At 54.0% G+C, this 57,671-nt stretch carries 49 protein-coding genes and 1 tRNA gene (2 of these 50 cut by a window edge); 24 read left to right on the plus strand and 26 right to left on the minus strand.

From position 1 onward, the window contains the following. The 5 genes from VMS83_RS02400 to VMS83_RS02420 form a co-directional block, all read left to right on the plus strand. On the plus strand, nt 1-3,701 hold the 3' end of the coding sequence (locus tag VMS83_RS02400; RefSeq protein WP_325409517.1) for a tetratricopeptide repeat protein. 8,539 nt of this gene lie to the left of the window's left edge; 3,701 of the gene's 12,240 nt are visible here — the last part of the coding sequence; the start codon falls outside the window, past its left edge; the stop codon is at nt 3,699-3,701. 203 nt (nt 3,702-3,904) lie between these two features. Further along, nucleotides 3,905-4,747: a slipin family protein gene (locus VMS83_RS02405; protein ID WP_325409519.1), complete on the plus strand. Its 843-nt coding sequence runs from the start codon at nt 3,905-3,907 to the stop codon at nt 4,745-4,747. Nucleotides 4,748-4,802: 55 nt separating this feature from the next. Next, a complete protein-coding gene (locus VMS83_RS02410; protein WP_325409521.1) occupies nt 4,803-4,997 on the plus strand; it encodes a hypothetical protein in 195 nt (64 codons plus the stop codon). 112 nt (nt 4,998-5,109) lie between these two features. Beyond that, nucleotides 5,110-5,835, plus strand: coding sequence for an HAD-IA family hydrolase (locus VMS83_RS02415; protein WP_325409523.1), 726 nt, complete (start codon nt 5,110-5,112; stop codon nt 5,833-5,835). Between the two features lie 85 nt (nt 5,836-5,920). Next, the gene (locus tag VMS83_RS02420) at nt 5,921-6,463 is read left to right on the plus strand and encodes a pyruvoyl-dependent arginine decarboxylase (RefSeq protein WP_325409525.1); all 543 of its coding nucleotides are present in this window, start codon (nt 5,921-5,923) and stop codon (nt 6,461-6,463) included. A 1,394-nt stretch (nt 6,464-7,857) separates the two neighbouring features. Here the strand turns inward: VMS83_RS02420 and VMS83_RS02425 are convergent. The 6 genes from VMS83_RS02425 to acsB are packed head-to-tail and all read right to left on the minus strand — an operon-like array spanning nt 7,858 to nt 15,904. Continuing rightward, nucleotides 7,858-8,625, minus strand: coding sequence for an AAA family ATPase (locus tag VMS83_RS02425; protein ID WP_325409527.1), 768 nt, complete (start codon nt 8,623-8,625; stop codon nt 7,858-7,860). A gap of 7 nt (nt 8,626-8,632) precedes the next feature. After that, the gene (locus VMS83_RS02430) at nt 8,633-9,673 is read right to left on the minus strand and encodes a hypothetical protein (RefSeq protein ID WP_325409529.1); all 1,041 of its coding nucleotides are present in this window, start codon (nt 9,671-9,673) and stop codon (nt 8,633-8,635) included. Between the two features lie 2 nt (nt 9,674-9,675). After that, nucleotides 9,676-11,580, minus strand: coding sequence for an ASKHA domain-containing protein (locus VMS83_RS02435; protein WP_325409531.1), 1,905 nt, complete (start codon nt 11,578-11,580; stop codon nt 9,676-9,678). Further along, on the minus strand, nt 11,581-12,915 hold the full coding sequence (acsC, locus tag VMS83_RS02440; protein WP_325409534.1) for an acetyl-CoA decarbonylase/synthase complex subunit gamma: 1,335 nt from the start codon (nt 12,913-12,915) through the stop codon (nt 11,581-11,583). It abuts the gene before it with no gap. Between the two features lie 2 nt (nt 12,916-12,917). Next, a complete protein-coding gene (locus tag VMS83_RS02445) occupies nt 12,918-13,865 on the minus strand; it encodes an acetyl-CoA decarbonylase/synthase complex subunit delta (protein WP_325409536.1) in 948 nt (315 codons plus the stop codon). 8 nt (nt 13,866-13,873) lie between these two features. Then, nucleotides 13,874-15,904 carry an acetyl-CoA decarbonylase/synthase complex subunit alpha/beta gene (gene acsB, locus VMS83_RS02450; RefSeq protein WP_325409538.1) on the minus strand — a complete coding sequence of 677 codons (2,031 nt, stop codon included), beginning with the start codon at nt 15,902-15,904 and terminating at the stop codon, nt 13,874-13,876. A gap of 179 nt (nt 15,905-16,083) precedes the next feature. Between acsB and VMS83_RS02455 the strand changes: the two genes are divergently transcribed. From VMS83_RS02455 to VMS83_RS02475, 5 genes are all read left to right on the plus strand, one after another. After that, the gene (locus tag VMS83_RS02455; protein WP_325409540.1) at nt 16,084-17,196 is read left to right on the plus strand and encodes a PEGA domain-containing protein; all 1,113 of its coding nucleotides are present in this window, start codon (nt 16,084-16,086) and stop codon (nt 17,194-17,196) included. 132 nt (nt 17,197-17,328) lie between these two features. Next, the gene (locus VMS83_RS02460; RefSeq protein WP_325409541.1) at nt 17,329-18,813 is read left to right on the plus strand and encodes an MBL fold metallo-hydrolase; all 1,485 of its coding nucleotides are present in this window, start codon (nt 17,329-17,331) and stop codon (nt 18,811-18,813) included. Between the two features lie 108 nt (nt 18,814-18,921). Next, on the plus strand, nt 18,922-19,521 hold the full coding sequence (hxlB, locus tag VMS83_RS02465) for a 6-phospho-3-hexuloisomerase (protein ID WP_325409542.1): 600 nt from the start codon (nt 18,922-18,924) through the stop codon (nt 19,519-19,521). Nucleotides 19,522-19,544: 23 nt separating this feature from the next. After that, on the plus strand, nt 19,545-20,651 hold the full coding sequence (locus VMS83_RS02470) for a pyridoxal phosphate-dependent aminotransferase (RefSeq protein WP_325409544.1): 1,107 nt from the start codon (nt 19,545-19,547) through the stop codon (nt 20,649-20,651). A 1-nt stretch (nt 20,652) separates the two neighbouring features. After that, nucleotides 20,653-21,690: a M42 family metallopeptidase gene (locus tag VMS83_RS02475; protein WP_325409546.1), complete on the plus strand. Its 1,038-nt coding sequence runs from the start codon at nt 20,653-20,655 to the stop codon at nt 21,688-21,690. Nucleotides 21,691-21,923: 233 nt separating this feature from the next. Here the strand turns inward: VMS83_RS02475 and VMS83_RS02480 are convergent. Then, nucleotides 21,924-21,995: transfer RNA gene (locus VMS83_RS02480), tRNA-Arg, on the minus strand. 139 nt (nt 21,996-22,134) lie between these two features. Beyond that, on the minus strand, nt 22,135-22,938 hold the full coding sequence (locus tag VMS83_RS02485) for a hypothetical protein (RefSeq protein ID WP_325409548.1): 804 nt from the start codon (nt 22,936-22,938) through the stop codon (nt 22,135-22,137). Nucleotides 22,939-23,110: 172 nt separating this feature from the next. Between VMS83_RS02485 and ilvD the strand changes: the two genes are divergently transcribed. Beyond that, on the plus strand, nt 23,111-24,754 hold the full coding sequence (gene ilvD, locus VMS83_RS02490; RefSeq protein WP_325409893.1) for a dihydroxy-acid dehydratase: 1,644 nt from the start codon (nt 23,111-23,113) through the stop codon (nt 24,752-24,754). Nucleotides 24,755-24,791: 37 nt separating this feature from the next. Here the strand turns inward: ilvD and VMS83_RS02495 are convergent, their stop codons facing one another. Beyond that, on the minus strand, nt 24,792-25,568 hold the full coding sequence (locus VMS83_RS02495; RefSeq protein WP_325409550.1) for a DUF4013 domain-containing protein: 777 nt from the start codon (nt 25,566-25,568) through the stop codon (nt 24,792-24,794). A gap of 131 nt (nt 25,569-25,699) precedes the next feature. Next, nucleotides 25,700-27,184 (minus strand): bifunctional phosphoribosylaminoimidazolecarboxamide formyltransferase/IMP cyclohydrolase, encoded by a 1,485-nt coding sequence (gene purH / locus VMS83_RS02500; protein WP_325409552.1) that lies wholly within the window; start codon nt 27,182-27,184, stop codon nt 25,700-25,702. 292 nt (nt 27,185-27,476) lie between these two features. Between purH and VMS83_RS02505 the strand changes: the two genes are divergently transcribed. The 5 genes from VMS83_RS02505 to VMS83_RS02525 all read left to right on the plus strand — a co-directional run bounded on the left by VMS83_RS02505 (nt 27,477) and on the right by VMS83_RS02525 (nt 32,987). Continuing rightward, entirely contained in the window at nt 27,477-28,001 is a 525-nt protein-coding gene (locus tag VMS83_RS02505; protein WP_325409553.1) for a nucleotide exchange factor GrpE, read from the plus strand. Nucleotides 28,002-28,053: 52 nt separating this feature from the next. Continuing rightward, on the plus strand, nt 28,054-29,913 hold the full coding sequence (dnaK, locus tag VMS83_RS02510) for a molecular chaperone DnaK (RefSeq protein ID WP_325409555.1): 1,860 nt from the start codon (nt 28,054-28,056) through the stop codon (nt 29,911-29,913). A gap of 6 nt (nt 29,914-29,919) precedes the next feature. Further along, the gene (dnaJ, locus tag VMS83_RS02515; protein ID WP_325409557.1) at nt 29,920-31,044 is read left to right on the plus strand and encodes a molecular chaperone DnaJ; all 1,125 of its coding nucleotides are present in this window, start codon (nt 29,920-29,922) and stop codon (nt 31,042-31,044) included. Between the two features lie 198 nt (nt 31,045-31,242). Continuing rightward, on the plus strand, nt 31,243-32,211 hold the full coding sequence (locus tag VMS83_RS02520; protein ID WP_325409559.1) for a methyltransferase domain-containing protein: 969 nt from the start codon (nt 31,243-31,245) through the stop codon (nt 32,209-32,211). A gap of 62 nt (nt 32,212-32,273) precedes the next feature. Then, entirely contained in the window at nt 32,274-32,987 is a 714-nt protein-coding gene (locus VMS83_RS02525; RefSeq protein WP_325409561.1) for a tetratricopeptide repeat protein, read from the plus strand. A gap of 147 nt (nt 32,988-33,134) precedes the next feature. Here VMS83_RS02525 and VMS83_RS02530 read toward each other — a convergent pair whose 3' ends face one another. Further along, nucleotides 33,135-35,363 (minus strand): PKD domain-containing protein, encoded by a 2,229-nt coding sequence (locus VMS83_RS02530; RefSeq protein ID WP_325409563.1) that lies wholly within the window; start codon nt 35,361-35,363, stop codon nt 33,135-33,137. A gap of 350 nt (nt 35,364-35,713) precedes the next feature. Here VMS83_RS02530 and VMS83_RS02535 point away from each other — a divergent pair, with 350 nt between their 5' ends. Both VMS83_RS02535 and VMS83_RS02540 read left to right on the plus strand, forming a co-directional pair. Then, nucleotides 35,714-37,054, plus strand: coding sequence for a 2'-5' RNA ligase family protein (locus VMS83_RS02535; protein WP_325409565.1), 1,341 nt, complete (start codon nt 35,714-35,716; stop codon nt 37,052-37,054). Nucleotides 37,055-37,155: 101 nt separating this feature from the next. Further along, nucleotides 37,156-37,632, plus strand: a complete 477-nt coding sequence (locus VMS83_RS02540; RefSeq protein ID WP_325409567.1) for a pyridoxamine 5'-phosphate oxidase family protein — start codon at nt 37,156-37,158, stop codon at nt 37,630-37,632. Nucleotides 37,633-37,675: 43 nt separating this feature from the next. Here VMS83_RS02540 and VMS83_RS02545 read toward each other — a convergent pair whose 3' ends face one another. Next, nucleotides 37,676-39,814 carry a thioredoxin domain-containing protein gene (locus tag VMS83_RS02545; protein ID WP_325409569.1) on the minus strand — a complete coding sequence of 713 codons (2,139 nt, stop codon included), beginning with the start codon at nt 39,812-39,814 and terminating at the stop codon, nt 37,676-37,678. 106 nt (nt 39,815-39,920) lie between these two features. Between VMS83_RS02545 and VMS83_RS02550 the strand changes: the two genes are divergently transcribed. The 5 genes from VMS83_RS02550 (at nt 39,921) to VMS83_RS02570 (ending at nt 46,861) form a co-directional block, all read left to right on the plus strand. Next, complete coding sequence (locus tag VMS83_RS02550; protein ID WP_325409571.1) at nt 39,921-40,661, plus strand: hypothetical protein; 741 nt, start codon at nt 39,921-39,923, stop codon at nt 40,659-40,661. A gap of 54 nt (nt 40,662-40,715) precedes the next feature. Further along, nucleotides 40,716-43,427, plus strand: a complete 2,712-nt coding sequence (gene mutS, locus VMS83_RS02555; protein WP_325409573.1) for a DNA mismatch repair protein MutS — start codon at nt 40,716-40,718, stop codon at nt 43,425-43,427. Beyond that, complete coding sequence (mutL, locus tag VMS83_RS02560; protein ID WP_325409576.1) at nt 43,424-45,262, plus strand: DNA mismatch repair endonuclease MutL; 1,839 nt, start codon at nt 43,424-43,426, stop codon at nt 45,260-45,262. The genes mutS and mutL overlap by 4 nt, the downstream gene beginning before the upstream one ends. 118 nt (nt 45,263-45,380) lie before the next feature. Next, a complete protein-coding gene (locus VMS83_RS02565) occupies nt 45,381-46,259 on the plus strand; it encodes an A/G-specific adenine glycosylase (protein ID WP_325409578.1) in 879 nt (292 codons plus the stop codon). 62 nt (nt 46,260-46,321) lie between these two features. Further along, nucleotides 46,322-46,861 carry a hypothetical protein gene (locus VMS83_RS02570; protein WP_325409580.1) on the plus strand — a complete coding sequence of 180 codons (540 nt, stop codon included), beginning with the start codon at nt 46,322-46,324 and terminating at the stop codon, nt 46,859-46,861. A gap of 33 nt (nt 46,862-46,894) precedes the next feature. Here VMS83_RS02570 and VMS83_RS02575 read toward each other — a convergent pair whose 3' ends face one another. The 10 genes from VMS83_RS02575 to VMS83_RS02620 form a co-directional block, all read right to left on the minus strand. Next, nucleotides 46,895-47,086 carry a hypothetical protein gene (locus VMS83_RS02575; protein ID WP_325409581.1) on the minus strand — a complete coding sequence of 64 codons (192 nt, stop codon included), beginning with the start codon at nt 47,084-47,086 and terminating at the stop codon, nt 46,895-46,897. 75 nt (nt 47,087-47,161) lie between these two features. Further along, the gene (locus VMS83_RS02580; protein ID WP_325409582.1) at nt 47,162-47,332 is read right to left on the minus strand and encodes a hypothetical protein; all 171 of its coding nucleotides are present in this window, start codon (nt 47,330-47,332) and stop codon (nt 47,162-47,164) included. A gap of 90 nt (nt 47,333-47,422) precedes the next feature. Continuing rightward, complete coding sequence (locus VMS83_RS02585) at nt 47,423-48,034, minus strand: cobalt-precorrin-7 (C(5))-methyltransferase (RefSeq protein ID WP_325409584.1); 612 nt, start codon at nt 48,032-48,034, stop codon at nt 47,423-47,425. Further along, nucleotides 48,031-49,035: a cobalt-precorrin-5B (C(1))-methyltransferase gene (locus VMS83_RS02590; RefSeq protein WP_325409586.1), complete on the minus strand. Its 1,005-nt coding sequence runs from the start codon at nt 49,033-49,035 to the stop codon at nt 48,031-48,033. Before VMS83_RS02590 ends, VMS83_RS02585 begins: the two co-directional genes overlap by 4 nt. Continuing rightward, entirely contained in the window at nt 49,032-49,697 is a 666-nt protein-coding gene (locus VMS83_RS02595; protein ID WP_325409588.1) for a precorrin-8X methylmutase, read from the minus strand. Before VMS83_RS02595 ends, VMS83_RS02590 begins: the two co-directional genes overlap by 4 nt. Continuing rightward, a complete protein-coding gene (gene cobJ, locus VMS83_RS02600) occupies nt 49,645-50,427 on the minus strand; it encodes a precorrin-3B C(17)-methyltransferase (protein WP_325409590.1) in 783 nt (260 codons plus the stop codon). The genes VMS83_RS02595 and cobJ overlap by 53 nt, the downstream gene beginning before the upstream one ends. Next, nucleotides 50,411-51,283: a cobalt-precorrin 5A hydrolase gene (gene cbiG, locus VMS83_RS02605; RefSeq protein ID WP_325409592.1), complete on the minus strand. Its 873-nt coding sequence runs from the start codon at nt 51,281-51,283 to the stop codon at nt 50,411-50,413. Before cbiG ends, cobJ begins: the two co-directional genes overlap by 17 nt. Continuing rightward, a complete protein-coding gene (gene cobM / locus VMS83_RS02610; protein ID WP_325409594.1) occupies nt 51,280-52,029 on the minus strand; it encodes a precorrin-4 C(11)-methyltransferase in 750 nt (249 codons plus the stop codon). Before cobM ends, cbiG begins: the two co-directional genes overlap by 4 nt. After that, nucleotides 52,026-52,637 (minus strand): cobalt-factor II C(20)-methyltransferase, encoded by a 612-nt coding sequence (locus VMS83_RS02615; protein ID WP_325409596.1) that lies wholly within the window; start codon nt 52,635-52,637, stop codon nt 52,026-52,028. Before VMS83_RS02615 ends, cobM begins: the two co-directional genes overlap by 4 nt. Further along, nucleotides 52,628-53,170, minus strand: a complete 543-nt coding sequence (locus VMS83_RS02620) for a methyltransferase domain-containing protein (protein WP_325409597.1) — start codon at nt 53,168-53,170, stop codon at nt 52,628-52,630. The genes VMS83_RS02615 and VMS83_RS02620 overlap by 10 nt, the downstream gene beginning before the upstream one ends. Before the next feature lie 199 nt (nt 53,171-53,369). Here VMS83_RS02620 and VMS83_RS02625 point away from each other — a divergent pair, with 199 nt between their 5' ends. After that, complete coding sequence (locus VMS83_RS02625; RefSeq protein WP_325409599.1) at nt 53,370-54,458, plus strand: HAMP domain-containing sensor histidine kinase; 1,089 nt, start codon at nt 53,370-53,372, stop codon at nt 54,456-54,458. A gap of 139 nt (nt 54,459-54,597) precedes the next feature. On the opposite strand, the gene VMS83_RS02630 is transcribed toward VMS83_RS02625, so the two are convergent. The 4 genes in view from VMS83_RS02630 to hemL are tightly spaced (at most 2 nt apart) and all read right to left on the minus strand, a layout consistent with a single transcriptional unit that may run on beyond the window. Beyond that, nucleotides 54,598-55,053: a phosphate-starvation-inducible PsiE family protein gene (locus VMS83_RS02630; protein ID WP_325409601.1), complete on the minus strand. Its 456-nt coding sequence runs from the start codon at nt 55,051-55,053 to the stop codon at nt 54,598-54,600. Between the two features lie 2 nt (nt 55,054-55,055). Beyond that, on the minus strand, nt 55,056-55,817 hold the full coding sequence (gene cobA / locus VMS83_RS02635; protein ID WP_325409603.1) for a uroporphyrinogen-III C-methyltransferase: 762 nt from the start codon (nt 55,815-55,817) through the stop codon (nt 55,056-55,058). Then, nucleotides 55,814-56,698, minus strand: coding sequence for a hydroxymethylbilane synthase (gene hemC / locus VMS83_RS02640; RefSeq protein ID WP_325409605.1), 885 nt, complete (start codon nt 56,696-56,698; stop codon nt 55,814-55,816). The genes cobA and hemC overlap by 4 nt, the downstream gene beginning before the upstream one ends. Further along, nucleotides 56,689-57,671: the 3' portion of a glutamate-1-semialdehyde 2,1-aminomutase gene (hemL, locus tag VMS83_RS02645; protein WP_325409606.1), read on the minus strand. 259 nt of this gene lie beyond the right edge of the window; only the last 983 of its 1,242 coding nucleotides appear in the window; its start codon lies beyond the right edge, outside the window; its stop codon occupies nt 56,689-56,691. The genes hemC and hemL overlap by 10 nt, the downstream gene beginning before the upstream one ends.

The raw sequence follows: 57,671 nt of genomic DNA on the forward strand, positions 1-57,671 counted from the left end.
CAGTTGTATCTTTTGACCGGGCTCTGGAACTGGACGCCTCATTTGAAGATACCGCCTATTTCCTTGGCCTCGCACTTGAACATCTTGGCCGGTTCGAGGATGCGATTTCTGCATACGGCCGTATGGTTTCCCAAAAGCCGGATCATTTTGGAGCCTGGTACCACAGCGGCCTTGCTGCCGTGCAGCTGGGGCGGGATGACGATGCCGTGCAGGCATTTGAGAAAGCCCGCCAAATCGACTCTCACGATCTTGCCCTCCTCTCCAATGAAGGAAAGGCATGGTCACGGCTTGGTCAGTTTGATGAGTCTATCCATCTGTTTGACATAGCCCTCGGCAGGGAGCCCGGAAATGGCGAGATTCTCTTTGAGAAAGCAAAGGCTCTGGCTGCACTGGGGCGTCATGGAGAAGCACAGGAAACCTTCCGTCTTGCATTCACCCAGATCACCGATAATTACGAACCTGCATACCTCCGCGGGCTCTCGCTTCTCGCTCTCGAACGCTTTGAGGAGGCAGATATGGCATTCGATGCTGCCCTTGCTTTAAATCCGGGCCTTCCTGAAATCTGGGTCAACAAAGGAGAGGCATTGATGCATTCCGGCCAGTATGAAGGGGCAGTATCAGCGTTTGATCGTGCTATCGCTCTCAGGCCGGATGATGCCAGAGCATATCTTGAGCGGGGCCGGGCTCTGGCAGCACTCCAGAAAAACGAAGACGCGATTGAATCCTTCGATCATGTCCTCGAAATTGAACCCTCCGATCCCGTGGCGAATTTCGAACGGGGAAGGGCGCTCTTTTATGCGGCGAAGTATGAAGCGGCCGTTACCGCTCTCGATGCATCTCTTGATGGTGATCCTAAAAATCCCGGCGCCCTGTATTTCAAGGCAGCTTCACTTGCTGCACTGGAACGGTATAATGAAGCGGCAGAAACATTTGAACGCCTTTTAGTGTATACACCGGATAACGCGGATGCCTGGTACGAACAGGGTTGTGTCCTTGCCCGGCTCCGGCATTTTGATGAGGCTGTTACTGCATTTGATCATGTTCTCAACCTTGTCCCCGAGCACTTCGATGCGCTGTTCGAAAAAGCCCGTTCATTCGATAAACTCCAGCGGTATCAGGATGCCATTGATTGCTATTCTGCAGCTCTCGCACTTCGTCCATCAGATGCAAAAGCCCACTATTATCAGGGTGTTGCATTTAGCCGGAATGGCCGTTTTGAGGATGCAGTAAAGGCATTTGACGCCGCATTGGAGATTGACGCAGTCTTTTCAGATGCCCATTTTGAGAAAGGTCGGGCCCTTTTTGCACTTGGTATGTTCCGGGAAGCGGTCAAGACCTTTGACAAAACCCTTCTTATCGATAAAAATTATGCCAGTGTCTACTTCCACAAAGGACTCGCTCTTGCGGAACTGGGGAGGCATGATGAGGCAGTCCTTGCATTCAACAAGAATATTGATCTCGATGCAGGCAATACAGATGCATTCTACCGGAAAGGTATCTCCCTTGCTGCAACCGGGAAACTGGACAATGCGATAGAAGCGTTCGATCAGGTTATCCGATCAGATCCTAATTCGATAGAAGGGTGGCTTCACCGGGGGATGGTACTCTTTGATCTTGGCAGATACAAGGATGCCATTGATTCGTATAAAAAGACCCTGGAGATCTCCCCAGAAAATGCAAGTGCCTGGTATCTGATGGGGAGGGCACATTTTGCGCTCCATACGTTCGATGAGGCTGTTGCCGCCTTTGATCGGGCACTTGATCTTCAGGACGGATTTGCTGACGCATATTACTACAAGGGACGGACTCTCTTTGAAATGGCCATGTATAGTGAAGCAGTCGCTTCCTTTGACAGTACGCTCGTCCTCCGCCCCAAGTATGATGAGGCACTGTACCACAAAGGTTTGGCCCTTCTCCGGTTGCAAAAAGCCGGGGATGCGGTCTCTGCGTTTGATCAGGCACTTCGGCTCCGGCCGAACTTCGCGTATATCTGGACCGGGAAAGGGATGGCGCTTGCCGCACTTGACCGACATAAAGATGCCATTGCGTGTTATACCAAGGCCACCAGTCTGGACCGGAAAGACGCGCGTGCCTATTACCAGTCAGGTCTTTCTCTTCTGGCACTGGGCAGGTACCAGGAGGCTATCAAGAGCTTTGATGCAGCACTTGTCCAGTACCCGAAATGTGCCCGTGCATTCTATGCCAAGGGGCGGGCCCTTTGCGGTGTATCGATGTTCCATGAGGCCATCTCGTCTTTCGACCGTGCAATTGCCGAACAGGCTGAGTTCCCGGAGGCATGGCTTCACCGCGGGATTGCAAAAGCCAATCTTGACCTGTACGAGGAAGCACTGGACTGTTATAACCGTGCCCTTGCCCTGAATCCTTCCTATGCTGCCGCCCTGCTCAATGAAGGACGGGCATTGATCCACCTTGAGCGTACTGGCGAAGCGCTCACGGTCCTTGATAAGGTACTCACCCTTCAGCCGGAATCCGCAGATGCGTTTTATTACAAGGGGCGTGCCCACCTGAAGCGAAAACAGGTTGATGATGCCATTGATGCATTTAACCGGGCCCTCGCGATCAACCGTCAGTTTTCCGAGGCACACTTTTACAAGGGAGTTGCTCTTGCCGGAAAAGGGCAGTACGAGGAATCCGTAGCAGCATTTGATGCTGCCCTGCGGATCAGAAACGACTATCCTGAAGCCCTGTACGAAAAAGGCCGGGCCCTCTTCCACTTGGAGAAATTCAAAGACGCACTTACCGTCTACGATCAGGCATTGTCAGTAAATCCTGGCTATGCAGAGGCGATATTCCAGAAGGGAAGAACCTACATCGCGCTCCAGAATCCGGACGGAGCGATCCGGGCATTCGATCGGGCGCTCGAGGTCAACCCCTCGTGCTATCAGGCGCATCACTGGAAGGCCAGGACATTGTATGACGAAGGCAGCTATGATGCAGCGATTACCGAGTATGACCGGGCGATAGCAATAAAACCGGATTCGGCCGATCTTTACCGGGATCGCGGTCTTTCCTATGCAGCAATCGAACAGTACCGTGAGGCAATCCAGTCCTATGATCGGGCACTGGAACTTGACACACATGGTGCCGATGCATTCTCCCATAAGGGAACCTCCCTTGCCGAACTCGGGATGTACCGTGACGCGCTTGAGGCTTTTGAGAAGGCGCTTGAAAAAGATTCGACGCTTGCGGCCTCCTGGTTTGGCAAGGGTAATGTTCTCTATGATCTCGGGAGATTTGCCGAGTCCCGGGACGCATATGATGAAGGACTCAAACGCGATCCGGAAAACGCAGTCGGCTGGACGCGCCGGGGGATGACTTTTGCCGGCATGAATGATAACAAAACCGCGATTGAATCCTATGACCGGGCGCTGGCGATCGATCCCTCGTTCTCCATCGCCTACTTTACCCGGGGAAGTGCCTTTGAGGCACTCGGGCAGTACGAGGAAGCAGCAGAGTCATTCCATGCCATGATCTCGCTCCAGCCGGATTTTGTGGATGCCTGGATCCACGAAGGTCGTGCCCTGCAGGAACTGGAGAAATACCAGGAAGCCCTGACCTCCTTCAAACGTGCCCTTGAGATCGATCCCTCAAGAAAAGAGGTCTGGAACGATGTGGGCGCAACGCTCGACAAGCTGGGCAAGCACGAAGAAGCTCAGATCTGTTATGAGAAGGCATTGTAAACCCTGTTTTCTCCCTTCATGAGCCCGGCACCAGTACGACGTTTTTCTTTTGATACGCCCCGAGATCTCATTTTCAGATGCGGCACAGAATCCGGCATGATCCTGTATGAAGTTCCGGATCCCGTCTATTTGATCACTATGCATAAAAGCAGCGGCAGATATCTTACTTTATAGCAGGATCTTGTACAGGAAGGTAGCAGGGTATGGATTTCACATCTTTTTATGTACTTGCGGGGGTTGTAGTCCTGATTATCGTGGTCGTGTTCTGCGCCATGGCGATCAAGATTGCCAACCAGTGGGAGCGGGCAGTTGTTCTGCTCCTTGGCAGGTTCGTCGGGATCAAGGGACCGGGCATCTTTTTCATCGTGCCGTTCCTGAGCCGGGTTGCGTACTGGATCGATCTCCGGGTTATCACGACTTCGTTCAATGCCGAGCAGACCCTGACCAAGGATACGGTCCCGGTCAATGTGGACGCGGTACTGTTCTGGCAGGTTGTCGATGTCGAGAAGGCTGCACTTGAGGTTAAGGACTACCGCGACGCCATCTCCCTTGCTTCGCAGACCGCGCTGCGGGATGTGATCGGAAAGACCATTCTCTCCGATATGCTTACCGGCAGGGAAGCGATCGATGCCGAACTCCAGAACATGATAGGTGGCCGGGTGAGGGGCTGGGGCATTAAAATTCTCTCCGTGGAGATTCGGGATGTGATCATCCCCGGTGCCCTTCAGGACGCCATGTCCATGCAGGCGCAGGCAGAACGCGAGCGGCAGGCACGGGTTATCCTTGGAGATTCGGAACGCCAGATTGCTGAGAAATTCGAGCAGGCTGCCAAAAGTTATGAAAACAATCCTACAGCTCTCCACTTACGGGCAATGAACATGCTCTATGAAGGGCTCAAGGCCGGGAAATCGACGATAGTGCTTGTCCCTGCCTCGGCGCTTGAGACCATGAATCTTGGGGAAATGACCGGGACAATCGCGCTTGCAAAGACCATTTCAAAGGATCAGGATCCCTCTGATAATCGGCAGCAGCCGGAACAGCCATGATTCCCGTGGGAGGATGGCAGTAATCTTCATTACCTTCCGTTGCTGATCGGATTACATGCACGATATTGTCAGCAGCAAGAAGATGGAGAACGGAATCGTTGTTTTCTGGGAAGAAAACAGTGAAAAGGTCAACGAATCATTCAACTATTCCGAGCTCATTGACATGAAGATCAATGCTCTCGATCTTCTTGATCGTCCGAAATCCTATAAAGTGGACCCAAAAGCACATACCCTCGTGGCCCGGAAATAACAGGATCCGTCCTGCTGGTTCGGAGTCTTTTCAATAAGGAAACGGGTAAGTGATAAAGAAAACCTTACCCCTATCGATCCTATTTTGGTCTTGCGGCACGGAACGTACCTGCGTGGATCAGGTATTCCTCAGGAATGAGAACCGCACGAGAGCGGCCCGTGCTCTCTTATTCGACATGGATAACACTCTTTTTGATCTCGTCGGGGCACAGATTGCCGCTTGCGAGAGTGTTGTGCGTCATCTGGGCTATGCGGATGGGGACGAGCTCTTTCTGTATTTCCTTACCGGTTCCCACGGTTTTGAGTCAACGGAAAATATCCGGCAGTACATGGAAGAACGCCGGATTCCCACAAACGGTATGTTCGAACGGGCCTGCCGGATCTATGCAAACGAGAAGCTCCGCCATATTACACCATATCCCGGTGTAACAAATACCCTAGCTGCTATCCGCAAAAAGGGATATGCGATGGCAGTGGTAACCGATGCAGAACACCCGGATGCAACACAACGGTTGGGCAAGTGCGGCCTCACCTCCTTTTTTGATTGCATGGTAACATACGACAGGGTCGGTATCAAGAAACCGGCTCCTGACCCGTTTCTTTCTGCTCTGGCAGCAACAGGCGCCCGGCCGGAAGAGGCGGTCTTTATCGGGGACAGCCCCCGGAGGGATATTGAACCCTGTAAAAAACTGGGGATCCGGACGGTCTATGCGCGGTACGGGGATCGCTTTTCAAAGACCCGGGATGTTATCGGCGCAGACTTCGTGATCGATCGCATGGACGAGCTTCTCGCCATTATTGAGGACATTCCGGTTTCCGGATCACTGTCCGGGCCATAATATACGGAATCTTCAACAAACTCACGGCCCCGGTACAGAGGATCCTGACCAAAAATTAAAAAAGGACTCAGGGTGTATAAAAATTATGTTTGTTCCATCGAGGATCTTTTTCACAAAGGGGGTGGGAATACACAAAGATCGACTGGCGTCTTTTGAGCTGGCGTTGCGTAAAGCCGGTATCGAAAAATGCAACCTTGTGTATGTATCGAGTATCTTTCCCCCGAAATGTAAACAGATCCCCAGTCGCACCGGCCTGCGTGAACTCCAGTCTGGCGGCATCACGTTCTGTGTGATGGCAAGAAACGAGACAAATGAGCCCAACAGGCTGGTTTCAGCGGCCGTTGGCCTTGCTCTTCCTAAAGATGTGGAAGAGTACGGTTACCTCTCGGAGCACCATGCCTTTGGTGAAACCCAGGAACGGACAGGAGAATATGCCGAAGATCTGGCGGCAACGATGCTCGCGACCACGCTTGGTATCGAATTCGATGCCAATGCCGCGTGGCAGGAACGCGAGCAGACCTATAAGGCAAGTGGCAAAATAATCCGGACAAAACATGTCTGCCAGTCGGCACAGGGCGACAAGAACGGGCTGTGGACTACGGTAATTGCGGTCGCGGTTTTTCTCTGATTTTTTACTTTCCTGAAACTTATATCTCATCTTTTTTGATTCCTTAAATCTCATGACCCGATCGTTTTTGAAAATTTCAAGCAACTGAGCTGAGTTTTTTTCGGAAATGATCATGGAGGTATCCTCATATCATTTACGGACAAGGGAGAGTGGGGGCGATTGATTTTGAGAATGATCGGTCCGATCATTTTTTTTGCGGTGCATAAAGTGAAGGGAGGGGGGCTACCTCAGATCTGTGTGCGTGAAAGGTCGCCCCGATCAATTTTGAAATTGGCCGGACCGATTGATTCTGAAAATGATCGGATCGATCATCATGTCTCGTGAGAAGTTCCTGTGGAATATCAGGTTGGGGTACTGGAACAAAAAAGATCGCCCCGACCGGTTTTTTCGCGGAGCGGGAAGTGGGGGGTAGGGGGCGATCAATTTTTTTGCGGTGGGGTGGGTGGGGCAGATTTTCACTAAAAATTTTGTGCGGCCGAGCCGGAGATTTTTTGGAATCTTCGGTTCGTGTTTCGGACATTTCTGGAACTCTTCGGATCGGGCCGGAAGATTTCTGGTTGTGTGTGAGGATATCGCGGGGCTGTCACCCCCGCACCCCCCCAAACGAGGACTGCCGCTGTCCAGTACTGGGTTTTCTCTCATCAAATCCCCCAATTCGTACTTAAAAAATACGCCCGTAAAACGCTTCTTTTCGGTTCGTGTGGAAAATGTGTGTTATATTGGCCCCGTTTGTCAAAATACGCTTAATTTGAGCCCCATATAATGCCCATAATCGGGCAATAACGGCCCATTACGGGCCTTTGTTTTCAGGATCGATCGAAAACCCATCCGGGCCTGAGATCGGGCTGTAAAACGCGTTTATGCGAACCTTATATTTTGTCTGTTTGCCAAAATACGGCCTATTTGGGCTTAGATTTAAATGAAGCCCGATACGGGCTCCGATGGTATCTCGGAAAGGGTCATCCGGGCTCAATTTGGGCCCGGAATAGTGTAGGTCTGATCGGTCGGTAGGGGGGTGATTACTTAAACCCCCCATCGAGAGGAGGGTACTTTTACAGAGTACGGGAAAAGATCAAATGATTGCGGCAGAAGAAAACAAAAAGATCATTTCACCGGAAACGTGAGATTGTGAAATGGGATTTTTCCCGGGCTACTGAAATGAAATGATGCCCGATGCGCAAAACGACTCGTCGGGTTTTGCGCTACGCACTTACCGGGATCCGAACACGTGATTAAATTCAGTGAATGGTACGGACCAGTAAGCAGCGGAGAAGCCCGGATGCACGTACTCGCCCAGCGAGGGCCCGACGAGGCGCCCGAGCGACTCCGAGCATCAGCGAGGAGGGGGAGGTATCGAATTTTATTTTAGGAGTTTCCTGCCCGAATACCCGCGTTTACTCCCCCGCTCTCGCATGCGCCATTGTTATCATTTTCTCCGCAAGTTCCCGGACTGCCCGCCGGGCCGGACTGGATTCCGGGATAAGGGAAACGGGTGTAGCCGCAAGATCTGCTGCCTCAACTGCAGGGTCTTCCGGAATAATAGCAAAAGGAGTCTCACTTCCGATATCTACCGGGGCCGTACCTGCCTTATACCGGTTAAAGACCACATGGATCTTTTCCGGCTCAAGTCCGAGCTGAGTGGCTATTTCCCGGATCCGTGCGATTGTCCGGAGCCCCCGGGCACCAGGATCGCTTACGATCAGAAGAACGTCCGGTTTTCCAATGGTCCCCCTGCTGATGTGCTCCATACCTGCTTCTGTATCGATCACAAGAAACCGATAATCCCGCTCGAGCTGCTGCATGCATTCAGAGAGGAGATCGTTGGCAAAACAATAACAGCCGGTTCCTTCGGGTCTGCCCATTGCAACCAGATCAAAACCGTTTGCCTCAATAAGTGCCTGCCGGAACCGGTACCGTACATAATCATGCCGGTTCATCCCCGGCGGGATATTACGGGAAAACGCTTCCTCCCGCATACTCCCCAGTGTTTCTTTGACTTCTACACCCAGTGCTTCATGGAAGTTTGCGTTTGGATCTGCATCCACGGCAAGGACCGGGATCTCGCCGGCATCGATAAAAGATCTGACAAGAAGGGAACTGATTGTTGTCTTTCCGGTCCCCCCTTTTCCGGAAAGTGCAATAGTAAACGGGTGCGTTGTCATGGTCCCCTCATGGTAACTTTGCTTCTGCCCGGATTCTCCGGGAGATCTCGGCTGCAGCACGCTGGATCTCGCAGGCACCGTTCCGGTCAGCGAACCGGATACCGCAGCTGGGCGTGATCAGGGACTGGGCATCAAAGAGGTCCATGGGGATCTTTTTTGTCAACTGGGTTCGTATCGCGCAGTACCTCGCATAAAGCGCATCGACAGTTTCGGCTGCAAAGAGCTTGTATTCGGCCGGGACGATCCCCCATGCGACAACACCTCCCCTTTCCATAAATGTTGCAACCGCGTCGGAATAGAGTAAAAACTCCGTGGCAGTCGCATAGGCGTCAAGAGAGATGACGGAGGGATCGAGACCGATGACAAAACTCCAGTCCGTATTTGAGCAGCAGTGGACACCAAGACCGCCTTTCACAAGAGATGAAATATCCTGCCAGCCAGCCTTAACTGTTGCCCGGTCAAGGGGGACTATCGATGAGCCAAGCGACGCAAAATAAGGTTCATTGAGAACTACAAGTGTCTCTTTGATTCCCGTCCGAGCCTGCATCTCATGTTCGCACCAGCGGGCCTTGAGTGCAATCATCTTGGAAAGTACATCTGCCATCTGGGTATCGTAGTAGATCGGCCTTTTCTCGGTATCCACGACCTGCATCCCGAACGTGACCGGCCCGGTCACCTGGCATTTAAGGACCCGGGCACCAGGAAGTGGACGACCGATCATCTCAATAAACGCGGAGGCGTGTAAGGCGTCAAGGCCGTAGGGAGCAAAATTCTCTTCAACAAAATCTAGGTATATCTGCTCCATCGCTGCAGTATTGTCCCGGCTACTATCGTAAAGCAGCCTGCCTTCCCTGATAATCTGGCCCGGGAGCTGGGCTGAGTCGTTAAAGACTATGCCTTCAAGAAATCCCCGATCCGGAAGAGTGGGAGCATACGGGAACTCCGGGAAGATATCGAGAACATCATTGCACGCAAGCACCGGATCAGTATGCGGGAGTGCTCCGATACCGGTGGCTCGGGAGTAGGGGGACGGGATCATCTTTGACATTACTAACCCTCTTTTTTCTCGCGCAGGGAATCGAGCAGGGCCTGGACACGGGGGAAGAGTGTGAGGTCCGTGTGCGGGAGAAATGCACTTGACGTATACTCGTCCATAAACGATGATTCCGCATTGAGCTCGATGTACGCGATCCGGCCGGCAATACCATCCAGAAGTTTACGCTGCCTGCGGTTGATGAGAGCCATATTGGCCCCGGCAACGGCCCCGTTCCCGATGTTCTTGATCCGGTTGAGATCGATCTCCGGGATCAGGCCAACCGTCGTCGCGTTCTTTTTACTGATATAGTTGCCAAAGGCCCCGGCAAAATAAATGGTAGCGATGTCAAATCTCGTGACTCCGGCCTCTTTCATCAATGTCACGCAGGCAGCGTGGATGGATGCCTTGCTCATGATCAGGTTCTTGATATCATTTTCCGTGATCACGATGTCTTTTCCGATATCGGTCTCGCGGGCCCATGCTACCACGTACTCCGGGAAATGCGAACCGGTACGGATCCGGGGGTTGGTTATTCCGGTATTGATCCTTCCCGTCCGGTCGATGACTCCCGCAGAGAGGAGTTCAGCCATGATATCGATCAGACCGGATCCGGTGATCCCCCGGGGTTTGATCTTGTTTATCGTAGTGTATGTGGGTTCAAGAGTTACCGGGTCGATGGTAATCTGTTCAATGGCTCCGGGGTTTGCCCGCATGCCAAAGAGCACCTCGCCACCCTCGAGTGCCGGTCCCGCTGCCCCGGCACAGGAGAACATCCACTCGCTGTTTCCCAGGACTACCTCAAAATTTGTCCCGATATCGACAAGGAGGGAGATCTCCTCTCTCTCGCTCATCTGGCAGGCAAGGATGTCAGCAATGATATCGCCGCCGATGAAATCACTTACCGCAGGGAATGCGAAGAGCCCGCAGTTATCGTTGCAGGTGATCCCAATTCGCCCTGCTGCAACAGAGAGTGCCCTCTGAACAACGGGAACATAGGGTTCCTTGATGATATAGGCCGGGTCGATACCAAGCAACATGTGCGTCATTACGGTATTGCCTGCTACTACAACCTCGTAGATATCCTCGCGGTCAATGCCCGCGCCATTAGCAACTGATGTAAGTGCGGCGTTGATGCTCTCCACGGCAAGCGTCTGGAGTTTTTCAATCCCGTTTTTCTGGGCATAATTAACCCGAGCAAGGATGTCCTCACCACAGCTGATCTGGCGGTTATAATTGGAGGCGACTCCGGCTACCTTCCCGGAGATAAGGTTCCAGAGATAGGCAACCACCGTGGTGGAGCCGAGATCTACTGCCGCCCCGTAGAGCCGCTGTGATGTATCGTTTTCCTGGAGATCGATAAGGCGGTATCCTCCCGGGACAAGTGCAATGGTTCCGGTCACTTTCCAGTCACTGTGTCGAAGCAGGGCAGGGATCTCACGCATTACCTCGAGGGGGGCGTACATCTTCTCCGCAACCGGGCCACCCTTCTTCTGGATCCCCCAGAGGAGCCGGGAGAGGTCAGGAGACGGATCGGCAAGAGTGGGTGGCTGGAGCTCCACGTAGTATTTTTTCACAGATGGGTGAAATTCGATCTCTGTCTCTACCCCTTCGATCAGGATCTTCTGATCTTGGATAAGCGTATTTTCCGGGATAAAAACCTGGAGGTCTCCCTGGATCGTGGTGACACAGGCAAGGCATGCTCCTTTCTTTAACTCATCTTCGGTAAAAAATCGTCCGTATTTCTGCCGGTCGAATTCGATCTTCCCGGACTGGACAAAAACCACACATTTCCCACATTTTCCCACACCCCCGCAGACCACATTCATATTAATGCCGGCCCGCTGTGCTGCGTCAAGAATGGTCGTTCCCCGGGGGGAAACAATCTTACGATAACTGGGGAGGAAGGTAACGGTGCGCATTTATGCTTTCCATTCCTGAACGAGGAACTCACCGATCTCAGCAGCATCCCGCGGTCCGACCATTACCTTCCAGCCTGTTACTTCCTCGATCCTTCCAGACAGAGGTGCGGCGTAGCCCGGGATAATCAACTTCCGATGTGAAACCTCTCCTTCGACACCAAATTTTTTTATCGCATCACGGACGAGGGATTCATTTAGCTTGCCTGCAGCCACCGAGGTGAGGACAGAAAGCCCCTCGGTATCAACGATCAGCATATAACAGGGTATCCGGGTAGATTCGAGATATCCCTGGAGGGTGAAATAGGTCAGGGAGAAGTTGACCGTCATGAGCACCGGTGCATCCTTTCCCGGTGTCCCCACACGGTAGAGGCCCGGATTCATCTGAATGGGTTTCTGGGGATCGGTATAGATATTCTGACGCAGGGTGAGCATTGCTTTTGCCGATGCCGGAGGGAGGGGTTTTGCAACAATAACAGAGGCGTACTTGACGATTCCGAGAGCTATTGCCGCATCTTCGTCCTCAAACTTCGTTGCATCCAGATACACCGGGTAACCAAGGTCAGGAACTGCCCGGGTGATGGCAAGCTGCCGGACTGCCGTGGACCGGTAGAGGAAATCCCCGAGCGTCTGGGCACCGAGATCAAGAACAAGATTTGGAACACCTTCAGCGGTACAGTCTTTGGTGAGCTGGACAAGCCCTTCAAGGGTGGGTGCCCGGATAACAAGCCGGCAGCCGTACTGTTTTGCCAGTCCACAGACCTCCCGGTAGTTTTCCGGGGTGGCAGCACAGATCAGGGGACGATAACTCCCGCACATTACCAGTGCTGCGGCAAGTGCAGCCGGGTTATCCGAGACCAGAACTTCCGGAAGGCCGGCGGTCTTTTCCACGGCAGCCACCGCTTTTGTGTAGCTCTCTACCGTACCGCTTGTGTTGATGATTGCGGTCCCATTAAATTTCAGGTCGGCCCCCACGCGCGTCAGGGTCTCATCCCGTACCCGTGCAGTTACTGCGGCAATCTCTTCATCACTCTGGGTATCTGCAACTGCAAACATAAGACCCGGCGGATGGTAGAAGGTTTTATCATGACGATAGAGTACAAATTCTTCGCCAACAGCAAACGAGCGTTCGCCCACGCCGAGTTTCACCAGTTTTATCGGAGGCCGCGTGGTTGCTCCCAGGACAGATTTCGCGTTATCATCAAGATAAGGGCAGAGATCAATATCGGCTTTGCCGGCAGCCAGTTTCATTGCGAAGGTCAGACAGGTAGGATCGCCACATTCCTTGCAGTTTTTCTTAGGCAGGAGTTTATAGATATCCAAGGCTTTGAGTGGCATATCTACAGGCCTCCGTTCCTGGTGGTAAGTCCTGTCAGGGCAGATTTAAGCCGCTTTACCGTATCAGGGTGGCGGACACAGATAATTTCTGCCCCCGCAACGGCTGCTGCCAGGCTGGTGGTAAACTCCCATTCAACAGCCATAGCATCCCGTGTGACCGCATCCGCTTCACGCACCTCCTTTATGGTAAGAGTGTCCGAAGGAGCGCATATCATGGGCATCGCAAGATCTGCATCACCTTTGAGCGCCGAGAAACGGATCCGTTCCATGGCTGAATAGGAATATTCAAAGCCATAACCGAGGGCTCCCGTATAAGGGTCGATAACGATATGATTCCGGGATACACCGATCTCCTTGAGGAGAATATTGAGCTGTTTTGCAAGATTGATATCTATTGGGGACTGGGCAATGATCGCATGGTTATACGCGAGTGCTGCTGCGGCAATGCTTCGGTAACGTCCGGCTTCAGCAGTGCCCAGGAGCAGGCGTTCACCCTGTCCGGCCTCGCCACATTTCTGGAAAACCTCACTGTCAATTTTTGGTTCATTACTCCCTTCAATGATCAGGGGAAGGGACGTTGACGATAAGACAGTTTCAGTAATTTTTCCCAGCGAGGGGATATCGGAAAAATTACGCTGCCTGGTGCTTGTAAGGCAGAGCCGGATAAGATCTGCATCATACGTGGTCTCAGCCCTTTTTGCCCAACCCGCAGGGTCATGAACGAGATCCCCGCAGAAATCGTTGACTATCGGTGACCAGTACCGGGGATCGTCACAGATCTCAAACGCTATGAGCGGGGCTGGAGTTATCCTCCCTTTTTCCAGGAAGGGAAGTGTGGTGCCTCCCCCAATCCGGTACGAACGTGATCGTGTCCCTCCTTCTGAACGCGTTGCGCCAAGAACTACTTCGTCTACCGTGCCGGTCCAGCCAAAATTCGGTTCGGGTATCATCGCTCACCTCACATCAGGGGTTTCATCGTAAGCGCCGGATGGCCGACGCGTTCAAGAAACGCGGTCAGGTCTTCAATAGTTGCTGCTGAATTTTCATCCCCTATTTTATCAAAGAGATCGGGATGTCCTTTGGCAGCAAGGAACGGAACAAGACGAGGTCTGAGTTCTTCTTTTAACTGTGCCGGCATCCAGACAAGACGCTCGATTCCTCCTTCACCCTGGAGAAACCTGTCCGAAAGGATATAATTTTTCGAGATCCCGGCAAAACCCGGTGTCTGTGCTCCGCCACCGATTGTACCGGCGAGAGTAGAAAAAGTCATACCGGAGGGTGTCATGCCCTTATATTCCCGGTTCACTACCATGATGCCATTCACTTCTGGAAGCATCAGGGCAATCACTTCAAAACAGCCGCAACAGGTCATGGGAAATTCCATGACGCTGTAGAGCGAGCATCGTTCGATCTCGCCGTGACTAGCCTTCTTGACGAACCGGTTCACTCCTTCAAACTCCCCGTTCTGGGCATTGATGAGTGCCCCTTTCTCGACGGGCTGGTTTGCACCTGAGGGAGACATCTCATATGCGATCTTTCCATCGAGCCAGGAGATCGCTCCGCAGAGTGCCGGGCGCTCGGGCGTGATCACGCAGACATGATTGGGAGCAAAGGTCTGGCAGAGAGTACAGGAGTAATAGGTGCCGACGTCATTGTCCCGCATCCCCTTGATACGGGCATCGCGTTCTTCATAGATCTTCTCTGCCTCCTTCTTTGCAGCAAGGACTTTTTCCTTATCTGTGATGAGCGTGACCGCAACTGCATCCAGGAGCTGAGGGAAATCCATCCTGAATTTTCCGGCAAGAAGTTTACCCAGGTGTTCGATCTTTACGCCTTTTGCAAACGCTTCTTTAGATATACGGACCCAGATGAGATCCCGTTGGGCGACATGCCAGGACCCCTCGCCATAGTTGATGAAATTGTGGATCCGCCGCTCGAGGACAGGCTCGTAATCCTTCTTCATTGCTTTTCCGGCTACGTCGACAAGGATGCCCAGGGGATATGCACCGCCCTCTTTTAAGGAATCGATCTCTGGGCCGATGACGGTTACCTTTCCATCCTCAATTTCCCCGGGATTTTTCATTCTGAGAAGTTCAAAAGCGGGAGAACGTCCCCCTCCAAATTCGATCTGCATCTCCTCCTTGCGGATACTCTTTCCCTCAAAAGCGGGGGAGCATCCCATGGGCATAGGAATCGCAGTAACGGTAACCCGGATGCCTTTCATATCCATTCCGGTACGGACGATATTATCCGGGGTGGATGGCGTCCATTCTCCACCATCGTATCCCTCAAGTGAGAGAATGGGAAATCCCAGTACTCTCATCCCATCGACAAAGGCAACTTCTTCATCGGACAAGCCGGGGAAAACAACAACAATGGCCTTTGCCCGTTCAGCCGCATACGAAAGAAGTCTCCCGGCATCTCCTGGGGTGACCCCGCCAAACATCATTGCTACCCGTGCAATAATATCAACAAAATAAACGCCATGCAGGGGGCGGGACCCTAGAGGGATAAGCCGGTAATCCAGTCCCAGTTTTACGCCGGATGCTGAGAGGGAGGGAATAACTCCGCCTGCAAGGAAGGTGAGCATGTATTTTTCCTGCAGCTCACGGCATATTGCCGCGGCACTTCCGGCACTTGCCGGGGTACCTACGATAAGCGCAAGACCCAGGATACTACCATCAACAAGCGAATAACCGAGTTTCCGGATCACGGTATCGCTGATAAATCCGGTGTAGGGTGCCGGCTCTTTTCCGGCAGTCGCAGTTGCCTCGGCAAGCAGGCATTCAGATGCTACAAGCGGATTCTCACCGGTTTTTGCAAAAACTTCAATTGCCGCGTTTTTATCGTGTACGGCTGTTCCCGTTAATGCAAACGAGATCGGCAGGTGGTAGGCTGTTTCATCATAGGAGAATTCGCGGGAAATGCGGGAGATTTTATTTTTTAGCTGTTCATTCCCGGTTATTTTTGCAGAGCTGACGTCGGTCATGCGATTCTCTCTGTGTATGGGGTATCTGCGCAACTATAGATATAGTTTCGTTATGAGGATCGGGTCTCAAACACGAGGAAATTCTACTGAAATGCGTGCTTTTTGGTAGTTATAAAAAAAATAAGGATAACAATGTTTATTCTCTTACGAATATATTCTCTTTAAGGTGAAGACAAAAAATGTACTCCAGGAAACGCCGGGAATTATTTTCCGGGCTCCTTCTTCTGATTATTCTGTTTGTCTGTATCGTACCGGCACATGCCCAGAATGATACAGTTTCAATCGCTTATCGTGGTGCGGAGGTATACTATGTCGGGGACCATGTCATCTTTGACGGAAAGAACATGGTGGGTAATTCTACGGTGATTACCGTTACTGGTCCGGGCCTTCCGGCAGCCGGTGTCCCCCCGTATAACCTGACCGACGTTGCGGGAACAGGCAATACGGTTGTTACGGATTCATCTGGAGACTGGTCGTTTTACTGGGACTCATCCCGGGCAACAGGTGCGGGAAATCTGGACAATGCGCGATATACCTTCACTGTATTTGATCAAAGCAATCCCCAGATCAATGCGTCTGCTTCCATCTTCGTGAGACAACCTGAATTTTATGCAACTATCTCGCCAAATCCCTCTGTCTTCAATAACTATGTTCAGGTTACTGGAAGGGTTGATTCGCCCGCTGATACCATTGAGATCGATGTGCTGGATGCTGCTGGCAACAAAGTGCACACGTTCACATCTCCGGTCAGTACCGGGGGATATTTCCAGTATGGATTCCATGTTGATATGCAGCCCGGGACATATGCGGTTACGGTAAGCAGCCCCTCACTCTCCAATAGTCTGACCGAAACTCTGACTGTCGTATCTTCCAACGCCAACCTGACTTCTGGTGAATCTTCTGTCACGGCTTCGCCAACTGCCATACCTGAACTCGTGTCAGGCACCACCACTCTGACGCCCCAGGTTACTCCGGCTATTGTCTCCGGGGCGGGAACCCTGGTCATCTCATCAGTACCTTCCGGAGCTGCGGTTTATCTGGATTCCATGAAAGTTGGAACATCGCCGGTTACACTGAATGATGTCGCTTCCGGAACCCATCTAGTGGAACTTAAATCTCCCGGGTATCTGACAGTCTCGATGGATGTCGTAGTATCAGAAAACAGGCCAACGGAGATCTCCCCTGCAATGGTAAAAGCACCGTTCGGACTTCCCCTCTCACCGCTTGCAGCAATTGGTGGTTGTCTTGGAGCGGCGGCATTGATCGTTGCATCACGGAAAAAAGGTTCTTAAAAGGTAATTTCTCAAATGCCGCGGTAAGCGGCATTCAGGAGATTTTTCCGTAATCTATAACCTGATCAAATATCTATTTTAATCCTGCATACGGGGTCGGCACTTGTGAAAAAATTGGGCTTTATTGCGCATATGCCTGACGAACCAGGGTCTCTTGAGAGAGCTGCGAATGTTATCACGAAATATGATGGCAACATCAATCGCATTCAATACGACCGGAGGATCGATCCCTGTACGGTTTTTTATGAGGTAACGACAACTGATGCAAATTATAGAAAGATCACGAGCGATCTTGAAAAATTAGGGTATCTCCAGAACTCCTTACAACCGGCAAGTTTTCTCAAATTTTTTGTTCACCTGCCCCATACACCAGGATCACTCAGCAGGTTCCTGAAATATACAACAAAATCCGGTGCTAATATAGGATTCATCGATTTTGATGACACCGGTCGGTATCCCGACAGACTTACGGTCAGCCTGAATCTCGAGAATCCGGCAGCGGTTGATCAGCTCCTTGATCAGCTGAAGTCCCGGTACCACCTGGAAATCCTCGAATACGATATTACGGGTAAACATCTCGACGATACCATTTTCTACGTGAGGTTTGCCCAGGAAATACGTGACCTGATTGGTGAATCTGAAAATACCTTTCTCCTGTCATTTCTTGCAGACACCAACCACATTGCACAGGAACTGATGAATCGTGGAAATAACCCCCAACAGGTTTTTGATAGTGTACTTCAAACGGGCAGGACGTTGCGTGCCACAACGGGAAAATTTTTTTATGCAGATATCCAGAAGATTTCCGTTACTTCATCGGTCGATCTCTTCTGTTTCCAGCTGCCCTGTGGAGGGAATATTTACGTTCTTACCTCAGAAAAGGAGAACCTGATGATCGATACGGGATATGGGATCTATCATGATGATGTCAGGGCAATGTTTTTACATTATGGCCTTGGTGACGAAGACCGGTTTACGCAACTGGTTATTTCCCACGCCGACGCAGATCACTGCGGTGCCGGGGGGTTCTATTCTGCAGGTGCGCTTATGCATCCAGGTACCCGGGATATTATAAAAACGAATAACCGGGCATATGGCTCCCGGAGCGAGCATTCTATTCTTGAGGCTTTTTACACCAAGATGATCAACCTGTTCTCCCGGTTTTGCCCACCCAAAAAAATACACTGTTTGCCACCCGCGGGGCCCGAAACATGCAGCATTTTTCCTGTACTCGGGACAGTCACCATTGGTGACATAAGTCTCGAAATACTTGAAGGTCTTGGAGGGCATACCCATGGTCAGATTTACCTCTATTCCCGCAACGAGGGTTTACTTTTCACCGCAGATGCGGTGATCAATTTTTCCAGTCTGACACCGGACAGGGCGGCTTACAACTCTCTGGCTGATTTCCTCGTTACCTCGGTAAACGTTGACAGCGATCTTGCGCGTCGGGAACGAAAGGCACTCCTGGAACTTGCCGCAGATACCGATCAATACCTTTCCACGAAACAGAAACGCTGCAGGATCTGCGGGGGGCATGGTGCAGTATCAGTCGTGGAAAACGGGAAGCTGGCAGCCTTTGGAGACGTTATCCGTTACAAACAGACATACAATTAATTTGATTCTGTTTTCTGACTGCTCTGTGTAAAATCCATTCAGCACGTAATTCCGGCACAGGCACGATATTCTCATCTACTATGGGAATGCACCATTCTTGCGAGTAGGATGGAAAACCACAGGGTTCAGGAAATGATGCAGCTGATGGCATCTAAGATCCGGGCTATTGCTCACTCCATATCAGATTCTGACGTGGAGGCATTCCTTACCGAGATTTTGAACGCCCGGCGTATTTATGTCATGGGTGCAGGCCGATCGGGGCTTGTAGCAAAAGGATTTGCAATGCGGCTGATGCATCTCGGTTTTCAGTCGTATGTCGTTGGCGAGACAATCACCCCGGCACTCCAGAAGGGGGATGTCATTGTCATCTTTTCCGGGTCAGGTAAAACAAAGACCGTGGCGGATATTGCTGAGACCGGGAAAGAGATCGGAGCACATATCTGCCTGATTACATCGAATGCGGATTCCCGGATCGGAAGGATAGCAGATTGCAGGGTAATCATTGAAAACCAGCGCGACGATGTTCGCGATGATGCGGCAGAGTTTGAGATACGGCAGGTACTGGGAGATCACAAGTCGTTTGCACCTCTGGGCACGCTCTTTGAGACAACCTCGATGATCTTTTCCGATGCTGTTATCTCCCGGTTGATGGAAATAACCAAAACCGACGAATCCGCACTCAAGAACCGGCATGCGAATATCGAATAGACAAGGATGAAAGGTGGGCAACAATGGTAGAAAAATTTTCACCCCGCGTCAGAGATATAGAAATCTCGGGGATTCGAAAGATCTTTGAAGCGGCCGGCCCGGGTTCCATCAATCTTGGCCTGGGTCAACCGGATTTTGACACGCCGCAACACATCAAGGATGCTGCCATTACAGCGATCCGGGAAGGAAAAACCGGCTATACTCCGAACACGGGTATTGCCGAACTACGGGAAGCCATTATCGCCAAATTCAGAAAAGAGAACGAATTGCAGTATGCTCCCGATCAAATTATTGTTACGGCCGGTGCAAGCGAGGCGCTCCATATCGTCATGCAGGCGCTTGTGAGTGAAGGTGACCGGGTACTCTGTGCTGACCCGGGTTTTGTCTCATATGCTGCGCTTGCAACAATCGCGGGCGGAAAATCTGTGGGAGTCCCATTGGATAAATCCCATCATATTGATATCGAAAAAGCCCAGGTACTGATGGATGGTGCCCGACTCTTTGTTCTCAATACGCCGGCTAACCCTACCGGGGCTGTAGAGAGCAGTGATTCTGTTCGGGCACTCGTAGAATATGCAAGCGACGCCGGTGTCACGGTAGTCAGTGATGAAGTGTATGAACATTTTGTCTACGGGAAAAAGCATGTGAGTGCGGCGCGGTTCGGAGATAATGTAATTACAATTAATGCGGCAAGCAAAACCTATGCGATGACCGGCTGGAGGCTCGGATACCTTGCGGCTTCTCAGGAGATTGTCGGCCAGTGCCTCAAGGTCCATCAGTACTGTCAGGCCTGTGCCACATCAATTTCCCAGTACGCAGCTCTGGCAGCATATACGGGTGACCAGACGTTGGTGCACCAGATGAGGGATGAGTACCGCGTACGCCGTGATCTGCTCTGCAAAGGCCTGTCTGAAATCGGCTTCTCCTTCCCGGTGCCGGAAGGAGCTTTCTATGCTTTTGTGCCGATGAAACCAGCGCTGGCACAGAAGGTAATTGACCACGGTGTGATCCTCACACCGGGATCGGCCTTTGGAACAAACGCCCCGGGTTATGCACGACTCAGCTATGCTGCATCGCGTGAGAATCTTATACAAGCCATTGATAGGATCAGAATTGCAACAGGAGAATAATATGGTCAAGGAACTTCTACGGAAACTATCCAATGCCCACGGTGTATCGGGCAGTGAAAGCAGCGTTTTTTCGTTAATCCGAAAGGAGCTTAAAGGCTACGTTGATGAGATCACTGAAGATCCCATGGGGAACCTTATCGCAGTTAAGCATGGCAACAAGTCGAAGGTCATGCTTGCTGCCCACATGGATGAGATCGGGCTGATGATCAAATATATCGATGACAAAGGATTCCTCCGGTTTATCACACTCGGCGGGTGGTATGCACCAACGTTATACAACCAGCGTGTCATTGTCCATGGGACAAAAGGCGACCGGATTGGGGTTATTGGTGGCAAGCCCCCGCACATGATGGATGAAGAAGAGCGCAAGAAAGGCGTTAAAACAGAGGACATGTTCATCGATGTCGGCGCACAGAACAGGGAAGAGGTCGCCGGGCTTGGTATTGAGGTGGGGACACCCGTTACCATTGACCGGGAATTTACGGAGCTTGCAAACAACCGCGTCACCGGTAAAGCGTTTGATAACCGTGCAGGGGTTGCAATGCTCGTAAAGACCATGCAGAAGATGAAGTCCCCCTTTACGGTCTATGCTGTTTTCACCGTCCAGGAAGAAGTCGGACTCAAAGGAGCAAAAACCAGTGCCTATACCATCGATCCTGACTGGGCCATTGCTACCGACGTCACCATTCCCGGAGATCATCCGGGCATCGACATGAAAGATGCAGCCGTTGAGATGGGGAAAGGACCGGTCATCACGATTGTGGACAGCAGCGGAAGAGGACTTATTGCAAACCGTAAGGTTGTCCAATGGCTGAAAAATACTGCTGAAACCAACGATATCCCGGTACAGTTCGAGGTTGGTACCGGGGGAACAACCGATGCAACGTCCATTCACCTTTCACGTGGCGGTGTGCCGAGCACTACCATCAGCCCGCCCACCCGGTATATTCACTCTCCGGTTGAAGTACTGGATATCGGGGATATCGAAGCGGGTGTCAATCTGCTGGTCACGGCGCTCAAGACTAAACCGGCGCTGTAATGTTAGTCTCAATAATTTCTCTTAATCATCCTTTTTCAAAGGATTATTGAAAATCTCCAAATTGAAACATATTGATTATTTCTTCGTTAATTTATGCGATAAAGCCACCTTCTTTGTAATATACTATGGATATCGTATAAATTTTAGGTATTAACCAATTTTTTACTTTGAATGATCCATACTCTTCGATAAGGAAAGAGTTAAGATATGTTCGCAAAAAGAAAAAGGAGGTACGCCCCGGCCGGGACTTGAACCCGGGTCAAAAGCTCCGCAGGCTTCTAGGATGTCCACTACCCCACCGGGACTGGTTAATTGGGTGCCTGCCTTATTTACATCGCTTTCTTCGTTTAAATATCTCACCGTTTCATAGACGAAATATCATTCACGTATAATTAATTAACAATATCTATCCCTATCTTTCTGAATATAAAAATATAATTTATCTTAATAACCTTGTGTTTGAACGTTTACTGGTGTCCATGTAGGTGTTGCTGTAGTTGTCGGATAGCTCAAATAATTTTGCTGTGTTCCACCCCAGAATTTACATTCGGGAAATGTCTGATTCTGTGGATCGTCAAAATTGCCCAGCGGTTTTACCCAGACGCCGGTTGTTGCCGTAATTTCATTGCCTGTCATCTGGATCTGAAGATTACCCGAATTCAAAATTGGTCCCATTGTCGCACTGGTATAAAGAGAGAGATTGGACATTCCCGGGGCTTTTCCAAAACCGGCCTGATTATAAATTGTCCCCGTTGTTTTATCTAGGACAGTGACTTGGAACCATGAATTAGGGTCATAATCTGAATACTGCAACGTTACCCAATTATTCCCTCCTTGGTTTGACTTTACATATTTCGTCACCGTTATATTTGTGGGTATAACGGTATAATTGATATACATCGGGGGATTTTTCAGGTCGAACGAGATCGCTGTTGTATTATACGAAAAGGGCTGCGTGTTGAGATAAATAAGGCAGGACTGATCGGTCGGAATTGGAGTTGGTGTTGAATAAGGGTTACTGCCCGGGCTATTACCCTGGACTCCAGCATTGGTGGTCTCGAATGGCGTTGCTGCGGCAACATATGAGGGAGATGTCGGCGTCTCTCCGGCATTTGTTTCTGTGGCGTAATAGCTCCCTGATGCTGATGATGAGGTCGTTGTTCCTTTCGGCGGCGTAACACATCCGGTTGCAAGGAGCATCAAAATTATACTCAACGCAAGTATCGCATAACAGATCTGATTTTTCATTATTGTTGTGTACAGTTTTTTCTTTTATTTATGTCTGTTTGAAAAAATGTCATTGCATTATTTTAACCCCGACCTATCCGTTCCTGCGAAAATTTCTTGGATTTGGTTGTGGAACACAGGTTTGGCAACAGATTCATCTTTCCAGCAGGGAAATCTTTGGGTAATGATGGATATGCGAAGCGATATGGTTCGAAAAGGGTACGAAAGGGCTCCAAACCGTTCACTCCTGCGATCTCTTGGGATCACCGACAGGGAGATGGATCTCCCGTTTATCGGTATTGCAAATGCTTACAATACCATCGTCCCCGGGCATATCCACCTTCGCCAGCTTTCCGAAAAAGTGCGCGAAGGTATCGCTGCTGCGGGAGGCGTTCCCTTTGAGTTCGGAGTCATCGGCATCTGTGACGGAATCGCGATGGGTCACGAAGGGATGCGGTATTCGCTTCCCTCCAGAGAGAATATTGCAGACTCCATCGAGCTCATGGCCCAAGCCCACCGGTTCGATGGACTGGTCTGTGTCGGGACCTGCGATAAGATTGTTCCCGGGATGCTTATGGCCGCGGTCAGGACTGACATCCCTACGATTGTTGTGACTGGCGGAGCCATGCTGTCGGGAAGAAGTGCCGGTAAGGATCTCTCCCTTATCGATGTATTTGAAGGGGTGGGCAAAGTTGCTGCCGGCACAATGGACGAGACGTCTTTAAAGGAACTGGAATGCTGCGCGATGCCCGGATGCGGCAGCTGCCAGGGGCTTTACACTGCAAATACGATGGCATGCATGACCGAGACCATGGGGATGTCCCTGCCGGGTTGTGCGGCGATTCCTGCCGTGGATGCAGCGAAGCTCAGGATCGCCCGCGAGAGTGGCGAAGCGATCATATCCCTTGTTGAAAAGAACATCACCCCGCGCAGGATCATTACTAGGAAAAGCCTGGAGAATGCCATACGAGTGGATATGGCGCTGGGAGGATCGACAAATACCGTCCTTCACCTTATGGCGATCGCAACAGAAGCAGAAATCCCACTCTCCCTTGAAGACTTTAACCGGATAGCCGAAGAGATACCCCATATCTGTCATATGCTTCCAGCCGGTCCCCATTCAATGCAGGCCCTGTACAGGGCCGGGGGTATTCCTGCGGTGCTCAGACGCCTTGAAAAACATCTCGGGGAGTGTCCGACCGTTTCAGGTCTCTCGGTTCATCAGATTGCACAACATGCAGTTATCAAAGATGAAGACGTCATCAAATCCCTGAATTCACCGGTGAGCCCGGCCGGAGGTCTGCGCATTCTTTTTGGGTCCCTTGCTCCCGACGGATCGGTGGTCAAGTCTGCAGCTGTTCCCAAAGAGATCTGGAAACACACCGGTCCGGCACGGGTCTTTGAAGCGGAGAAACCGGCAATGGAAGCGATACTTTCCCGACAGATCCATGAAGGAGATGTAGTGATCATCAGGAACGAGGGCCCGCGGGGTGGCCCGGGTATGCCGGAGATGCTTGCTGCCACATCGGCCCTTATGGGTGTTGGGTATAAAAATGTGGTTCTTATTACCGATGGCCGTTTCTCCGGGGGCACCCGCGGCCCCTGCATCGGCCATGTCTCCCCTGAGGCTGCGGTAGGAGGTCCGATTGCATTTGTTCAGGATGGTGACCGGATTGCCGTAGATCTTTTTACAAAGACAATTGACCTCCTGGTAGACTCCCAGACGCTCAGTTCCCGTAAAGAAAAATGGAAACCGGTAAACAGACCATTAGCAGGTGTCCTTGCCCGGTATGCTAAAACCGTAGAGCAGGCAAACGTTGGCGCAGTACAAAGATAAATTCCAGCATTTTTGTAAAAAAAAGAAACGTCAGATATTACACAGTTCCGGCACTGTCGTATAACTGACAGATGTACCTTGCTGCAAAGATTGAGATGAACGGACCAATAATAATCTCAATGATCGCTCCAACAATGGGGATTAATCCGAGGATTACGTACACTATCACTAGGATCACGGCCAGAACGATAAGGGCAAGGATATAACCTCCCCATCCGATCTTGCCGATCGTGGAAAGAATTGCTGCGAAATTGAAGGCTTCACCTATTTTTCCCATTCGGGCAAAGCGGATAACCCCAATAAGGGCAAGAAGGCCAAGGATGATTGCCAGGATACCTGCAATAATGATACCGACAAGTGCAGGTCCAAACAGCGCTGCTGCCAGGTTCTGGGGTGCAATTCCCTTTGCGACCGCTGCCATGAGGGAGGCCCCTGCAACGGCTGCAAGGACGATTATCACCGGGATCATGTATATGATCTCGATAATGACATACTTGATGCCGTCCGCGAAAAGCGCACCATAATTAGTAATTTCCGGCAAGGGTTTTTCCCCCCGTAATATTTTCAGCAGGAATCCCTGATAGAAGGCACCGAGCAATATTGCAATGATAAAGGCGATGATAAATCCTCCGATAACTGTCGGGAAGTCCGGGGTTCCATTCATCATCGAACCAATGAACATGACGGCCCAAGCAATGATCGGTATTGAGGGCAGGATCTCAAGGACAATCAGCAGTACCCATTTCAGCCATTTTCCGACAAGACCCTCCTTTGCATAAGCAAAGGATTCACTAAGTGCATTTCCTAAATCCATGAACCTTCACCACATTTCTGAATCATTTGTGACCTCATCTGCCACAAACAATTTAAAGAAGGTATAGTAACTTCGCAGAATATATATTTATTCAAAAATAGGGGCGGAAATCCAAAAAGCGGGATAAATATTCAGTGTCTGAAATACCTTACGCCGGTAAAGATCATTGCCATATTCAGCCGGTTTGCGGCCTCAATAACCTCCTTGTCCCGGATAGATCCTCCGGGCTGAACGAGTGCTGTTGCACCAGCCTTTGCTGCAACCTCAAGGGTATCAGGAAACGGAAGGAATGCATCCGAGGCTACTGCAGATCCTGCAAGTGGGGCACAGGCCTTTTCGATTGCTATCTTTGCCGAATCTACCCGGCTCATCTGCCCGGCACCAATGCCCAGTGTCCGTTTCCTGTCAGAAAAGATGATAGTATTGCTTTTGGTGTGTTTGCAGACTTTCCATGCAAGTCTCAATGCCTGCATCTCATCAGCAGTGGGATCACGATCAGTGATAACGTTCCAGTTCTCCTGGTAGGAGGGCGTCCGCTGGACAAGAATGCCTCCGTCAATGGTCCGCACTTCCTCCGCATTTACGCGTGCCGGAAGGATGAGCACACGCATATTTTCTTTGGATTTCATTGCTTCAAGCGCACCCCGGGTAAAGGAAGGAGCGACCACCACCTCAACAAAAGTAGAGTTTATTGCTTCAGCGAGTTTCCCGTCAACCTCGCGGTTCAGAGAGACAACGGATCCGTACGCTGATACCGGATCTACTTCACGGGCAGAAAGATATGCATCAAGAATGTCAGTTCCCACAGAGACTCCGCAGGGATTGTTATGCTTAACGATCACGGCTGCCGGTTCTTCAAATTCCGCCAGAAGTGCGGTGCCGGCATTGACATCCAGATAATTGTTATAGGACATCTGTTTACCCTGGAGTGGTTCTGCACCAGCAATGCCGGTGGTGCCGTATACGGCGGCCTGCTGGTGCGGATTTTCGCCATACCGGAGCATCCGGCCGTTGGTAAACTGGAGGGAGAGGATGGGCGGGAAGGTCGTATCCAGGTTTGAAAGATAGTTGCTGATAGCGGCATCATATGCTGCAGTCCGCGCAAATGCCTTTTTTGCAAATATCAGCCGTTGCTCCGGAGTAAAGCCACCAGAACTGATGGTTGAGATTACCTCAGGATAATCATGAGGATCGACCACCACTGCTACATCCTTGAAATTTTTTGCTGCAGCCCGTATCATGGCCGGCCCTCCCACATCGATATATTCGATCAGTTTGTCGAGAGGCATCGATTCCCCGGACATTCGTTCGAACGGGTAGAGGTTCACCACCAGCAGGTCGATCCGGTTAATGCCATACTTCACCATGACCGCATCATCTATCTGACGACGTCCCAGAAGGCCCCCGTGCACCTTGGGGTGGAGCGTTTTGACCCTTCCATCCATCATTTCCGGAAAGCCCGTGTAGCTTGATACTTCAGTAAAGGGAACACCGGCACCGGCAAGCGTCGAACCGGTACCCCCGGAACTCAGGATACTGAACTTGTTTTTGATCAGATCCTGTGCCAGTTCCACGATTCCGGTCTTATCCCAGACAGAAAGAAGCGCCCATTTCATGGGTTAATGTATGCTGATGGTGGCCAAAAAAGATATGCCGCTCATACCATTCCGGATAAACAGGATCCCACACAAAGAAGTGAGAAATGCGGGCTGCTTAATTATTATTCAGTATAGAAGCAGGTCATTTCTGATAACTGGTGATACCTGCGTCGAATCCCGGGAATTCGCGCGAATACGCATGCGCTCTTCAAAAAGGCAGGAAATCCGACAGATACAGTCGAAGATATTAGCTCAATATTTATATAGAACCACAATTCAATAGATAATGGAACATCGAATGGGATGTACTATGGAAGATCACGACACCACGCCTGTACCTGCCGACAATGCAGCAGGTCCCGAGACCTCGGGTCCTCCTTCTTCTCTCGCCAGCGATGAACTCGCCGAACAGAAGAAAAAGTATGAGGATCTTAACGACCGGTATCTCAGGCTTGCAGCAGATTTCGACAATTACCGGAAACGGGTCACACGGGACCATGAAGCCCAGATACGGCTTGCCAACGAACGATTCGCCGTTGACATTCTTGAGATCGCGGATAATCTGGACCGGGCGCTCATGGCCGATGAAGATCATCTCCGGACCGGTGTTGACCAGATCCGGCAGCTGCTTGCCGGCGTGCTTGCACGGCATGGTGTCACACCCATAGATGCACTGAAAACTTCCTTTAATCCCGGGGTTCACGAGGCTATTGCTCACATCCCGTCTGATGAAAAAGAGGGGGTCGTAGTGGATGTTGTCTCTCCCGGATACCGGATGCACGATAAGGTAATCCGGTACGCAAAGGTTGCAGTCTCCAAAGGAAACCAGCCATAAAAGGAAACGAAGATCTGAATAAAAGCGTAAAGATAACGAGGACTGATACATCATGGCAAATGAGAAAATATTAGGTATCGACCTTGGTACCACATTCTCCTGTATGTCGATCATGGAGGCCGGCAAGCCTATCGTCATTCCCAACAGCGAAGGCGGTCGGACAACGGCTTCAGTTGTTGCTTTTACCAAAGAAGGCGAGCGTCTCGTCGGGAGCCTTGCAAAACGCCAGGCGGTGACCAACCCCCAGCGCACGATCCAGTCCATCAAGCGGAAGATGGGAACCACCGAAAAGGTGAAAATTGGCGATAAGGAATATACGCCTCAGGAAATTTCCGCAATGATCCTCCAGAAACTCAAGGTCGATGCAGAGGCATATCTTGGGGAAAAGATCACAAAGGCGGTTATCACCGTTCCCGCATATTTTAACGATGCACAGCGGCAGGCCACAAAAGACGCCGGCAAGATTGCCGGCCTTGAAGTCCTGCGTATCATTAACGAGCCGACCGCAAGCGCTCTTGCCTATGGCATTGACAAGGAACACGATGTCACGGTCCTTGTTTATGACTTGGGAGGAGGAACATTCGATGTATCCATCCTCACGCTTGGCGATGGTGTGTTCGAAGTAAAATCAACCGCTGGCAACAACCACCTTGGTGGCGATGATTTCGACAAGCTCATTACAGACTACCTTGTCGACGAATTCAGGAAGAAAGAGGGGATCGATCTCAAAAACGATATCTATGCCATGCAGCGCCTGCGCGATGCATCGGAGAACGCAAAGATCGAGCTCTCCCAGCGCCAGACCACCAACATCAACCTCCCGTATATTACGACTGACGCTACCGGTCCCAAGTTCCTTAATTTCGATCTTACCCGTGCAAAACTCGAACAGCTCATTGGGGATCTCGTAAACTCCACCGTCGGGCCGGTTAACCAGGCCATGAGCGATGCGAAGATGACCTCAAAGGACATTGACCATGTTCTCCTTGTTGGCGGATCTACCCGTATCCCGCTTGTCCAGGACACTGTAAGGAAACTCCTGGGTAAAGAACCGGACAAGGGCCTCAACCCTGATGAATGCGTTGCTCTGGGTGCCGCCATCCAGGGTGCGGTCCTGACCGGGGAGACCAAGGACATTGTGCTCCTGGATGTAACGCCACTCACGCTCGGTATCGAGACTCTCGGGGGGATTGCTACCAAGCTCATTGAGAGAAATACCACGATACCCACGAGGAAAAGCCAGATCTTCTCAACTGCTGCAGACGGCCAGACCAGTGTAGAGATCCATGTTGTCCAGGGAGAACGCGCCCTTGCCAAGGATAACTTCACGCTGGGCAAATTCCAGCTCACCGGTATTCCTCCTGCACCCCGCGGTATCCCGCAGATCGAGGTTACTTTTGATATTGATTCCAACGGTATCATTCATGTCTCGGCCAAAGATCTTGGGACCGGGAACGAACAGGCCATCTCCATCAAAGGCGACAAGAAGCTCACCGATGAAGAGATCAAGAAGATGATGGAAGCCGCCAAACAGTTCGAGAGCGAGGATAAGAAAAAGCGCGAAGAGATCGAGGTCCGTAACCAGGCGGATACTGCAGTCTTTACCGCAGAGAAGATGCTCAAGGAGAGCGGCGACAAGCTTGATGTTGCCGATAAGCAGAAAGTAGAGGACGGAATTACCGCAGTAAAGGCAGCACTTGGAGGGGAGAATCCGGACGAGATCAAGAAGTCCATGGAGACCCTGACCGAGGCAGTATACGCGGCGACCACCAAGATCTACCAGAAAATGCAGGCCGAACAGACCTCCTCCCAGCAGGGCCCCCAGGAGGCTGGCGGTGCTGACCCGTCCGCTGAACCGAAAAAGTCAGATGATAATGTAGTCAACGCAGATTACAAAGTCAAAGACGAGTGAAGATCCATGGTCTCGGGCGACTACTATGAGACCCTCGGAGTACCGAGGACGGCGGATGAGAAGGAGATCCAGAAAGCCTACCGCAACCTCGCCCGGAAGTACCACCCGGATGTCTGCAAGGATCCGGGAGCAGAGGAGAAGTTCAAATCCATTAACGAGGCCTACAGCGTCCTCTCCGATACCCAGAAAAGGGCCCAGTACGATAACATGGGCCACGAGACATTTACCAATGCCTCGAAGGGATCTTATACCGGTTCTGGCGGGTACGGCGGGGGATTCTCCTCAGATTTCTCCGGTTTTGGGGATATCTTCGATTTCTTTGGCGGGGGCCAGCGAAGATCCGGGCCCCAGCCCGGTGCCGATCTCCTGATGCGTATGCAGATTACGCTTGAAGAGGCGGTGGCAGGAACGGATAAGGAGATCGAGGTCCTGCACAGTGAAGCCTGCTCAGCCTGCGGCGGATCGGGAAGCGAAACAAAAAAGACCAATGTCTGTCCCCGCTGTGGCGGGAGTGGCCAGATGCGCCAGACCCAGCAGTCCGTCTTCGGCCAGTTTGTCCGCATGACACCCTGTACCATGTGTGGGGGCCGGGGTAAGATCCCGGAGCGTCAGTGCCGCGAGTGCCACGGTTCCGGTCATACCCGGGTGAAACGGAAGGTTACGGTCCATATCCCGGCCGGGGTTGACAGCGGGATGCGCCTCCGTATGGAAGGCTATGGCGAAGCCGGGGAATACGGTGCGTCCAACGGCGATCTCTTTATTGAGATGTTTGTACTCCCCCACAAACGTTTTGAACGCAGTGGCGATAATCTTGAGACCTCAATCGAGATCTCTCCTGCAATTGCCGTACTGGGGACAAGTGTTGAAATTGAAACTATCGATAAACGTCATATTGACCTGAAAATCCCGGCCGGTATCCAGTACAACACCGCTCTTCGGATTGCCGGTGAAGGTGTCAAAAGGCGCGGCAAGCATGGTGATCTCCTTGTCCGGGTGAAAATTACCACTCCCAAGAACATATCGGGCGAAGCAAAGGATCTCTACCAGAAACTGGCAGAGTTGGAAGGCAGTGACAGCAAATCGGGAGGTATCTTCTCCGGTATCATGGGAAAGAAAAAAGGAAAGAAGTAATTTTTTTTACCCGGTTTTCTCTGATATTGTAGTCTTCTTTTTTCCGGGTCTGTTGTCTTACGGTGTGCCATCCTACCCTGCCACTATATGCCTGCAGAGATCTGTTTTCCTCTTATTGTTACACATTTATGCCCCAACCGGATTCATCCTCCCTTTCGCACAGGTATTTCTGGGTATCCGGCGTATCAACCTGAGACAATGAAGCTCCTCTTCGAGCTCTCGGGTGAGAACCCGACCCTTCCGTGTGCCGAACTCGAATGTATCGGTAATGTTATTGACTCCCGTTCACAGGTAGCCGTTGCTGAATGCCCCCATCCGGGTGATGCCCGGCGCCTGGCCATGACCCACGTGGTTCTGGAATATCTAGGGGAATGTCTACCGGATATTACTTCGTTCCGTCATCTCCTTTCAGATCTCTCTCTTTCAACTGACCAACCCTTTGCCGGCCGGGCCAAAATGGTTCATGAAGGATGCCAAGAGAGAAATCCGTGCTCCCAGAGAGAGTTTGAACAATTGATTGGGACAATGATCACCGGGCCGGTCTGCCTGAACAACCCGGCCGTGGAGTACCGGGCCATCCTTTCGAAAGACCGGTGTTATTTTGGGAGGGTCCTGTTCCGGATCGATCGCGGGGCCTATGACGGCCGCAACCCGGGCAGGCGCGAATTTTTCCATCCCGGGGTCATGATGCCCCGCATGGCCCGGACGCTTGTCAACCTCTCGCTCTGCGGTGCCGGGTCAGTCCTTCTCGATCCATTTTGCGGGACCGGAGGTATCCTGATTGAGGCAGAGATGCTCTCGATGGAGGTAATGGGCAGCGACTTTGATCCCCTGATGATCCAGGGATGTGCCGGGAACACAAAAAAAAGTTCCCTCCTCATTGCCGATACTACCCGTCTCCCTGTACGGAACCAGACGGTGGATGCAGTAGTAACCGATTTTCCCTATGGCCAGTCGGTCTGTATTAAAAAAGCGGACACCATGGAACGCCTGTATCATGATGCACTTGACGAGATGAGACGTGTCCTGAAACCGGGCAGCCGCGCAGTCGTCGTTACACACCGCGATATCTCCTCTATCGCTGTGCAGCATATGACCTTACTCCAGCACCACACCCAGCGGGTGCACAAGAGCCTGACCCGCCATATCCTTGTACTCGGAACTTAAAGATTTTTTTAATGAGGTGAGGCAATTCTTATCTGGGAATTATATCCCATATATCCGGGTATATGAGATCCCACTCCCTTGTTCTTATTCTGCTCATCCTTGCTGCATCTTTCATGGTTCTGCCTCCGGCCTTATCGGAACCAACCGATTCAGCAGGATGGTTTGCTGCCGGACAAAGCCTTACTGACACAGGGAATTATTCTGCCGGAGAATCCGCCTACAAACAGGCAATTGCTCTCGATCCCAACAATGCCGAGGCCTGGAACGGCCTTGCCGATGTCCTCAACCGTGCGAACCAGTACACTACCGATCCCCTGGCCACTCTGAAACTGGCCCTTGAGGCATCCAACCAGTCACTGGCACTCAATGCCTCTTCGCCGTCTTCGTGGATAAACCGTGGGCAGATCCTCTATAATATCGGCTATTATTACCAGGACCAGCTCAGGGACCCGGCCACCGCGAAAATTTATTATAACGAACAGCTGGATGCCTTTAACCAGGCGATCAGTGTGGATCCCAATAATGCAGAAGCGTGGTTCAACAAGGGGTACGCACTCTGTGGCATGGGCAGGTGTACCGAAGGGATAACTGCTTTCCAGGAAGTACAGACTCTGAACCCCAACTATCCCTATCTCCAGTTAAACTTGGCACAGGCAGAACAACTGGCAGCAACGGAAACTCCGTTCTATGTGAAATATGCGGCAGAGATTGTCATGCTCTTCGTTGCCATTGCTGCTGCAACGTTCTGGTATACTGCTGTCAGGAAGAAAAATTGATATTATTTTTCAGTTTCTTCTTCTGTTTTTATGATATATACTGATTGATATCTCCACCAGTAGCCTGAATTGATACACAAATTTGTCCAGATACCATTCCGAGAAAATACTATCAGGGATTGAAAAATCCGGAAAAAAGGGAAAATGTTATTTCCGCCTGTAGATTCCGGTGAGAACCAGGATACTCAGGACAACGGCAATGATTGGGATAACTGCTCCTACCGGTGCCTGAGTTGTCATTGTCGGCGCCACCGTTGTCATAACCGTTGTCGGTGCCATGGTGGTCGGCGGGACGGTAGTCTGTGTCGGGACTGGTGTCGGGGGGGTTGTGGTGCCGGCCTTAAACGTGGTATCGCTTCCGTACTGGTTGGTTACCGTCAGGCTGACGTTATACGCTCCCACATAGGCATAGTTGTGACGGGGACTCTGTTCGGTTGATGAGGTTCCGTCGCCGAACTGCCAGAGCCAGGAGGTCGGGTTATTGGTAGAGAGATCCCTGAACTGCACGATAAACGGTGCATTACCTATCCGCTGATCGACCGTAAAGTCCGCTACCGGAGCAAGGGTTACCACGATGTAGTTTGCCTTCGTCGTAGTATCGGAACCATTCTGGTTAGTAATCGTGAGGGTCACCGAGTATGTCCCAAGCTGGTTATAGGTATGAGTCGGGTTCTGGGCAGTCGAGGTAGAGCCATCTCCGAAGTCCCACTTCCATGAGGTTGGGGTACCAGTGGATTTGTCCGTGAATGAAACGGTCAGGGGAGCTCCGCCACGTGTCGGGATTGCAATAAAGTTTGCGCGAGCCAGGTCCAGCACGGTGATATACTGGGTCTTGGTCAGGCTGTTGGTCATCGTGGGATTTGAAGCAGTGAGCGTGACGCTGTACACGCCGATGGCAGTGTAGCCATGATCAGGATTTGATCCCATTCCTACCGTGCCATCACCAAAGTCCCATACCCAGTTTGTCGGGTTGTTGGTTGAATGATCCGTGAATGAGACTACCTGCCCGACACCTACCGTTGTCTGGTCGGCGGAAAAATCAATGGCAATGTTATTGCCCACGTTGACCAGGTTGGCTTTCACGATAGTATTGCTGCCAAACTGGTTTGTGGCCGTCAGGGTTACGGTATACGTTCCCGCGTGCCAGTAGAGGTGTGACGGGTTCTGGTCCGTAGAGGTGGATCCATCACCGAAGTCCCACTTCCATGAGGTGGGCATATTTGTCGACTGATCGACAAAACTCACCACCAGGGGAACATTGGAGATCTGGGCGGGGTTGATGACCGGGCGGAAATCAGCGACCGGTGCAAGACCTACGTTAATGTAATTCACTTTTGTTACCGAATTCTGGCCGTTGCTGTTCGCTGCAGTCAGTGTAACGGTATACAGGCCTTTTAACTGGTAAGAGTGGGTCGGGTTCTGGGCAGATGAAGTGGCCGTGTCGCCGAAATCCCATTTCCATGAGGTGGGGGCGTTACTTGACGCGTCAGTAAACTGGATGGGATTCATCACGTTTGTCTGCGTGGGGGCACCCACAAAATCAGCGACTGGAACCCCGCCGACATCTATCACTTGGCTAGAAGTATCCGACGTGCTGCCGGTGCTGATCGTGAGTTTGACCGTATATACTCCTGAATTGGCATAGGTATGGGTCGGGTACTGGGCCGCCGATGTAGCACCATCGCCGAAATCCCAGTTCCATGTGGTCGGCGCTCCGATAGACTTGTCCGTGAACTGGACTACGAGAGGTGGGGCTCCCTGGCTGGGATTTGCGGTAAATTTCGACTGGAGAGCACCTGCGATCACAATATACTGGTTCTTTGTTGCAGCGGATGATCCAAAGCCATTGGAGACCGTAAGGATTACCGTGTAGGATCCTCCGGCATAATAGGTGTGCGTTGGGTTCTGCTGGATTGAGGTCTGGCCATCGCCAAAGTCCCAGAGCCAGCTGGTCGCCCCACCACCGGAGAGATCCGTGAACTGGACAATCTGCGGTGCAGTTCCTGTTGTCGGTGTTGCGACAAAATTCGCTACCGGGCTTACCCCGATGGCAATATAGTTGTTTTTCACCGCAGTGTTTGAACCATAGGCATTGGTTACGGTAAGTGAGACCGTATAGAGCCCCTGCTGGGTGTATGTGTGCGTGGGGTTCTGTTCGGTGGAGCTCTGCCCGTCACCGAAGTTCCAGAGGTACGTCATCGGGGTGGATCCCGTGGAGTAATCCTTAAAGATTACCTGCGTCGGAACAACCGGGTAGGCGTAATATGCGCCGAACTGTGCTACCGGTCCCTGGCCGACTACGATGTAGCTGGCCTGCGTGCTGCCGGAATCAGCAATACAGGGAGTTATCAAAATAAGAAGGAGAACAACTCCCATCAGACATGCAACAGATGTAGATCTCATAATGCATTACCAATTCGCGTATATTAACTGTCGACCTTATAAAATGTATTGTATTGCTCGTAATATTCACCCGGCGCATAATAGAATCGGTGATTTCTATTGAAGAATAAAAATCCCTTTAGTAAATTATTGAAACAATATATCTCGAAAGCAAGAATGCTGTCACAGATTACACTCGCATAGAGAAAAATGATGAGTGCATATTTTGATTGAACCGAAAATGTGTCCAACACGGTACGCCTCATCGTGCAGGATTCGATAAAACCCGGAACAGGATTTTAACTCCCTGCCACCTACCATTCAGTACAGGAGGCGGATTGTGCGTGAGTGATACTTATCTTGTCGAGATCCGCCTCGCCCGAACGCGGTGGCGCATCAAGGAAACCACCCGGGCCATTGCCCGGAAGTTCAAAATAGAACAGTACCGGGAACATCACCCGCACATAACCCTGTTCGGTCCGTTCAGTCTTGATGATCCCTGTCGCGAGCAGGATCTTCTTGACACGGTTGCTGCCTGTGCACCACGTGGTGGTGCGATCCCGTTTACTCTGCAGGGATGGGAAAGCCGGGAGGGGATGCATGGCGGGGTTGTGGCATTTTCAATCAGACCTTCACTTTCCCTTCTCATCCTTACGGAAACGCTCTCAAAGGCTCTCTCCGGCTTTACCATCAGCCTGAACGCCTGGGACCTGTATCCCGATAAAAAATGGTTTCATGTCACCATTGCCAACCGTCTTCCCCCCAAAAAATCCGGGGAGATTATCAGCGGTCTCGCTGCTCTCCCCCTTAAAGATCATGGTGGATCGTTGCCAAACTTTTTCCCTGCCGCATTTCGTAACGGGTGGGATCGGCTGCGCAGATTTATTCGGGGACATCACGATCACCCGATCCGGCCTATCCTGCTTGATGATGCCGGGCTCCGGATCACGGTGATGAAAAACACGGAAATTCTGGGGGAGTATGACCTGCTTATGCAACGGTGGCTTACTCCGGAAGAGATCCGGGCACCCGGTGTCTGGCAGGAAAGCATGACCCGGTACCGGAGAGCGGAAGGATTTGAACTTGCCGGCCCGGTCCCCCATGATCCCGGACAGGCATTCCTGATCTCGGACCTCCACCTGGGGCATGCCAATATTATCCGTTACTGTTCGCGCCCCTTCGTTCCCTCCGATGTTGCCGAGATGGACCGGGTGCTGATTGCAAACTGGAATTGTTGTATTTCCGGTGATGACAAGGTCTATTTCCTCGGGGATCTGCGCTACGGGAAGCAGGCTCGTCCGGAGACAGAATACAAGACTCTCCTGAACGGCAACATTACCTTTTTAGCCGGGAACCACGACCGATCCAAAGAAACAACCATCACTTCTGCGACACTTACCTGGGACGGGATGGAATTTCTCCTCGTGCACGATCCGGCTAACGCCCCGGCAGGATATTCCGGCTGGATCATTCATGGCCACCACCACAACAACGATCTACGCGCGTTTCCCTTCATGGATCCTGTACGAAAAAGGATTAATGTGAGCATTGAAGTCATTGGGTACTGCCCGGTAAGTCTTCAGGAGATATGCCAGACTCTCAAAACCAGTGTCATCCCTTCAGGGGAATCCCTCCTCCTGAGATACCCCTGCCTGCCTTTGGACACACCGGATACATCAAACTGATAACCGGGGAAAAATTCCCCGGGAAATGGAATCAATAGCCGGTGGGCGTAATTTACGAAGATTTATTATCTTCCTGCCTGAATCCAGATTGGTGCGTCTGGATGGATGTCGTGAAGATCCCCCGTATGGACAAGCAGGAATATGACCGGTTGATCGAGAAAGGCTATGTCTGCCGGATCGCTTTCCAGGGCGAAAAATATCCGTATATAGCGCCATTCCTGTATGTGTTTGACGGATCGTTCATGTACTTCCTTTCCACCAAATACGGCAAGAAGCAGGAATATTTCCGGAAAAGCCCCCACGTCTCGGTGGAGATCGAAAAATATACAAAAGATCTTTCTTCCTATACCTTTGTCACGCTTCAGGGGTATCTGGAAGAGGTAAGCGATTCCATCGAGAAAAAAATTATCCGCGAGAAATTTGTCGACCTGATCGTGGAACGCAGGCTCTCGTGCAACATCCTTGCAGCCCTCGGCCATTCACCTGCCGATCCTGCCGCCAAGATTGCTGAAGAGGAACGCTCGCTTGTCTGGAAACTTGTTGGTGTCCGCGATCTGGTTGCGTTGAAAAACCTGTAACGGTTCCGGCGGTATACGGATAAACACCGTCGTAAACTTTTTTTCATCGGGTAATCTGGGTTTTCCCGTGATCCAGCGCTTTACGCAGATCCTCCGGGTTACTGACAGGAGGAAGGCATGCAGAACCCGTACAGAGATACGCCGTTGCCCTGCCTTCGCGGGAAATCCTGCCACGTGCCGCGGGTGCAACTGTATCCACCACCTCTCCCGCACTTCCCGGGGGCCGGATCAGGACCAGCAGCCCGGGAAGGTAGTGCCCGTGTAATGCTTCAAGAAGCGTACGGGTACCAGGATCAACCGGATCGCCGGCAATCACCAGATCCCGGGTATTTCCGGTAAAGGAAGAGCAGGCAAGTGCTGCAAGGAACCCGGTAATGGCAGAGGGTGCATGGGCGGCAGCCCCTGAAATAAACCGGCCGCATTCTTCAGCCGCTTTCCCAAGTCCATCATCTCCGATAAGCCGAAAGAGCCGGGTGAGGTTTTCAAAAGCAGTCGCATTTGCGGACGGTATGGCGCCATCATACCATTCCTTTTTTCGCAACGGGAGATCTGCCGCGGTATCGGCAGCAGTAAAAAATCCGCCGCCTTCCCGGTCGCGAAAGTGTGCAAGGAGGATATCATTCAGTCTGATGGCCTCCCTGAGGTACCCGATCTCAAATGTTGCCTGACTGAGTTCAATGTTTGCAGCGATAAGCCATGCATAATCATCGGCAAAACCAGGGATCGCACTTTCCCCGTCCCCGTACCGGTGCAGGATCCGGCCATCCCGATCCCTCAGGTGTTGTTCAAGAAACCGGAGAACACGGATTGCCGCATCCGTATATGCGGGGTCGCCAAAGATTCTCCCGGCCCGGGCAAGGGCAGTGCAGACAAGAGCGTTGGTATCCGTCAGGATCTTGGTGTCACGGGCCGGCCGCGGGCGCTTGTCCCTCACCCGGGCAAGGCGGGCAAGAAAGGTATCCCGACGGACCGCCAGCTCCTGCTCCGTGATCTTATGTTTTTGTGCAAGAACCGGATCCGGCCCTTTCGCGGAAATGACGCAGGAATGGTTTTTGGAACCGGGCAACGGTGTGAGGGTGAAAAGAGACAAAAAGAATGCCATATCCGGGCCAAGGATACCAGCGATCTCTTCATCTGTCCAGAGGTAAAACGCGCCCTCTCCACCAGGGCTGTCGGCGTCCTCCGCCGTGTAAAACCCTCCATCCGGATCCCGTAGCTCGAGGAGCATGTATGCGATGCACTCCTCCGCTATGGAGCGATAGCGGATCTTTCCGGTTGCTGCATATGCCTCGGTGCAGGCAAGAACAAACAGTGCCTGGTCAGAGAGCATCTTCTCAAAGTGAGGGACCAGCCAGCGGGCATCTGTCGCATACCGGTGCAGTCCGCCTCCCGCATGATCCCAGATCCCGCCGCGCCGGATGGCATCAAGAGTCTGCTCTGCCATGGCAAGCGCCCGATCTTTTCCGGTCAGCTGCCAGTACCGCAAAAGGAAGATTACGGTATGGGGGGCCGGGAACTTAGGCGCACGGCCAAAACCGCCATTTACCTCATCAAATTGCCCTGCAAGTTCCTGGAACCCCTTATCCAGCAGATCCCGGTCGGGATCCGCTGCTGCCGGTTTCCCGTTCTCTGTGCGGGTACCGGAAAGGACACGGTCTGCCGCAGCGTACAGCTCATCGCGTTTTGTTTCCCAGAGACTGGCGATCCGGAGGAGGATATCCGATAGACCGGGCATCCCGGCCCTGCCCGTTTTCGGGAAGTACGTCCCGGCAAAGAACGGCTTTTTTTCCGGGGTCATCAAAATCGTAAGCGGCCAGCCCCCCTGCCCGGTCAGCTGCTGGCAGATCCCCATGTATACACTGTCGATGTCCGGCCGCTCTTCCCGGTCAACCTTGATGCAGACAAAATGATCATTGAGAATCCGGGCTATACCCTTATCTTCGAACGAATCCCGCGCCATCACATGGCACCAGTGGCAGGTGGAATAACCGATGGAAAGAAAGACCGGCCGGTTCTCCCTTGCTGCACGGGAGAATGCCTCCTCCCCCCACGGGTACCAGTCAACCGGGTTGTATGCATGCTGGAGCAGGTACGGGCTCTTCTCACGGGCCAGCCTGTTGGGTGACCGGTGCGAAGGACTGTCACCTGATGTGCCGGGATCCTGTTCAGCAGCGGGATGCATACCGTTTCATCGTTCCTTTGCCCATATTATCTTTTCAGATATACCTGGGAACCTGCAGTATCCCCCAGCATGCGTTTTTTACCAATCCTGTTGGATATACATCTTAATGAGCAGCATTATCACGCCGGCCCTGGAGACCTTTGTCACGGTCATCGGCGCCGGTCTACTTATCATGGGACTCTCGAGGCTGCTCGACCATATCTGGGCGCATTCGCTCCGGTATCCCCTGCTCTATCTGATCCTTACTGCCCCGGGAGTCATCGTCCACGAATGTGCCCATGTGATCGGCTGCCTTCTTGTTGGTGCAAAAGTCCGGGACGTTGTGCTTCTCTCAAAAGAGGGAGGGAGTGTCTCGTACTCTCCGCCGGCAATCCCGGTCCTCGGAAACCTGATTATCAACACTGCCCCGCTCTTTTTCCTCCCGTTGGTCCTTGCTGCACTTACCTGGCTCTTTGGCACGTACACCGGCTGCTCGTTTGCCTCAGCAATGCCCTCTCTTGATACGATCACGTCCCTGTTCAGCATGGTTGAAGCGATCGGTACCACGCTGTACCAGAATCTTATCATTGCATTCAACCCCTGGTTTATCCTCTACCTGTACCTGGTAACGAGCCTTGCCATTTCCTTCTCTCCCAGTGTGCAGGATATCAGAAATGCTGTTGCCGGCCTGGTTATCCTGATCCTTGCCGGCCTGTGTATTCTTGTTATCAATATCCCGGTTATCAAGGGGGGATTTCTCGTGCTCCTGGGCCTGCTTGCCACCGGTCTTGCAATCGGGCTCGCATTCGGTCTTGTTGCGCTCCTTGTCTCTCTTCCTGCCCTTATCTTCTATCGTTCCAGCTCCTGATACGGTCACGCCGGATCCGTACGGTTTAATCTCCTGCCGCCCATAGTACTTTTGATGACTATTGCGCCTTCCCCCGGCACCGGCCCATGCGCCGATGATGGCAAAAATCTTACCCCGGGTATGCGGCAGTACCGGGAGATCAAGGCGCAGTACCCCGATGCCATCCTCTTTTTCCATATCGGGGATTTCTTTGAAACGCTGGAAGATGATGCCGTGGTCGTGTCAAAGGAGCTCGATCTCGTGCTCACCTCCCGGTCGAAAAACGGCGACCAGCGTATCCCGCTCGCCGGTGTCCCCCATCACGCGGGGGAGGGGTATATTGCCCGGCTCGTGGCAAAAGGCTACAAGGTCGCGATCTGCGAGCAGACCGAAGATCCCAGGACCGCAAAAGGGCTCGTGAAGCGCGAGGTGGTCCGGGTGATCACCCCCGGTACAGTGATCGACCCGGCCATGCTCCCCTCATCAGCTGCCGCGTACCTGATGGCCCTGTCGCCCGGTGCCAAAGGGGCAGACTGGGGCATGGCACTCCTGGACATCTCCACCGGCGAATTTTTTGTGGTTGCCATCCCGGCTGAGGGCGTTTCCGGGAGTATCCGGTCCGAGATCGCCCGGTACCGCCCGGCCGAATGCATCGTCCCCTCCACGGTTGATGAAGAGATGCGGGCCCTGATGAGCAGGGACGACGTGGTGGTAACTCCCTATGCCGATGACCGGTTCCTCCCTGACCGGGCCAGCCGTACCCTCTGTGACCATTTCGGGGTCACTTCCCTTGCCGGCTATGGCTGTGATGCCATGCCCGCGGCGATCGGTGCGGCCGGAGCGGCACTCTCGTATGCAGCGGAGACCCAGAAGTCTGCGCTCCCGCACGTGAGTGCCCTTGCCACACGTTCATCGGCCACAGGAATGATGCTTGATGCGATCACGCTGCGCAACCTGGAGGTGCACGAGAGTATCCGGGGCGGGGCAAAGGGCGCTACGCTTTTTTCCACCCTTGACCGGACGAAGACCCCGATGGGCAGCCGGCTCCTGCGCCGGCAGCTGACCCGGCCGCTTACGGAGATTGCGCGGATCAATGCCCGGCTTGATGCGGTCGAATACTTCACCACCTCGGCCACGATGCGCATGTCCCTGCGGGAGCTCCTCACGCACCATGCCGATATCGAACGGATAACCGCGAGAATCGCGTACGGGAATGCCGGCCCCCGGGATCTCGTTGCTCTCGCGGACTCGCTTGCCACTCTCCCGGAGATCCGGAATCTCCTTGCCTCGTCCACGACGGGATCAGGGACCGGGATACCCGATCGTGTTACAGCGGCCCTGGACTGCCTGATAGATCTCCCGGCCATTATCGATCTTATCCGGAGAGCGATCATTGATGACCCTCCTGCGATCGCAAAGAACGGCGGCGTTATCCGTCCGGGATTCTCTCTGGAGCTGGACGGTATGACCGGTGTCCTGCACTCCGGGAAGAACTGGATCATAGAGCTCCAGCAGCAGGAACGGGAGAAGACCGGTATTAAATCCCTCAAAGTAGGGTACAACCGGATCTTCGGCTATTACATTGACATAAGCAAGAGCAACCTCTCGCTTGTCCCGGCCCGCTATGAACGCCGGCAGACTACGGCGACGGGGGAACGGTACACGATCCCGGAACTCCGGGAAAAAGAGGCCCTGATTACCGATGCTGACGAGCGTGTCCTTGCACTCGAGCGCTCGCTCTATGCCAGCCTGATCGATGAGATCAGAAAAGAAGTTTCCGCATTCCAGCGGATAGCCCAGGGAATCGCCGCGCTCGATGTCGCAGCAGCACTGGCGGACGTGGCAGTGGATTTCGACTATGTGCGCCCCCTGCTGGACAAGGGAGATGCCATCACCTGCCGGGATGTCCGGCACCCGGTGGTTGAACGGAGCCTTGCCGGGGGATTTGTCCCCAACGATACCGAACTCTCCGGGTCAAAGACCCAGATCATGATCATCACCGGCGCAAACATGGCAGGAAAATCCACGTACATGCGCTCGATAGCGCTCTGTTGTATTATGGCACAGGCGGGAAGTTTTGTCCCTGCACGGTCGGCCCGGATTGGCATCATTGACCGGATCTTCACCCGGGTCGGTGCATTTGACGATCTCGCCAGCGGCCAGAGCACATTCTTTGTTGAGATGCTCGAGCTGGCAAACATCCTCAACAACATGACAGGAAAAAGCCTTGTTATCCTTGACGAGATCGGGCGGGGCACCAGTACTGCGGACGGATGCTCGATCGCCCAGGCGGTGCTCGAATACCTGCACGGGAAATCGGCAGCCGGCTCAAAGACGCTCTTTGCCACCCATTTCCATGAGCTCATCGGGATGGAGGGAGAGTTAAAACGGGTGAAAAACTACCATTTTGCCGTGCAGGAGACAAAAAAGGAGGTCGTCTTCCTCAGGAAACTGATCCCCGGGGCAACCGACAAGAGCTACGGTATTCACGTAGCCCGTCTTGCGGGCATCCCGAAGAAAGTCACCGAACGGGCCGATGCGATCCTTTCCGATACCCTGAGCCGCGATACTTCCGGGGGCGCGAAAGCCCGGCGCTACACCCAGCTCCTGCTGGTGGATGACAGCCTGCCGGCCCGGGCCGCACCCCCCGTGCCGGATCCGGTGATCGCAGAGATTGCCGGTCTTGACCCGGATGCCATGACCCCGATGCAGGCGCTTGCAAAACTGGCCGAGCTCAAAAGACGTGCAGGGACATCCGGCAGATCCCCCAAAGAGAGGGATGCATGACCGCAGAGGAGCATTCCCCTGTCATACGGGTGCTTGACCCGGCAACCGTCAACCAGATCGCGGCCGGCGAGGTGATCGAACGGCCGGCATCGGTGGTAAAGGAACTCGTGGAGAACGCGATCGATGCCGGCGCCCGTACGGTACGGATCGACATCACGTCCGTGCAGGGCGGGATCGCAGCGATAAAAGTGACCGATGACGGGTGCGGGATGCAGCCGGCCGATGCAGAGCTTGCCTTTGTTCCCCATGCAACGAGCAAGATCCGCAAACTCGATGACCTGTTCTCGATTCATACCCTGGGATTCCGGGGCGAAGCACTGGCGAGCATTGCCGCGATCGCAAAAGTAACTCTCGTTACCAGGCCCCAGGGCAGCGGCAGGATGCCCGGCACCCGGATTGTCGTGGTCGGGGGAGAGATCACCACACGGGGCAAGACCGGGGCACCGGAGGGCACCAGTGTGCTCGTGGAGGAACTCTTCTTCAATACCCCGGCCCGGAAGAAGTTCCAGAAGAGCCTGACAACAGAGATCGCGCGGATCCACGGGATCCTCGAAGGACTCTGCCTCGCCTGCCCGCAGGTCTCGTTCCGGTTTTTCCATAACAACCGGGAGCAGCTGGTCACCGAACGGACCGGACGATCCCTCGACACGATCGCCCGGATCTTTGGGAACGATTATGCACGCGAACTTATTCCCGTAGCAGCCGACCTGCCGTTCATGCGTATCTCCGGTTATGTTTCCCGACCGGCCCTTTCACGCAAGGATCATGACCGGATTCTAATCGCGATCAATGGCAGGTACATCACGGCGCCTTCCCTGACCACCGCAATCCGCGAAGGGTACGGGACTCTCCTCCCCCACGGGCGGTATCCTGTCGCCTTCCTCTCGCTTGCGATCGATACCCGGCTCGTGGACATCAACGTCCATCCCACAAAAAAGGAGGTCCGGCTCACCAAAGAAAAAGAGATCGCAGAGGGTGTGCGCGACTCAGTGCGCGCAGCACTTGCTACGGGCGACCTGATCCCCGAGGTGACCGCCCCGCAACCGGTGTACCAAAACCTGGATGCCGGGGAGAGCGATACCCTGCCTGTGCCGTATGTAGCGGAACCCGCGGATCCCTACTGCGCCGGGACGATCACAGTCCCGGCAGTACCAGGCACACTCTCGCCCTTTACAGAACCGACCCATAGCGGTACGGCCTTGACTGACTCCCGGCTCCGGCAGACCGAGCTTGCCAGCGGCATCCCCCCGGTCACTGCTGTTGTGCCGGAGATGGACGTGATCGGGCAGATCGGCGGGATCTATATCCTTGCTGAAGCTGCCAATGGGGAACTCATTATCATTGACCAGCACGCAGCCCACGAGCGGATCTTCTATGAGCAGGTGAGCAGGAGCATGGCGGCCCGGCAGGCGCAGGAACTGCTTGTCCCGGCAATCATCCACCGCCCACCCAAAGACGCCGCGATCCTCAAAAGCCTGATCCCTGCGCTTGCGCAGGAAGGCGTCATCATTGAAGAGTTCGGTGCCGGGTCCTTTTTGGTCCGGGCTGTCCCTGCCCTGATGGGCAAGGTGGAGGGCCCCGCAATGATCGATGACCTGGTAAGCGATCTCCTCCACAAGGACATGGACCGGCCGGTCAGCGACCGGGAGCGGCTCACGCGGATTATTGCCTGCCGGAGTGCGATCAAGGCCGGCACGGTCTGTACCATCGAGCAGTGCCGGAGGATTATCTCCCAGCTCCGGGCCACAAAGATGCCGTTCACCTGCCCGCACGGCCGGCCCACCATGATCCGGTTTACGCGGGGGAAACTGGACGAGCTCTTTGGGCGGACATAATACATCCGATACCTCCGCTGCATCCTTCCCCCCGGCTCGTTCTGCCTGCAGCAATACCAGTTTTTATCCAGAACCACGATGAGAGTATCAGGGAGAAAACGCATCCCGCCGCCACACCATGAAGAAAAGTACCCAGACCTGCCTTGAAACGATCGGCCCGGCCTTTTCCCGGGACAACCTGACCGATGAGGCAGCAGCACAATTCCGGGATCTTGTGCTCGCGTTCTATACTTCCCGCGGCCGGCACGATATGCTCTGGCGCCACACAGAAGACCCGTACCGGATCCTTGTATCGGAGATTATGCTCCAGCAGACCCGGGTGGACCGGGTTGCAATAAAATATCCCGCATTTGTTGCAGCATTCCCGGACGCCGCTGCCCTGGCCCGGGCACCTCTTGCCGATGTCCTTGCCGCATGGCAGGGTATGGGATATAACCGCCGGGCTGTGGCCCTGAAAAAATGTGCCGAAAAGATGGTAAATGAATTTCGTGGAACACTCCCCCGCGACCCGGAAGTCCTTGCCACCTTTCCCGGTATCGGGCCTGCTACTGCCTCTTCCATCTGCGCCTTTGCCTACAACCTGCCGGTGATCTTTATCGAGACAAACATCCGCCGGGTCTTTATCCATTTCTTCTTTGCCGATGCCGAAGCGGTGACCGATGCGGAGATCCTGCCCCTTGTGGAACGAACACTTGACCGGAGAAACCCCCGGGCATGGTACTGGGCACTCATGGATCTCGGGACGGAACTCAAAAAAAGCGTGCCCAACCCCAACCGGAGAAGCACTGCGTACGTGAAGCAGGCGCCGTTTGCCGGCTCGGACCGGCGGATACGGGGCCTGATCCTGAAATACGTGATCGGAAATGCCCCGGCCCGGGAGCAGGCGATCATCTCTGCGCTTACCGAAGAACCCGCCCGGGTGCGCCGGATCCTTGCAGCACTCCAGAACGAGGGCTTTCTCCGGAAGGGAAAGGACGGGTACCGGATCGCGGAATAGGCCGTTTTCATCCTGCTCCCATCACCATATTGATATATCCGGTTGTCCACATCTGCGTGAGGATGCTTATGCCGGACCTCAAGGATATTCCCGACAATGTGCGATGGCGGTACGCTGCCGCGTGCGCTGCAAAACTCCCGGCGCTGTACGAGATCGCCTTTCGCGAAGCCCTCGGGCCGCAGTTTGCCACACTCGAACAGGAGATCTGGATGGAGATCGCAAAGATGGTCAAAGACATCGTCCACACGAGCTCCTTTCCGGTCAGGAATGCAAAGGAGATTGCACTTGCAGTCCAGAATGCTACCATCATCCTTTTCGGGCCGGAGTACGGGGGGGAGACGATGGAGGTCACAAACGACGGGGCAGTGGTCATTGTTAAGCGCTGCCCGTTTTTGATCCATAGTTACACGCTTGCAAACGACCATGAGCGGGCATTCTCCCGGTGTATGGCACTCACGCTTACGGCGGTCCCGCTCCTCAACAAAGACTATACTGCCCGGTACGTGCGGACCATGTGCACCGGGGACCGGCAGTGCGAGATGAAGATCGAGAAAAAGCCCCCGGCCGCAAAGAGCGGGGAAAAGGCCGCGGAAAAGAAGTAATATCTTTTTTGATTCACGTATCAGTCAACGGCGTTATTTCAGGATATACCCGATGACAATACAGATGATTCCCGGGTAGAAGAGCACGCCAAAATACTGGCGGACATCTGCCGGGAGGAACCCAAGACCGTTGAGATCCGGGATAAGCATCAGGATTATGCCGATAATGAAGAACAGGTAGCTGAGCTGGACCTTTGAGATCGGTGATTGTTTTGCTGAACTCATGGTGTATGCCCCGTATCCAAGCGTATGACCGCAATCCGTAAAAGTGTTTTTGCAGGGAAAGGTTCGGCGTTGGCTTCAGCCGGTCCTTGTGCGGTCATTGAGGACCAGGTATGCCACAAGGCCGAAGATGATGCCCACGACAACGGCAAACCCCGGTGGGGTGCCGATCACGGTAACGATAACCGCAACAAGGATCCCAAGCAGGATCCCTTTCATCCGGGGTGCCGTAAGACGCTGGATCTTCATACCATTCTATGGGGTCAGGACAGGTAAATAGGATCCCTCTATCAGGTTCCTTCAGTCCTCAACGAAACCCGGCCAGTAATGAGTTTTCCCTCAGGATTTTTTTGCAGCAGCTTCCGCGAACGGGCCGATCACGAGGGAATAGAGATCAGTATCCGGGAAAGGCGGAGCGACAAGATCTCCGGTCTGGATATGTTCGTCAGGATAGCCGAGGTTTTCACAGACCGCGATCCGGACCGTTGCAGCAAGCCCCATGGTACCGAGACGCCGGTACAGTTCGTTGACGTCAAACCGGGGATCGGCAATAAGAAAGACGATTTTTTCCCGTCTGAGTTCCTCGATGGTCTCCTGCATGGCCCGGTCATGGCCCCGTCCATGGGCCACGATCACGGCCACGCGGGAGAGCGGGATATGGAGGCGGGCAGCGGTCACCTGCAGGGAGGAGATACCGGGGATCACTTCGCCGGGCAGGTACCCGAGACCGGCAAGCATAGGATCGCCCGTGGAGAGCACGACCGCGTTCTCGGGAAGCGCCGAGAGGTTCCGGTAATCGCTGATGGAGCGCACGGTGCAGTTGGCCGGGATCAGTTTCTGCACCATGTCGATGGCCCGGCTGGACCCGTAGATGAGGCGTGCCGTACGGATTGCCTGTACTGCCTGCTCCGTGAGCAGGCCCGGCCCGCATCCCACACCTACAATCTTCATGGACTCTCCGCGATAATGGTCCCTTCCCGGTTCACGAGTACTACCCTGATTCGGGGATACTTTTTCTTATACGCTGCAAGAACAGGGGTGACTGCCGCAAAAAATGCCGGCGAAGACGCAAGCTCTTCTACGGTCGCAAACCCGGTGCTATCGAGAATATGCGGTTCGATGTATTTTAAGATCAGGGCCGGAAGGCCACAGAGCGTAACGTTTCCCTTTGCCGCAGAGAGCGCCTCTTTGATCTTTCCCCCGGCAAGCACCACTTCGTGATCAGGAAAGAGCAGCCGGGCATACCGGAGTCCGATCCTGCCGGTGGTGATGACAACATCTTCTGCCCCGGCAACCCGGGCCATCACCGATTCTTCGAGGTGGTCGTCCCAGGGCTCCACGAGGCCGGTGGATCCCAGTACCGAGATCCCGCCCTCGATCCCGACCTGGGGGTTGAGGGTCTTTTTCGCAACACGCTCACCGTCCGGGATCGAGAGCGTGACCGTGGTGCCAGAAAGGCCGGTCTCTGCAAGCGCCTCTTCCATGGAGGAGAGGATACAGGCAAGCGGTGCCTCGCTGATGGCCGGCTCACCCTTTTTGTACCGGGGGGTATCCCGGATATACCGTCCGATACCCGTTCCCGGTACCAGCAGAATACCCTCCGGTGCTCTCGCGGCTTCTGCCACAAATTCGAGGCCTGCCGTCACATCCGAGGGATAATCCCCGGCGTACTTTTTGCAGGACGCCCGCCCGTCCCGGGCAGTGACCGGAAGATCCGCTTCAAGCCCGCAGGGAAGACGGATGCGGACTTCAGTAATGTTACCGGACAGGGAGAGGATCGCCGCCTTGCAGGCTGCCGCAGCCGTGGTCCCGGTCGTATATCCCCGAAGGAGGACGGTGCCTGATGCCGTGAGCACCGCAAAACCACGGGCTGCCAGGGAAAGGCCGGCAGGGTTGGTTGCCTTTGCCTCCCAGGTTGCAGGGTACAAAAAACCGGTAACCGGGTCCCTCATGACGCGGATTCCTCGATCAGGATCGTGATACATTCATTGATGGCCGCCACCGCCACCGGGGTACCGCCCCGGGTCCCTTCCGTGGAGATGGAGGGGATCGCAAGCGTCCGCAGGAAGGCCTTGGATTCCGCTGCATTGACAAAACCCACCGGTGCGCCGATAACAACTGCGGGCCGGACGCCTTCCCGGATCATATCGCAGACCAGAAGAAGGGCAGACGGCGCATTGCCGATCACGACAATGGAACCGGCGAGCCGTTCCCGGAGGGCAACAAAGCCGGCAGAGCTCCGGGTAATCCCCCGTTCGCGTGCGATCTCTCCCCCGAAATCGAGTGCGCAGAGGATCTCCGAATGATGGCCTTTTTTCTGGATGCCAACCTGGACCATGCGGATATCGGTAATAATGGGGGCGCCGGATTTGAGCGCTGCTACCGCGGCCGTAACCGGGTCAAGGCTGAACCGGAGCAGGCCGGCCATCGCAAAGTCTCCCACCGCAACAGAGCAGCGTTGCCGGACCCGGTCCTCGGGACTTTCGTTTCCCACCATCTTTCGGGCAAGCGTCCTTGAGGTCTTGGAGATCTCGTAGGCCTCGCGGGTGGTTGCACCGGGGTCAATATACGTATTTGCGTTGGTATCCGCGTGGCGTGATGATTCCTTTGACATCGTTACCCATCCTCCATATCCTGCTTTCGCTTCCGCCGATAATGACGGTCGTGTGCATATCGATTGCGTCCATGACACTCTCGATCTCCCCCAGGGTCACAATCACCGGCTTCTCCTGCCCTTCCCGGAGGGCGTTTTTCACCACTGCAACCGGCACGATCGGCAGGTAGTACTTCCGGGCATGCTCGATGGCGAGCGCAAAGTTGTGCGGCCGGCCCTGGCTCCGGGGGTTATAGAGTACGACCGGGATCCCAACCGAGAAGGCAGCATCGAGTCGTTTCTCGATGATCTCGAGCGGGGTGAGCAGGTCCGAGAGGGAGATAACCGCAAAATCGCCGGAAAGGGGCGAACCCACAAGCGATGCTGCGGCATTTGCGGCAGTTACCCCCGGCACGATCTCGACCGGGATCTCCGCTCCCGAATGTTCGAGCACCTCAAGGACAATCCCTGCCATGCCGTACACGCCGGCATCCCCGCCCGATACGATCGCGACCGGATGCGACTGTGCAAGCTCGATCGCTTTCTTTGCCCGCTCCACTTCCTTCCCCATCGAGCTCCTTATCACCTGTTTGCCTTCGATTAAGGGACGGATGGAGTCAAGGTAACTGTCGTTTCCAATCACGTACTCTGCACGGGCGATCGCGTGGGCTGCCCGGACGGTCAGGTACTCCGTGCGGCCGGGACCAATCCCGACAATAAAGAGACCCGGGGACTCAGCGGGCGATGGCAATGGTCACCTTCGAAAAAACTTTCTTTCTCATGATCAGTTCCCGGTGTTTTGAGACTGCAAGCGCACACGGCTCGGCCACCCCGACCAGGCCGATCTTTTTTGCCCGGGAAGGCGTGGCTGGCACCTGCGCGTTAATAGTGTCATCATCCAGGAATATTAAATTGGCAGGGATTGCGGCAACCGCATTGCAGAGCCCGGCCTCATTGCATTTTTTCGCGGTTGTGGCATAGACCATGACCTTATCCTTTGGTATCCCTGCTTCAGCAAGCGCCTCTTCTATCGCCCGGGTCACCTCGACATCCGTCACCCCTTTCCGGCAGCCAATCCCTACCGTGTATTCGCCCCGGTGCACCAGGATCGAGACATCCGGGCCGGCAAGGACAACCCCGGGGCCGGGAATGGCATAGACCTTTGTGGTGCCGTCCAGGATGCCGGCATTCACCGCCCGCGTTGAGTCACGGCACACGATATCGCAGCCGGAACGATCGGCAATCCCTTCGACCGAATCATGCCCGGTAGCCTCGGTGGCCGTGGAAATGACCGGGGTGAGGCCAAGGCCGGCAAGCTTCTTTGCAAGCGCATTTGCCCCGTGGTGACCGCCGACAAGGGGGACGGCGTACAAAAAGTCCGGCGTAACCACGACCACGGCCGGATCGGTCCACTTGTCCGAGAGCAGCGGGGCAATTCCCCGCACCACGATACCCATGGACATCAGGGCCACGATTTGCCGGGCTTTCGGGAAAACCCCGGCAAAGATACCGGCCTGGTACTCGATTACCTCCGCATTGAGGAATGCCGCGATCCGCCGGGCATCCGGCAGGAACCGGCCAAGAGCGATCACGACCGTGTCTGTCATGAATAGAGGTACGAGGTAACGTGCCCCTCTTTTTCCGTACCAACGACCCCGCCGATGAGCAGCAGGGCCGTGTGCTCAATGCCGGCCGCCCGTGCCTTTGCCGCGATGTCAGCTACCGTACCCCGGACTACTTTCTGGTCCGGCCACGAGGCATGGTACACCACGGCTGCCGGGGTCTTGTTATCGCATTCGAGCCTTGCGGTGATCTCTTCGAGTTTTTCGGTACCAAGGAAGATGACCAGCGTTGAATCCAGGCGCGAGAACTCCGCGATCTGGTCCTTTGCAAGTGTCTTTCCGGCCGGGCGGGTGACAATCACTGACTCCGAGACACCCCGGAGCGTCAGCTGCGTCCTGAGCGCGGCTGCGGCCGCAAAGAGGGAGGAGACACCGGGCACGACTTCGGTCTCGATCCCCCGGTCTTCGAGCCGTTCCATCTGCTCGACAATCGCACCATACAATGCAGGATCACCCGAGTGGAGCCGTACTACCTTTTTACCTGCCTTTGCGTGCTTCTCCAGGGCATCGACCATCTCATCGAGGTGCATCCCCCAGCTGTCCTGTTTTACCGTTGCTTTCGATGCGTCCACGAGTACCGGGTTAACCAGCGATCCGGCGTAGATCAGGACATCTGCGGTATTCACGAGATCCTGTCCTTTGACCGTGATAAGCCCGGGATCGCCGGGTCCGGCGCCCACGAACCAGACCTTTGCCCCGGTCTTTCTGCGGGATTTTTTTATGCCGGTCATTTCCGGCGCCTCGCGTACAGCACGCTCATGTAATCGCTCTTCTCCGGGATCTCGTCATCCCGGTACACTTTCATGTCGGGAAAGAACATCCGTTCCACAAGGACAAACTCGCTATAGCCTTCCTTTTTGAGACCGGCAATGATCTTTTGCGGGCGCCGGGCCTTGAGCCGTATAAGGGCTGATGGTTCTGCACCGTCAGAGACAAGAAAACCCCCGTTCAGCGGGACTTCGGCTGCCGCGGCAAAGGCCGTGATCGAGCTGATCCCGGGTTCTGTCCGGTACTCGATCCCCGGGTGGTGCTCTGCAAGGATCCCGCAGAGGCGGGAGAAAGTGGAGAAGAAGTTCGGATCGCCGAGAATCCCAAAGACTGCGAGTCCTTTTTGTGCCACGGGTGCGATCTTCTCTGCGTTGGCCTCAAGGCATGCCCGTATCCGGTCCTCATCATCGGTCATGGGAAAATCGAGCATAACAGATTCGCGGTAGGGGGCTACGAGATCTGCAGCGATCCGGCCCGGGACAAAGACCGTGTCGGCCTCTTTCAGCAGCCGGACGGCACGGAGCGTTAAGAGTTCCGGGTTTCCCGGGCCAAGACCAAGGCCTACGAGCATGCTGCACCAGCCCCCACGATGATGTAGACCGGGTCAATAGGCTTGAACATCATGCTCTTTCCAAGTGCATGCGAGCGGGCCACCTGGACCTGCACGGTCTCGCGGAAGATCCCTAATGACTGCATGGCAGTCGTTACAGTTGCAAGGGTGTCCACGAGGACAGCATTGACCACGATCACCCGCCGGACTTTCTGTGCGAGGACAGGAAGAATTGTTTTGATCTGCTGCGATCCCCCGACAAAGGCGCAGTCAAAGAGGGGGGCCGTTGCCAGAAAATCCGTTGCTTCCCCGCAGAAGAATTCAATATTCATTAGCCCTGCTTCCGCAGCTGCTTTTTTCGCGTACGCGATCGCTTCCGGGCGCCGGTCAATGGCGTACACCTTTTTTGCCCGGGCTGCGGCAGCAATCGCCACCTTGCCGGTCCCGCAGCCGAGGTCAAGGACCGTATCGCCGGCGGCAATACCCATCTTAAAAAGAGAGACCGCCATGATCTCGTCCTGTGTCGGACCGCCGGCAGGCACTGCGTCGCCCATCTCCACAACTTTTGTTGCGGTAATGTATTAATCCTTGTTTAACCGTGGAGAACTGTCAGCCCGGCGATGAAGGCCTGACAGGACATCCTCGGATTTCCTGCGCCCGGCCGGAAGAAAGCGGTTGGCCCTGGTGAACCTTATCGACGGACATATATACAATATTCTGGAAGTTATTGTAGAAACAGTCCCGGAGAAAGGAATGAGCGAAAGCAATTTGACGAGTACCTTTTATAACCCGCCCGACCAGCTGAAATTCCTGGTTCTGATACTCCTTGTGCTCACCGGAGTCTTTCTTGAGTGTATCGTCCACTACACGTATCATGTCTCGGTCGTGTACACACAGTTTTACTATCTTATTGTCGTGATTGCCGGGCTCTGGTACGGCAGGACCGTAGTTGCCATTGCGCTCTTCTTTGGTGTTCTCGAAGTGATCGTCAGCTGGCTGCTTGCCCCGGGATCGATCCCGTACGAAGCGATCCTCCGGGCCCTGATGCTCGTCATTGTCGCGGCGGTCATCTGGAAGGTCGTGGAGGAGATGACCCGGTATCATGAACGGGTTATTCTCCAGAATACCGAGCTGAAAAATGTCAATGTCCAGCTTGACTCCTCCCGGGCAGCGTTCCTGCTGGCGAACAAAAAACTTAACCTCCTCTCCGGGATCACCCGCCACGATATCAAGAACCAGCTGACCGCACTCCTTGCCTATATTGAGCTTACCCGGATGATGCCGCAGGATCCCGAGATGACCGCAACCATCGACAAGGAGGAGGTTGTTGCCAACAATATCCTCCGCCAGATTGAATTTACCAGGACCTACGAAGACATTGGCGTCAAGGCTCCCCTGTGGATTAATGTGGCGCAGCAGATGGCGCTCCTTTTGCCGCTGGTCAGGTCTGCCGGTATTACCCTTGAGATCACCACCGGAGATCTTGAAGTTTATGCCGACCCGTTGCTGGAAAAAGTGTTTGAGAACCTGATAGACAACTCTCTCCGGCACGGTGAACATGTTAAACGTATCTCGGTATCGTACGAACGAGGTGCCTCCGGCCTTCTCCTGATCTACCGTGATGATGGGGTGGGGGTCGCCGCAGGAGAAAAAGAGAAGATCTTCGAACGGGGCTTTGGGAAGCACACCGGTCTTGGACTCTTTATCACCCGCGAGATCCTCTCAATTACCGATCTGTCGATTAGCGAGCACGGGACACCGGGTGCCGGGGTGCGGTTCGAGATCGTGGTCCCGGAGGACTGTTACCGGTTTGGCGGGAACGCCGCTCCAGCCGGCACCTAAAGGAAATCAACAGGGACTCCAGGTAAAAATACCTTCAATCCCCGGCTTTTCGTGCGGATATTTTTAAAATTGTCGTACAACCGTCAGAATGGTTGCCGCAAAAGGGACCGTGCAGGGAAAACCTGCCCGAAGCTGTTTTTCAGGATTTTTCCTGCGGTATATCGACAGTTTTCCTGTCCTTCCCGCTCCCGATCACCACGCCGGCTTGTTTTATCAGGTAATATGCAGCCGCAAGACCGACGATGATAATCCCAATCCCGATCAGTTCCCCGGAATCCGTTGACGCCGGGTCAAGCAGGATCACCTTCCGGGCAATCGCAATAATGGCCAGGAGTACCACGATCTCCACGTGGATCACGTTCTCGGCAATATAGGCCTTCATGGTGTCCAGCAGTTCCACCGTAATGAGCACGAGCAGGAAAGCGCCGAGCACGGCAACAATCTCGCGGCTGTCGAGCAGGTTCAGGGAGGGAATGAACAGGTAGGAGACAATCATCGCGACCAGTTCTGCTATCGCACAGATCAGGACCGCACCCAGCAGGATGATCAGAACCGTGTACACAATCCGTTCAAATTTGTTGATTTCGTCAAGCATCGCTACGTCGCCTCCGGGGGAATCAGGTCAGGCCGCCGGGGATCGTAGAGCCGGACAACGTCGCCAATCACGATCACGGCCGGGGGTTTTACCCCGGCTTGTACGGCCAGTTCGCCAATCCCGGAGAGCGGGCCGGTCGTGATCCGGCGGTCTTTGCGCAGACCGCGCTCGATGATCGCGACCGGTGTCTCCGGGTTTTTTCCATGGGAGAGGAGGGCCTTTGCAATGTTAGGCAGGTTTGCCACGCCCATCAGGATCACGATTGTGCCCCGGCTCTGTGCCAGCAGTTTCCAGTCCAGTGCCGGTGCGGGCTTGGTCGGGTCCTCGTGACCGGTAAGGATGGTCACCTGCGAGGCATACTTCCGGTGCGTAACCGGGATCCCCACCGATGCGGGGACTGCAAGCGCACTGGAGATCCCCGGCACCATCTCGACAGGAATGCCTGCTGCCCGGACCGTCTCCAGTTCCTCGCCGCCCCGCCCAAAGAGGAACGGATCCCCGCCCTTGAGCCGGACAACCCGGTGTCCCTTTTTGGCCCGGTCCACCATCAGGGCCTCGATCTCGTTCTGTTTGAGCGTGTGGTGGCCGCCGTATTTCCCGCAGTCGATCTTCTCGGCGCGGGAGGGGAGACTTGAGAGGATCTCCTCACCGGGCAGCTGGTCATAGAGGATGACATCTGCCGCTTCGAGTAAGTCCGCTGCCCGCTGTGTCAACAGTCCCGTGCCACCCGGGCCGGAGCCCACCAGATAGACAATGCCCGTCATAAGGAGATCCCCAGGGTATGGTATGCATCCGCGATCAGGTCGCCGGCCCGTGCCCGGAGGGCCGTGCCCTCTGCCCGGGCCTCCTCGAGCGTCCCGATCTTCTTTTCAATCCGCTCTGTCTTTGTACCGTCCAGCGAGAGGACTTCTGCGATCAGGTTGCCGTCCCTGCAGAAGATGCCCATGGGGGTAAAACAGCCGGCTCCCACCTGCTCCATCACCGCACGCTCAATCGCTACGTCCCGCCGGGTCGCGGGATGGTCGAGGCCGGAGAGCACTTCCATGATCGAAGGGTCTGCCCGGCTCACGACCGCTATCGTTCCCTGGTTGGGGGTGGGAACAAATTTCTCCGGGGGCAGGCGTTCGCCCGGGATCCGGATACCGAGCCGGGTAAGGCCGGCCTCGGCAAGCACGATCGCGTTGTACTGCCCTTCGCTCATCTTCCGGATCCTCGTATCCACGTTCCCCCGGAGATCCTTGATCTCAAGGGAGGGGTCGTGGCGGAGGAGCTGGGCCCGGCGCCGGGTGCTGGACGTGCCGATCATCCTGACGGCCGAGACCGGGCCGGAGAAGGCAAGGAAGTCCGCGGGAGAGTCCCGGGGGAGGATCGCGGACGTAAACAGGCCCGAGGGCCGGATCGCCGGGATGTCCTTCATGCTGTGAACAGCGCAGTCGATCTCGTCATTCAGGATCGCATCATCAAGCGCCCGCACAAAGACGCCCTGTTTTCCGATCGCGTGGAGGGGGACACCCGTTACCTCGTCCCCCTGTGTGCTGACGATCTTCTGTTCCACCTCGATGCCGAGGGCCTGGATCTTCTTTATTACGATAGCCGTCTGGGCAAGCGCAAGCCGGCTGCCCCGGGTCCCTACCCTCAGAGACATGCGGTGTACCCCCCGGCAATGGTCGCAAGATCGTCAGCAGTATGCGCTGTGGACAAAAAGTTGGTCTCGAACTGGGAAGGAGGGAGGAAGATCCCGCGGGCAAGCATCTTTTCCCGGAACCGGCCAAAGGCAGTCGTGTCACACTCTTTTACCTCTGTATAATTCTTCGGGGCTGCAGGCCGGAAGAAATACTTGAACATCGAGCCGAGCTGAACAAACGAGCCGCCGGCCCCGCTGCCGATGGATTCCCTGATGGCCCGGGCCTTCTCCGCGAGGTCGGGATAGATCCCGGGGTGGTCGTGTAAATAACGGATCGTGGCGATCCCGGCAGCAAGCGATAGAGGGTTACCCGAGAACGTGCCGGCCTGGTACACCGGGCCCTGCGGTGCCACAAGGGACATGATCTCCTTTCTCCCGCAGAAGGCGCCGATGGGCAGGCCCCCGCCGATAATCTTCCCAAGTGTCGTGATATCCGGCCTGACCCCGAACATCTTCTGTGCTCCGCCAATCCCGAGCCGGTAGCCGGTGATCACCTCATCGAAGATAAGAAGCACGCCATAGGCGCTCGTGATCTCCCGGATCTCCCTGAGGTAATGGTCTTCCGGCAGGACCGGCCCGATGTTCCCGAGAACCGGCTCGATGATCAGCGCAGCGATGTCGTGGTGCGAGGCAAGCGTTGCTTCGAGTGCCTCGACATCGTTGTAGGGCAGCTGCCGGGTATGGGCAACCAGAGCGGGGAGGACTCCCGCCGAATCGGGAACTCCCATCGTGGTGGCGCCCGAGCCGGCTTTCACGAGCACCGCGTCATGGGCTCCGTGAAAACCCCCTTCGATCTTGATGATATCTGATTTTCCCGTGAACCCCCGGGCGAGCCGGATCGCGGCCATGGTTGCTTCCGATCCGCTCGATACGAACCGTACCATGTCCATGCCCGGGTGGTCTCCGGTGATGAGCCGGGCAAACTCCGGTTCGT

Source organism: Methanoregula sp. (genome assembly GCF_035543475.1).
Lineage (GTDB): Archaea > Halobacteriota > Methanomicrobia > Methanomicrobiales > Methanospirillaceae > Methanoregula.

Bases quoted from the DNA above. Each gene is read 5' to 3' on its own strand.
- VMS83_RS02595 (WP_325409588.1), bottom strand. From the start codon at position 49,697: ATGTCAAAGGAATCATCACGCCACGCGGATACCAACGCAAATACGTAT.
- hxlB (WP_325409542.1), top strand. From the start codon at position 18,922: ATGGAAAACCACAGGGTTCAGGAAATGATGCAGCTGATGGCATCTAAG.
- VMS83_RS02545 (WP_325409569.1), bottom strand. From the start codon at position 39,814: ATGCATCCCGCTGCTGAACAGGATCCCGGCACATCAGGTGACAGTCCT.
- ilvD (WP_325409893.1), top strand. From the start codon at position 23,111: ATGCGAAGCGATATGGTTCGAAAAGGGTACGAAAGGGCTCCAAACCGT.
- cobA (WP_325409603.1), bottom strand. From the start codon at position 55,817: ATGACGGGCATTGTCTATCTGGTGGGCTCCGGCCCGGGTGGCACGGGA.
- VMS83_RS02470 (WP_325409544.1), top strand. From the start codon at position 19,545: ATGGTAGAAAAATTTTCACCCCGCGTCAGAGATATAGAAATCTCGGGG.
- VMS83_RS02445 (WP_325409536.1), bottom strand. From the start codon at position 13,865: ATGATACCCGAACCGAATTTTGGCTGGACCGGCACGGTAGACGAAGTA.
- VMS83_RS02615 (WP_325409596.1), bottom strand. From the start codon at position 52,637: ATGCTCGTAGGCCTTGGTCTTGGCCCGGGAAACCCGGAACTCTTAACG.
- VMS83_RS02475 (WP_325409546.1), top strand. From the start codon at position 20,653: ATGGTCAAGGAACTTCTACGGAAACTATCCAATGCCCACGGTGTATCG.
- VMS83_RS02410 (WP_325409521.1), top strand. From the start codon at position 4,803: ATGCACGATATTGTCAGCAGCAAGAAGATGGAGAACGGAATCGTTGTT.
- VMS83_RS02540 (WP_325409567.1), top strand. From the start codon at position 37,156: ATGGATGTCGTGAAGATCCCCCGTATGGACAAGCAGGAATATGACCGG.
- VMS83_RS02420 (WP_325409525.1), top strand. From the start codon at position 5,921: ATGTTTGTTCCATCGAGGATCTTTTTCACAAAGGGGGTGGGAATACAC.
- VMS83_RS02405 (WP_325409519.1), top strand. From the start codon at position 3,905: ATGGATTTCACATCTTTTTATGTACTTGCGGGGGTTGTAGTCCTGATT.
- mutL (WP_325409576.1), top strand. From the start codon at position 43,424: ATGACCGCAGAGGAGCATTCCCCTGTCATACGGGTGCTTGACCCGGCA.
- VMS83_RS02550 (WP_325409571.1), top strand. From the start codon at position 39,921: ATGAGCAGCATTATCACGCCGGCCCTGGAGACCTTTGTCACGGTCATC.
- VMS83_RS02435 (WP_325409531.1), bottom strand. From the start codon at position 11,580: ATGCGCACCGTTACCTTCCTCCCCAGTTATCGTAAGATTGTTTCCCCC.
- acsB (WP_325409538.1), bottom strand. From the start codon at position 15,904: ATGACCGACGTCAGCTCTGCAAAAATAACCGGGAATGAACAGCTAAAA.
- VMS83_RS02625 (WP_325409599.1), top strand. From the start codon at position 53,370: ATGAGCGAAAGCAATTTGACGAGTACCTTTTATAACCCGCCCGACCAG.
- hemC (WP_325409605.1), bottom strand. From the start codon at position 56,698: ATGTCTCTGAGGGTAGGGACCCGGGGCAGCCGGCTTGCGCTTGCCCAG.
- dnaJ (WP_325409557.1), top strand. From the start codon at position 29,920: ATGGTCTCGGGCGACTACTATGAGACCCTCGGAGTACCGAGGACGGCG.
- VMS83_RS02425 (WP_325409527.1), bottom strand. From the start codon at position 8,625: ATGACAACGCACCCGTTTACTATTGCACTTTCCGGAAAAGGGGGGACC.
- VMS83_RS02565 (WP_325409578.1), top strand. From the start codon at position 45,381: ATGAAGAAAAGTACCCAGACCTGCCTTGAAACGATCGGCCCGGCCTTT.
- VMS83_RS02530 (WP_325409563.1), bottom strand. From the start codon at position 35,363: ATGGGAGTTGTTCTCCTTCTTATTTTGATAACTCCCTGTATTGCTGAT.
- VMS83_RS02585 (WP_325409584.1), bottom strand. From the start codon at position 48,034: ATGAAGATTGTAGGTGTGGGATGCGGGCCGGGCCTGCTCACGGAGCAG.
- acsC (WP_325409534.1), bottom strand. From the start codon at position 12,915: ATGCCACTCAAAGCCTTGGATATCTATAAACTCCTGCCTAAGAAAAAC.
- VMS83_RS02430 (WP_325409529.1), bottom strand. From the start codon at position 9,673: ATGTCAAAGATGATCCCGTCCCCCTACTCCCGAGCCACCGGTATCGGA.
- VMS83_RS02570 (WP_325409580.1), top strand. From the start codon at position 46,322: ATGCTTATGCCGGACCTCAAGGATATTCCCGACAATGTGCGATGGCGG.
- VMS83_RS02590 (WP_325409586.1), bottom strand. From the start codon at position 49,035: ATGAGGGACCCGGTTACCGGTTTTTTGTACCCTGCAACCTGGGAGGCA.
- VMS83_RS02485 (WP_325409548.1), bottom strand. From the start codon at position 22,938: ATGAAAAATCAGATCTGTTATGCGATACTTGCGTTGAGTATAATTTTG.
- VMS83_RS02505 (WP_325409553.1), top strand. From the start codon at position 27,477: ATGGAAGATCACGACACCACGCCTGTACCTGCCGACAATGCAGCAGGT.
- VMS83_RS02460 (WP_325409541.1), top strand. From the start codon at position 17,329: ATGCCTGACGAACCAGGGTCTCTTGAGAGAGCTGCGAATGTTATCACG.
- cobM (WP_325409594.1), bottom strand. From the start codon at position 52,029: ATGACCGGCATAAAAAAATCCCGCAGAAAGACCGGGGCAAAGGTCTGG.
- VMS83_RS02620 (WP_325409597.1), bottom strand. From the start codon at position 53,170: ATGGGCGACGCAGTGCCTGCCGGCGGTCCGACACAGGACGAGATCATG.
- VMS83_RS02580 (WP_325409582.1), bottom strand. From the start codon at position 47,332: ATGAAGATCCAGCGTCTTACGGCACCCCGGATGAAAGGGATCCTGCTT.
- VMS83_RS02525 (WP_325409561.1), top strand. From the start codon at position 32,274: ATGAGATCCCACTCCCTTGTTCTTATTCTGCTCATCCTTGCTGCATCT.
- VMS83_RS02520 (WP_325409559.1), top strand. From the start codon at position 31,243: ATGAAGCTCCTCTTCGAGCTCTCGGGTGAGAACCCGACCCTTCCGTGT.
- mutS (WP_325409573.1), top strand. From the start codon at position 40,716: ATGACTATTGCGCCTTCCCCCGGCACCGGCCCATGCGCCGATGATGGC.
- dnaK (WP_325409555.1), top strand. From the start codon at position 28,054: ATGGCAAATGAGAAAATATTAGGTATCGACCTTGGTACCACATTCTCC.
- VMS83_RS02495 (WP_325409550.1), bottom strand. From the start codon at position 25,568: ATGGATTTAGGAAATGCACTTAGTGAATCCTTTGCTTATGCAAAGGAG.
- cbiG (WP_325409592.1), bottom strand. From the start codon at position 51,283: ATGACAGACACGGTCGTGATCGCTCTTGGCCGGTTCCTGCCGGATGCC.
- VMS83_RS02455 (WP_325409540.1), top strand. From the start codon at position 16,084: ATGTACTCCAGGAAACGCCGGGAATTATTTTCCGGGCTCCTTCTTCTG.
- VMS83_RS02575 (WP_325409581.1), bottom strand. From the start codon at position 47,086: ATGAGTTCAGCAAAACAATCACCGATCTCAAAGGTCCAGCTCAGCTAC.
- purH (WP_325409552.1), bottom strand. From the start codon at position 27,184: ATGAAATGGGCGCTTCTTTCTGTCTGGGATAAGACCGGAATCGTGGAA.
- VMS83_RS02630 (WP_325409601.1), bottom strand. From the start codon at position 55,053: ATGCTTGACGAAATCAACAAATTTGAACGGATTGTGTACACGGTTCTG.